Annotated in this window: 55 protein-coding genes, 1 tRNA gene and 1 riboswitch (2 of these 57 running past the window's edge); of the genes, 35 read left to right on the forward strand and 21 right to left on the reverse strand. The window is 66.1% G+C overall.

Annotated elements, in window-relative coordinates:
- On the forward strand, positions 1-727 hold the 3' end of the coding sequence (locus X946_RS25160; protein WP_081990016.1) for a glycosyltransferase. The gene continues 2,546 nt to the left of window position 1, outside the view; 727 of the gene's 3,273 nt are visible here — the last part of the coding sequence; its start codon lies beyond the left edge, outside the window; its stop codon occupies positions 725-727.
- A gap of 360 nt (positions 728-1,087) precedes the next feature.
- Here X946_RS25160 and X946_RS25165 read toward each other — a convergent pair whose 3' ends face one another.
- From X946_RS25165 to X946_RS34550, 4 genes are all read right to left on the reverse strand, one after another.
- The gene (locus X946_RS25165; protein ID WP_161788698.1) at positions 1,088-2,245 is read right to left on the reverse strand and encodes a sialidase family protein; all 1,158 of its coding nucleotides are present in this window, start codon (positions 2,243-2,245) and stop codon (positions 1,088-1,090) included.
- 58 nt (positions 2,246-2,303) lie between these two features.
- Entirely contained in the window at positions 2,304-3,515 is a 1,212-nt protein-coding gene (locus tag X946_RS25170; RefSeq protein ID WP_038753445.1) for a membrane protein, read from the reverse strand.
- Between the two features lie 358 nt (positions 3,516-3,873).
- Positions 3,874-4,446, reverse strand: coding sequence for a phosphatase PAP2 family protein (locus tag X946_RS25175; protein WP_038753448.1), 573 nt, complete (start codon positions 4,444-4,446; stop codon positions 3,874-3,876).
- A 230-nt stretch (positions 4,447-4,676) separates the two neighbouring features.
- Entirely contained in the window at positions 4,677-4,919 is a 243-nt protein-coding gene (locus X946_RS34550; RefSeq protein ID WP_152611812.1) for a hypothetical protein, read from the reverse strand.
- 439 nt (positions 4,920-5,358) lie between these two features.
- Here X946_RS34550 and X946_RS25180 point away from each other — a divergent pair, with 439 nt between their 5' ends.
- The 13 genes from X946_RS25180 to X946_RS25240 all read left to right on the forward strand — a co-directional run bounded on the left by X946_RS25180 (position 5,359) and on the right by X946_RS25240 (position 19,261).
- On the forward strand, positions 5,359-6,291 hold the full coding sequence (locus tag X946_RS25180; RefSeq protein ID WP_038753451.1) for a helix-turn-helix domain-containing protein: 933 nt from the start codon (positions 5,359-5,361) through the stop codon (positions 6,289-6,291).
- Positions 6,292-6,514: 223 nt separating this feature from the next.
- The gene (locus X946_RS25185) at positions 6,515-7,582 is read left to right on the forward strand and encodes a sugar transferase (protein ID WP_038753363.1); all 1,068 of its coding nucleotides are present in this window, start codon (positions 6,515-6,517) and stop codon (positions 7,580-7,582) included.
- A 64-nt stretch (positions 7,583-7,646) separates the two neighbouring features.
- Entirely contained in the window at positions 7,647-8,840 is a 1,194-nt protein-coding gene (locus X946_RS25190; protein ID WP_038753364.1) for a polysaccharide biosynthesis/export family protein, read from the forward strand.
- Complete coding sequence (locus X946_RS25195) at positions 8,837-9,271, forward strand: low molecular weight protein-tyrosine-phosphatase (RefSeq protein WP_038753365.1); 435 nt, start codon at positions 8,837-8,839, stop codon at positions 9,269-9,271. The genes X946_RS25190 and X946_RS25195 overlap by 4 nt, the downstream gene beginning before the upstream one ends.
- A gap of 45 nt (positions 9,272-9,316) precedes the next feature.
- Positions 9,317-11,557, forward strand: a complete 2,241-nt coding sequence (locus X946_RS25200; RefSeq protein WP_038753366.1) for a polysaccharide biosynthesis tyrosine autokinase — start codon at positions 9,317-9,319, stop codon at positions 11,555-11,557.
- Positions 11,558-11,647: 90 nt separating this feature from the next.
- Complete coding sequence (locus tag X946_RS25205) at positions 11,648-12,880, forward strand: lipopolysaccharide biosynthesis protein (protein ID WP_038753453.1); 1,233 nt, start codon at positions 11,648-11,650, stop codon at positions 12,878-12,880.
- Between the two features lie 32 nt (positions 12,881-12,912).
- Complete coding sequence (locus tag X946_RS25210; RefSeq protein WP_038753367.1) at positions 12,913-14,109, forward strand: capsular polysaccharide export protein, LipB/KpsS family; 1,197 nt, start codon at positions 12,913-12,915, stop codon at positions 14,107-14,109.
- A 1-nt stretch (position 14,110) separates the two neighbouring features.
- Entirely contained in the window at positions 14,111-14,641 is a 531-nt protein-coding gene (locus tag X946_RS25215) for a serine O-acetyltransferase (RefSeq protein WP_038753368.1), read from the forward strand.
- Positions 14,638-15,582, forward strand: a complete 945-nt coding sequence (locus X946_RS25220; protein WP_038753369.1) for a glycosyltransferase — start codon at positions 14,638-14,640, stop codon at positions 15,580-15,582. Before X946_RS25215 ends, X946_RS25220 begins: the two co-directional genes overlap by 4 nt.
- Positions 15,579-16,742: a glycosyltransferase gene (locus tag X946_RS25225; RefSeq protein WP_038753370.1), complete on the forward strand. Its 1,164-nt coding sequence runs from the start codon at positions 15,579-15,581 to the stop codon at positions 16,740-16,742. The genes X946_RS25220 and X946_RS25225 overlap by 4 nt, the downstream gene beginning before the upstream one ends.
- 85 nt (positions 16,743-16,827) lie before the next feature.
- Positions 16,828-17,670 carry a 3-deoxy-8-phosphooctulonate synthase gene (gene kdsA / locus X946_RS25230; protein WP_038753371.1) on the forward strand — a complete coding sequence of 281 codons (843 nt, stop codon included), beginning with the start codon at positions 16,828-16,830 and terminating at the stop codon, positions 17,668-17,670.
- A complete protein-coding gene (locus X946_RS25235; RefSeq protein WP_038753372.1) occupies positions 17,667-18,218 on the forward strand; it encodes a KdsC family phosphatase in 552 nt (183 codons plus the stop codon). The genes kdsA and X946_RS25235 overlap by 4 nt, the downstream gene beginning before the upstream one ends.
- A gap of 107 nt (positions 18,219-18,325) precedes the next feature.
- Entirely contained in the window at positions 18,326-19,261 is a 936-nt protein-coding gene (locus X946_RS25240) for a KpsF/GutQ family sugar-phosphate isomerase (RefSeq protein WP_038753373.1), read from the forward strand.
- A 247-nt stretch (positions 19,262-19,508) separates the two neighbouring features.
- On the opposite strand, the gene galU is transcribed toward X946_RS25240, so the two are convergent.
- Positions 19,509-20,393: a UTP--glucose-1-phosphate uridylyltransferase GalU gene (gene galU, locus X946_RS25245; protein ID WP_038753374.1), complete on the reverse strand. Its 885-nt coding sequence runs from the start codon at positions 20,391-20,393 to the stop codon at positions 19,509-19,511.
- A 766-nt stretch (positions 20,394-21,159) separates the two neighbouring features.
- Between galU and X946_RS25255 the strand changes: the two genes are divergently transcribed.
- From X946_RS25255 to X946_RS25275, 5 genes are all read left to right on the forward strand, one after another.
- Positions 21,160-21,393, forward strand: a complete 234-nt coding sequence (locus X946_RS25255; RefSeq protein ID WP_038753375.1) for a flagellar transcriptional regulator FlhD — start codon at positions 21,160-21,162, stop codon at positions 21,391-21,393.
- Between the two features lie 727 nt (positions 21,394-22,120).
- Positions 22,121-23,113, forward strand: a complete 993-nt coding sequence (gene gntB, locus X946_RS25260; RefSeq protein WP_038753376.1) for a guanitoxin biosynthesis L-arginine gamma (S) hydroxylase — start codon at positions 22,121-22,123, stop codon at positions 23,111-23,113.
- A complete protein-coding gene (locus X946_RS25265; RefSeq protein WP_038753377.1) occupies positions 23,114-24,079 on the forward strand; it encodes a proline dehydrogenase family protein in 966 nt (321 codons plus the stop codon).
- A 64-nt stretch (positions 24,080-24,143) separates the two neighbouring features.
- Positions 24,144-25,214, forward strand: a complete 1,071-nt coding sequence (locus X946_RS25270; RefSeq protein ID WP_231752094.1) for an aminotransferase class V-fold PLP-dependent enzyme — start codon at positions 24,144-24,146, stop codon at positions 25,212-25,214.
- Between the two features lie 100 nt (positions 25,215-25,314).
- Entirely contained in the window at positions 25,315-26,232 is a 918-nt protein-coding gene (locus X946_RS25275; RefSeq protein WP_038753379.1) for a DMT family transporter, read from the forward strand.
- A 709-nt stretch (positions 26,233-26,941) separates the two neighbouring features.
- Here the strand turns inward: X946_RS25275 and X946_RS25280 are convergent.
- The 9 genes from X946_RS25280 to X946_RS25320 form a co-directional block, all read right to left on the reverse strand.
- Positions 26,942-27,017: transfer RNA gene (locus X946_RS25280), tRNA-Lys, on the reverse strand.
- A gap of 69 nt (positions 27,018-27,086) precedes the next feature.
- The gene (gene ybgF, locus X946_RS25285) at positions 27,087-27,836 is read right to left on the reverse strand and encodes a tol-pal system protein YbgF (RefSeq protein ID WP_038753380.1); all 750 of its coding nucleotides are present in this window, start codon (positions 27,834-27,836) and stop codon (positions 27,087-27,089) included.
- 19 nt (positions 27,837-27,855) lie between these two features.
- Entirely contained in the window at positions 27,856-28,368 is a 513-nt protein-coding gene (pal, locus tag X946_RS25290; protein ID WP_038753381.1) for a peptidoglycan-associated lipoprotein Pal, read from the reverse strand.
- Between the two features lie 17 nt (positions 28,369-28,385).
- Positions 28,386-29,687, reverse strand: coding sequence for a Tol-Pal system beta propeller repeat protein TolB (gene tolB, locus X946_RS25295; protein ID WP_038753382.1), 1,302 nt, complete (start codon positions 29,685-29,687; stop codon positions 28,386-28,388).
- Between the two features lie 96 nt (positions 29,688-29,783).
- Positions 29,784-30,782 carry a cell envelope integrity protein TolA gene (tolA, locus tag X946_RS25300; protein ID WP_038753383.1) on the reverse strand — a complete coding sequence of 333 codons (999 nt, stop codon included), beginning with the start codon at positions 30,780-30,782 and terminating at the stop codon, positions 29,784-29,786.
- A complete protein-coding gene (tolR, locus tag X946_RS25305; protein ID WP_038753384.1) occupies positions 30,779-31,228 on the reverse strand; it encodes a protein TolR in 450 nt (149 codons plus the stop codon). Before tolR ends, tolA begins: the two co-directional genes overlap by 4 nt.
- A gap of 10 nt (positions 31,229-31,238) precedes the next feature.
- Positions 31,239-31,916 (reverse strand): protein TolQ, encoded by a 678-nt coding sequence (gene tolQ, locus X946_RS25310; RefSeq protein ID WP_006025431.1) that lies wholly within the window; start codon positions 31,914-31,916, stop codon positions 31,239-31,241.
- A gap of 189 nt (positions 31,917-32,105) precedes the next feature.
- Entirely contained in the window at positions 32,106-32,588 is a 483-nt protein-coding gene (gene ybgC, locus X946_RS25315; RefSeq protein ID WP_038753385.1) for a tol-pal system-associated acyl-CoA thioesterase, read from the reverse strand.
- 102 nt (positions 32,589-32,690) lie between these two features.
- Entirely contained in the window at positions 32,691-33,437 is a 747-nt protein-coding gene (locus X946_RS25320) for an SDR family NAD(P)-dependent oxidoreductase (protein WP_038753386.1), read from the reverse strand.
- Positions 33,438-33,644: 207 nt separating this feature from the next.
- Positions 33,645-33,745, forward strand: a riboswitch (ZMP/ZTP riboswitch).
- Between the two features lie 142 nt (positions 33,746-33,887).
- On the opposite strand from X946_RS25320, the gene glyA reads away from it, so the two are divergent.
- The 7 genes from glyA to X946_RS25355 all read left to right on the forward strand — a co-directional run bounded on the left by glyA (position 33,888) and on the right by X946_RS25355 (position 38,623).
- A complete protein-coding gene (gene glyA / locus X946_RS25325) occupies positions 33,888-35,135 on the forward strand; it encodes a serine hydroxymethyltransferase (protein ID WP_038753387.1) in 1,248 nt (415 codons plus the stop codon).
- A 6-nt stretch (positions 35,136-35,141) separates the two neighbouring features.
- Complete coding sequence (nrdR, locus tag X946_RS25330; RefSeq protein ID WP_038753389.1) at positions 35,142-35,621, forward strand: transcriptional regulator NrdR; 480 nt, start codon at positions 35,142-35,144, stop codon at positions 35,619-35,621.
- 185 nt (positions 35,622-35,806) lie between these two features.
- Positions 35,807-36,367, forward strand: a complete 561-nt coding sequence (locus X946_RS25335; protein ID WP_038753390.1) for a GspH/FimT family protein — start codon at positions 35,807-35,809, stop codon at positions 36,365-36,367.
- The gene (locus X946_RS25340) at positions 36,364-36,774 is read left to right on the forward strand and encodes a type IV pilus modification PilV family protein (protein ID WP_081990026.1); all 411 of its coding nucleotides are present in this window, start codon (positions 36,364-36,366) and stop codon (positions 36,772-36,774) included. Before X946_RS25335 ends, X946_RS25340 begins: the two co-directional genes overlap by 4 nt.
- On the forward strand, positions 36,771-37,556 hold the full coding sequence (locus X946_RS25345; RefSeq protein ID WP_038753391.1) for a PilW family protein: 786 nt from the start codon (positions 36,771-36,773) through the stop codon (positions 37,554-37,556). The genes X946_RS25340 and X946_RS25345 overlap by 4 nt, the downstream gene beginning before the upstream one ends.
- Complete coding sequence (locus X946_RS25350; RefSeq protein ID WP_038753392.1) at positions 37,553-38,152, forward strand: pilus assembly protein; 600 nt, start codon at positions 37,553-37,555, stop codon at positions 38,150-38,152. The genes X946_RS25345 and X946_RS25350 overlap by 4 nt, the downstream gene beginning before the upstream one ends.
- A gap of 18 nt (positions 38,153-38,170) precedes the next feature.
- Positions 38,171-38,623: a type IV pilin protein gene (locus X946_RS25355; RefSeq protein WP_038753393.1), complete on the forward strand. Its 453-nt coding sequence runs from the start codon at positions 38,171-38,173 to the stop codon at positions 38,621-38,623.
- A 33-nt stretch (positions 38,624-38,656) separates the two neighbouring features.
- Here X946_RS25355 and X946_RS25360 read toward each other — a convergent pair whose 3' ends face one another.
- The 3 genes from X946_RS25360 to X946_RS25370 form a co-directional block, all read right to left on the reverse strand.
- Positions 38,657-39,073 carry a DUF3318 domain-containing protein gene (locus tag X946_RS25360; RefSeq protein WP_038753394.1) on the reverse strand — a complete coding sequence of 139 codons (417 nt, stop codon included), beginning with the start codon at positions 39,071-39,073 and terminating at the stop codon, positions 38,657-38,659.
- A gap of 115 nt (positions 39,074-39,188) precedes the next feature.
- On the reverse strand, positions 39,189-39,578 hold the full coding sequence (locus tag X946_RS25365; protein WP_038753395.1) for a phage holin family protein: 390 nt from the start codon (positions 39,576-39,578) through the stop codon (positions 39,189-39,191).
- A 115-nt stretch (positions 39,579-39,693) separates the two neighbouring features.
- Entirely contained in the window at positions 39,694-39,996 is a 303-nt protein-coding gene (locus X946_RS25370) for a DUF883 family protein (RefSeq protein WP_038753396.1), read from the reverse strand.
- Between the two features lie 327 nt (positions 39,997-40,323).
- Here X946_RS25370 and X946_RS25375 point away from each other — a divergent pair, with 327 nt between their 5' ends.
- Positions 40,324-40,962: a peroxiredoxin gene (locus tag X946_RS25375; protein WP_038753397.1), complete on the forward strand. Its 639-nt coding sequence runs from the start codon at positions 40,324-40,326 to the stop codon at positions 40,960-40,962.
- Positions 40,963-41,153: 191 nt separating this feature from the next.
- On the opposite strand, the gene X946_RS25380 is transcribed toward X946_RS25375, so the two are convergent.
- The gene (locus X946_RS25380; RefSeq protein WP_038753398.1) at positions 41,154-42,341 is read right to left on the reverse strand and encodes an acyl-CoA dehydrogenase; all 1,188 of its coding nucleotides are present in this window, start codon (positions 42,339-42,341) and stop codon (positions 41,154-41,156) included.
- A gap of 76 nt (positions 42,342-42,417) precedes the next feature.
- On the opposite strand from X946_RS25380, the gene X946_RS25385 reads away from it, so the two are divergent.
- Together X946_RS25385 and X946_RS25390 are read left to right on the forward strand one after the other, a co-directional pair.
- On the forward strand, positions 42,418-43,209 hold the full coding sequence (locus X946_RS25385) for an IclR family transcriptional regulator (RefSeq protein ID WP_038753399.1): 792 nt from the start codon (positions 42,418-42,420) through the stop codon (positions 43,207-43,209).
- Positions 43,210-43,429: 220 nt separating this feature from the next.
- On the forward strand, positions 43,430-43,837 hold the full coding sequence (locus tag X946_RS25390) for a GFA family protein (protein WP_038753461.1): 408 nt from the start codon (positions 43,430-43,432) through the stop codon (positions 43,835-43,837).
- A 381-nt stretch (positions 43,838-44,218) separates the two neighbouring features.
- Here X946_RS25390 and X946_RS25395 read toward each other — a convergent pair whose 3' ends face one another.
- Positions 44,219-45,025: an EAL domain-containing protein gene (locus X946_RS25395; RefSeq protein ID WP_038753400.1), complete on the reverse strand. Its 807-nt coding sequence runs from the start codon at positions 45,023-45,025 to the stop codon at positions 44,219-44,221.
- Between the two features lie 256 nt (positions 45,026-45,281).
- On the opposite strand from X946_RS25395, the gene X946_RS25400 reads away from it, so the two are divergent.
- Genes X946_RS25400 through fahA form a run of 6 tightly spaced genes read left to right on the forward strand, consistent with a single transcriptional unit; the run spans position 45,282 to position 52,190 of the window.
- The gene (locus X946_RS25400) at positions 45,282-46,238 is read left to right on the forward strand and encodes an MBL fold metallo-hydrolase (RefSeq protein ID WP_038753401.1); all 957 of its coding nucleotides are present in this window, start codon (positions 45,282-45,284) and stop codon (positions 46,236-46,238) included.
- A gap of 17 nt (positions 46,239-46,255) precedes the next feature.
- Entirely contained in the window at positions 46,256-47,917 is a 1,662-nt protein-coding gene (locus X946_RS25405; RefSeq protein WP_038753464.1) for an FAD-dependent oxidoreductase, read from the forward strand.
- A gap of 36 nt (positions 47,918-47,953) precedes the next feature.
- The gene (locus tag X946_RS25410) at positions 47,954-48,184 is read left to right on the forward strand and encodes a DUF2783 domain-containing protein (protein ID WP_038753403.1); all 231 of its coding nucleotides are present in this window, start codon (positions 47,954-47,956) and stop codon (positions 48,182-48,184) included.
- A complete protein-coding gene (locus X946_RS25415) occupies positions 48,181-49,533 on the forward strand; it encodes an MFS transporter (protein ID WP_038753405.1) in 1,353 nt (450 codons plus the stop codon). Before X946_RS25410 ends, X946_RS25415 begins: the two co-directional genes overlap by 4 nt.
- Positions 49,534-49,551: 18 nt before the next feature.
- Positions 49,552-50,886 carry a homogentisate 1,2-dioxygenase gene (hmgA, locus tag X946_RS25420; RefSeq protein ID WP_038753466.1) on the forward strand — a complete coding sequence of 445 codons (1,335 nt, stop codon included), beginning with the start codon at positions 49,552-49,554 and terminating at the stop codon, positions 50,884-50,886.
- A complete protein-coding gene (gene fahA, locus X946_RS25425) occupies positions 50,883-52,190 on the forward strand; it encodes a fumarylacetoacetase (RefSeq protein WP_038753407.1) in 1,308 nt (435 codons plus the stop codon). The genes hmgA and fahA overlap by 4 nt, the downstream gene beginning before the upstream one ends.
- 598 nt (positions 52,191-52,788) lie before the next feature.
- On the opposite strand, the gene X946_RS25430 is transcribed toward fahA, so the two are convergent.
- The gene (locus tag X946_RS25430; RefSeq protein ID WP_326929497.1) at positions 52,789-54,558 is read right to left on the reverse strand and encodes an MFS transporter; all 1,770 of its coding nucleotides are present in this window, start codon (positions 54,556-54,558) and stop codon (positions 52,789-52,791) included.
- A 182-nt stretch (positions 54,559-54,740) separates the two neighbouring features.
- On the reverse strand, positions 54,741-55,064 hold the 3' end of the coding sequence (locus X946_RS25440; protein WP_038753413.1) for an MFS transporter. 846 nt of this gene lie beyond the right edge of the window; the window shows 324 of its 1,170 coding nt (coding positions 847-1,170); its start codon lies beyond the right edge, outside the window; its stop codon occupies positions 54,741-54,743.

Consider the following 55,064-nt stretch of genomic DNA (forward strand, 5'->3'; position numbering starts at 1 on the left):
TGCAGTCGTGCCGATCAGCGAGTCCATTGCCTGGACCGTCGAGAAGGAACACGGCGTGCAGCGGGACGTCCGGTGGCACATGGCGCATTGCGGGATTGCGTATTGGCCGTTTTTCGACGTGAACCAGGGGTATGCGGAATTTCGCGAGTTCGAGAAGGTATCGCGTCAAACACTCGATTCAGCAAATCTGGTCGTGTTCGTCGGGCGGCTTGAACGGCGCAAGGGCATAGATCTGTTGTTGGGGGGGGCGCAGCGAATTCTTGACGCCGATCCGCGAGCGCATCTACTCGTCGCGGGACGCGACCCGGAAGGCTGGGCGCAACGGGCAGTGCACATGCTGTCGCCAGCCGTACGCGATCGCATCCATTTCCTCGGCGAAGTCAGCGATGCCACGCGCGACAAGCTGCTTGCCCGTGCGCATTGCCTCGTTTTTCCGTCACGCTACGAATCGTTCGGTCTGGTGCCGCTCGAGGCGTTCGTCCATGGAGTGCCGGTGATCGCGTCGAGGAGCGGGGCGATTCCGGAGGTGGTGGCGCATGAGTCGTGTGGATTGCTTTTCGATCCGGAAGATCACGATTCTCTCGCTGACAACGTTATTCGCGTCCTCAATGAGCCTGGTTTGCGAGCGCGTCTCTCGGAGGGGGCGCGGTCTCAGATCCGTCGTTTCAGCAGCCGGGCCAGCGCAGCGGGAGCGGTTGGTGTGTACGTCGACCTGATCGCCGTTTAGTCGATGGAGGTGGCATCGTGGCGGTAACGCGCATGGATGTACGGTGCGCGCTTGCCGTACCGCATCGCGCCGTCCGTTCTTTGACGGACCAGATATCATCCGATACCGCAAGCGTCAGCGCAGCGTCGTCGATGTACCGCTAGGCATGTGAGTATTGCGCGTCGCACATTGCGCGATGCGGTTTTCCGTAGAGAAGTGCGACTAGAGCGTGCGCGTCGATACGCAGAGGACCGAACCATTCGCGAACCGGTACGCTGACGTTGCTTGCAGTGGCCGTCCTGAGCCTGGTGCGCGTGCGTGTCGGACCGCCGCGTCGCGACGTTAGATCGTATCGCATTCCGGTCCGCTGCATTCCGGCCGTCAATCCGGGAGCGCCTTGTCGCGCTTCGCCGCCTCCGCATGCCTGAAATCGCGCACCCGCACGAACGTTACGTAGTTCGAATCGTGCTGATTGCGCGCGCCGCCTTCGCTATCGTCGAAAGCCATCCGCACGACCGCGACGATGTCGTCGCCTTCGAATTGCCAATCCGCATACTGAAAGCCGTGCCGCTGCTGATCCACGCTCTGAAGCAGCACGCGCTCGACGCTCCAGTGACGCAGATCGGGCGACGACGTCAGCGCGAGCGTGTTTCTCACGCGTTCGAGATTCGCGCTGCCGTCGGCGTTCGGCACCGCGTTCGCGAGCGACCAGTAGCGTCCCGAGCGGGAATCGAATCGGATCGTGAACTTCTTGCCGCCGCCCGGAAAATCGACGAAGTCGTGCGCCGGATCGAACGACAGCGACCGGCCGTCCGCGAGCACGCGCACGAGCGCCGCCTTCTCCGGCCCGTGCTTCGTGTTCACGCGCAACACGATCGCCGGATCGCGCTCGCCCGTCGACACGACGCTGCCTTCCTCCCACGTCAGAAAGTTGTTGTTGAGCCACGAATGATCGGACGGCAGCGGCTTCGGCGTGCGCCAGTTGCGCGTGTCGAGTAGATCTCCGTCGGCGGGTGCGGATAGCACGAGCGAACGCAGGTCGCCGCCGTCGATGACTTCGAACGCGCGCCATACGCGGCCCCGGTCGACGAGTACCGGCACGGCCCCCGTGATGTAGCGGCCGTTGAGCGCGAAGCGTCCGGATTGCACGTCGTTCGGCGTCGTCCACGTCGCGCCGCCGTCCGTCGAGCGGCGAATCACCGGCGTGCCCATCGAGCGATCGGTGCCCATCAAGTACAGCGCGCCACCGACGACGAAAAGCGACGACCAGTATTGGCCGGCCACGACGCTCAGCTTTTCCCAGGTCTGCCCGCTGTCGTGCGACGCGAACACGTGCACTTCGTCGGGCAGCGCGGACGGGCCGAACATGTCGTGCGACGCGACATAGGTGCCGTCGGGCAGGATCGCGAGCGACGGCGAGCCGAGGAACACGTGCGTCGCCGCCGCGCTGTGCGCGATCACCCGGCCGGGCGGCGCGGCGGGCGGCACTTGTGGGGCCGACGACGCAACGACGGACGCGCAGAACAGGCAGGCCAGCATCCCATGAATTGACATCGATATTCTCCTTCGCGTTTCGGCACGCGTTCGGCGGCGGACGCTAGGGGCACGACGCGCCGGTCGCGCTCAGCCGGCCGGTACCGGCCCGTTCGCGACGCTCGGGCGAGCGCTCGGCATGCCCCGCGTGTCCGGCGACGACGAACATCAAGAGCGTGAGCCACAGCATGCCGTATAGCGCGTGGAACTTGAACAGAAGGAGCGGCAGCAGATACAGCAGCAGGCGCCGCCGGCCGCGCCGCCGGAACAGCATGAACAGCGCGCCGAAGAACGCGGTGACGCCGACGCCGCCGGTGGCGAACAGCAGATACACGTAGAACGAGCTGTCGCGCACCTGATAGCCGCGCAGGTGCGTCTTGCCGACGTTGTTCCGCTCGTCCCAGAAGAGGCCGTTGCCGAATGCGTCGGCGAGCGCGTCTCGCGCGCTCAGCTCGCGCAGCACGAGCGTGCGGCTGCCGAGCGCGTCGTAGTCGGCGGATTGATTCACGCGCTTGTCGTACACGCCGTACATCGCCGGCGCGATCGCGAGCGCGACCGCGACGATCACGAGCTTGATCCGGATCGACGAGCGTCCGGCGAGGAAGTGCACGCCGAACAGCAGCGCGCAGACGATGATCGCCGCGATCGAGAACGACAGCAGCGCGGTCGCGAACGCGACGATCGTCGCAGCCGCCATGCGCCGCTTCGCTAGCAGCAGGACGACGCCCGCGGGCACGACCGTCATCGCGTAGAACGACGGCTCCGAATAGAGGCCGAGCGCGCGGATCGAGATGAGGCTGTCGCTCAGCGCCTTCGTCGCGTACAACGCTTCGGAATCGCTCTCGCGGACGTAGCTGTCGAAGTCGATGAAGTGGCCGGAGATCAGGTAGTAGCCGAGTTGCACGAGGAAGAACGCGGCATGCACGTAGATCAGCGCCTCGCATGTCCGCTCGAGCGAGCGCATCGACAGCACGCCGCTCGCGAACAGCCAGAACGCGAGCGCGATGTAGGTTTCGATCAGCACGAACTTGACGTAGAAGTTCGCGTAGAAATCGCCGAACGCGGACACGATGAACGCGGCGCTTACGCTGAGCATCCAGTACGCGGCGATGGCGGGCAGCCGGTGCTGGCGCGCGAACAGCGTCGGTGCGCGGAACAGCGCAAGGACGGCGAGCAGCGCATAGGCCGCGAAGCTCGCGCGCACGCTGAACGCGTTCAGCGAAAAGAAGCAGGCGCTGGTGGCGAAGAGCAGGGTGGGAACGCTCGCGCGTCGCATGAAGACTCCGTGGTTCGTGAGCGGCGCACGCTTTCGAGCCGTGCTGCTCGAACGTCGCGCGTTGAGCGCGCTGGCATCGCGCGGCGACGCTTCCGAAGCGAGATCGCCGGCATGCACGCGCACGGCGCCGATGTCGACCGTCGCATGCGCGGCGCGCGCCTCGACGCGCTCGATGGTGCCGTCTGTCGCGCCTCGACGGCGCGCTTCGCTTGCCGTGCGAAACGCTCGCCGGCATGCATCGGGCATCGATGCGCCGCGGTGCCCGGGAGTATAGCGACGCGTGCGCTTTCGCACGCGCGCGCGTCCGATCGGGACGGGGTTTCGGCGGCTGGCGACTAGTCCTGGCCGCAACCGACCGTCACCAGGGGAGTTGACGGCAGAGGAACGGCGAGTATTGCTCGATCGCAGCTTGAATCGGCGCGTGTCTCCCGTAGGAGACGGCGAGCACTGCCATTAGCGAAACCGACGCGTACAGCCACAGGCGTCGCGACACAGCGGGTGCGCCTTTCCATAGCACGAACGACAGCGTGACGAGCGTGCCGACCGCCCATCCGGCGATTACTTCGGACACCGTATGTGCTTTGTCGAACACGCGTGCCGTGCCGATCAACGCGGCGAGCACGAGACCCGCCGTCAATGCCATGTCCGAGCGCAGCCATTGCAGGCCGAGCAGGAGCGCCATCGGCCACACCGCCGATGCGAGCATCGTGTGGCCGCTGACGACGCGAAAGTCGATCGCGCGAATCTGCACGCCGCACCCCGCGTAGAGGATCTTCGTCAAGCCGACGACGAGCATGCCGGCCGCGAGCAGCACGAGCCACGACAGCGCGTCGCGCCGCTCGGGCGACGAGCGGACGAGCCATGCGCAGCAGACGACGGAAAGAGGAAGGGTCAAGGCGGCGTCGCCCAGATCGCTGATGGCAGACCACATCGCGTGCATTCGCTCAAAAAAACGCAGTATTGTAAGGCGGCGCTGCGAGCGACTGCAGTTTCTCGCGCCACAAGCGCGGGCTGCCGTCGGATTTGTCCAATCGATGCGAGTCGCGTTAATGCGCGGGTATCGCGCATCACGCCTCACATATATGAAATCGCCGATGCGCGGTGATCACAGGCATTGTTCGCGCCGCAAAATCGGCTTCGACCGGACATTATCGAAAAGCGCTAGATGAATATCGTAAAAATACGCAATAGCCTAAAGGCATGCCGGTAACGAAAGATCAATTCCAATTGTAAAAATACATGCGATTCGGCGACGAATTCGATAGAGTCGGCGCCAAGGCGGCGTACGCATTGCATCTCGTTTGCATGCGAGATCGCCATATTTCCTCCACAAGAAACGGCAGCGCGGCGCGTCGGTGAATGAACGCGCAGGCGTGCGCCGGTGCTGCCGTGCGGCCGCTCCATTCACTTGCAGTCCGTCTGGATCGCCAGTGCGACGCGGCACCGGGCGCGTCTGTCTTCATCCGTCGTCCATATCGGATGCTCCGCGCGCGGCCAGTGATTCAGTTGCCGAAAGATCGTCTGAAATCGACAAGCGCGCGCGTGTCTTTTGATGCAATGTGCGCACCAATCCGAATTGGATCGATCAATAAATGATGGAATCGATGTCCAGATTCAATCCGCCAACATGGCGTCGTAATCAGACAGAAAGATTGTTGCAGCCATTTGAAGGAATATGATGCACCGCAGAATAGACATTGCTGAATGAGTGGAAAGGGCCGGCGGGATGGAATGCGCGTTCAACATTGGTCGGATGGGAGCACACGTGAGTCGTGGTGCAGCTTTCGGTGGCGTGTGCTACCGGAAAGGAATCGCTGTCGTCTTGTTTGACGGCTTTTCGTTGATGCACGCGGGACGCATGGCGGAGATCTTCAATCTCGTCAACCGTTTCCGACATGCAGACGCGGAATCCGGCGGCGATTACGAGATGTTGCTGCTGTCGGCGAAGGGCGGTGCGGTGTATTCGTCGTCCGGCATTCCCGTTTGGTCCCAGCCGCTGCACGAGCGCGCGCTCGACAGCGTGCATGCGATTTTCGCAATCGGCGAACCGGATGCGTCCGATCGTGACGATGAAAAGGTGTCCGAATGGTTGCGCAACGCGCGGGCCCACGTTCGCGCGGCGGACGGGGCGCGTCGCCTGTTGGGGCTCGCGAATCTCGAGCGCGGCGATGTGGCCGCGGATGATCTGTCGATCGACACGATGCTCTCAGGCGCCGCGTCCGCCGAGAAAGTCCATCCGACCGCGGCGGAACGTGCTGCATTCTCGGCCGCGCTCGCCGTCATTCGACACGATTGCGGCGACGGCGTCGCGCACGAGGTTGCCGAGCGTTTGTGCCCGGCGATCGCCGCCCGGCCCGCCGAGTCGGCGTTCGCCGCGCGAGAGGCGCGTGCGAGCAAGTTGATTCGCGCGTCGGTCCAACAACTGCGCGACAACAGCGCGAACCGCATTTCGATCGCCGACACGGCGCATGCGGCGGCGATGAGCGAGCGCAACTTCCTGCGCCGATTCAAGCAGGAGATCGGCGTGACGCCGTCGGAGTTCGTGCAGAAAGTTCGGCTCGAGCATGCATGCCACATGCTCGTGCATACCGACCTTCCGGTCGACAAGATCGCGCGGCGCACGGGGCTCGGCAGCGGCGATCGTCTCGCGAAACTGTTTCGCCAGCATCTGTCGATGTCGCCGACCGAGTATCGCGCAGTCGAGCGCAGCCGAGGCGCAGGTGCGGATCTCGCATGCGACGAATTCGAGTCGCGGCTGAGCGAATCGATTTCATAACAAGCGGCGCGCCGCGCCTGTCGTCTTACCCCTAACCTCAGCTTTGCCACGCTCACGTGCGAGGCCGTGAGCGTCGTTCGGACTTCGTCGGGCGATGAACGCCGAACGTTTGTCGATGCGGATGTCGATGCATCGATGAAAGGCGAGCGGAACGCCGAGCATGGCGGGTAAAAATATAGAAGTGCGAAGTAAATTTTTGATGAAACGCAATCGAGGTTCACATATGCCAGCGATATTTCCCAGAGTCGTCGACATCGCGGTGATCGTGGTCGGCGCGTTCCTTCCGATCCTGATCGAGGCGTCCGGCAGCCCGAACGCGCAGTTCTTCGACGGATCGCTGGTGGCGTTCGCCGCTGCGCTGTCGCTGTCGGTTTTTCCCGCATGTGGGATCTACGAGTCGTCCCGGCGGCGCTCGCCCGTGCATCTGATCAGCCGCACCGCGCTCGCATGGCTCGTCGTGCAGGGCGGCACCGTCGCGCTGCTGTACGCGCTGCGCCGCGCGCAAATTCTCTCGAGCGAGTGGTTCGCGTACTGGACGGTCACGAGCGGCATAGGGCTGTTGATTTTTCGTGCGGTCACGCTCGCTATCTTCGGCCTTGTCGAGCGCGCGAGCCGTCAGGTGAAGGCCGCGACGCTCGATCAGGTGGGCCACGTCGCGCATCGCATGCGCACGTCGGGCATCGCGAAGCGGATCGTCAAGCGCGCGTTCGACGTGGCCGCCGCGTCGTGCTTGATCGCGGTGTTATCGCCGGTGCTCGCCGTGATCGCTTTTCTCGTCATGCGCGACGGCGGCCCGGCCGTATTCGGGCACATGCGCATCGGGCGGGACGGCCGCCGCTTCAAGTGCCTGAAATTCCGCTCGATGGTGATGAACGCCGACGCCGTGCTGAAGGCGCTGCTCGAACGCGATCCGCACGCGCGCGCGGAATGGGCGCGCGAATTCAAGTTGAAGAACGACGTGCGAATCACGCCGATCGGCCGCTTCCTGCGTCGAAGCAGCCTCGACGAACTGCCGCAGCTGCTGAACGTCGTGAAGGGCGAGATGAGCCTCGTCGGGCCGCGGCCGATCGTCGAGGCGGAGCTTGCGCGCTACGGCGAGGACGTTCGCTACTACCTCGCCGCGAAGCCCGGCATGACCGGACTGTGGCAGGTGAGCGGCCGCAACGATACCGATTACGCGACACGCGTTTCGCTCGACGTGTCGTATGTGAAGGAATGGTCGCTTCGACGCGATCTGTACATCCTGTTGAAAACGGTCAACGTGGTCCTACGCGGATCGGGCGCGTATTGAGCGCGCGCTTCGCGGCGATCGGCGGCCGGAGAGGGCCGGAACTAGAAAGTGAGTCGAGGTGTAGATGGGTAGTCTGGGGGAAGCAGGCGGCGTCGCGCCGCCGACACGCACGTACGGCGCACGCGTGCGTTTGTTGACGATGTGGGTGCCGCTATGCGTGGTGCTCGCCGGATGCGGCGTCGCGCCGGGCATGCGGATGAAGCAGCCGGCGAACGTGCCGGTATCGAGCGCTGACGCAAGCGCGTCGAATGAGGCCGGCCGCGAGCCGCGCGGCGAGCAACTGCCGGTTCCGATCACGAACATCGATCTGAATCTGATCCGCACGCTGCGCGACGCGCAGCGCGGCGCGCGCGGCGCGTCCGATCTCGCGACGCCGGTGTCCGGCTACACGATAGGGCGCGGCGACGTGCTGCAGATCACGGTCTGGGATCATCCCGAGCTCGCGGCGGCGCTCGGCGCGCAGCAGCAGACGGCCGCGCGCACGGCCGATGCGCCGGCAGGCTTCGTCGTCGATCAAGACGGCACGCTGCAGTTTCCGTTCGTCGGACGCATCGCCGTCGCCGGGCTCAAGCCCGAGCAGGTGCAGGCGCGGCTCGCACGCAAGCTCGCGGAGACGTTTCGCGATCCGCAGGTGACGGTGCGCATCGCGTCGTTCCGCGCGAAGCAGGTCTATATCGAAGGCGAAGTGCATACGCCAGGCTCGCAGCCGCTCAACGACATTCCGATGACGCTGCACGACGCGGTGAGCCGCGCGGGCGGTTTCTCGACGAGCGCGGACCAGAGCCGCGTGATGCTCGTGCGCAACGGCGTCGAGCAACGGATCGATCTGTCGGGCGCCGGGCAGGGGATCAATCCTTCGCGGGTCGTCCTCAAGGACGGCGATCTGCTGCGCATTCCGCCGCGCGACGAGAGCGGCGTGTTCGTGATGGGCGAGGTCAACAAGCCGGTCACCGCGCTGCCGATGCGCAACGGCCGCTTGATGCTGAGCGACGCGCTGTCGCAGGCAGGCAGCCTGAACGCGACGACGGCCGATGCGGCGCAGCTGTATGTGATTCGCGGCTCGCTCGACGCGAAGCCGCAGATCTACCGGCTCGACGCGAGCTCGCCTGTCGCGATGGTGCTCGCGAACCAGTTCGAGCTCGAGCCGAAGGACATCGTCTATGTCGACGGCAACGGGCTCGTGCGGTTCAGCCGCGTGCTCAGCCTGTTGCTGCCGGCCGTCAACGCCGGCCTGACCGCGGCGGTCGTGACCAAATGATCGAATCGATTCTCGTCGTCTGCGAAGGCAACCTCTGCCGCAGCCCGATGGCGGCCGCGTTCTTCGCGGCCGCGCTGCCGGGGAGAGCGGTGACGTCGGCGGGCTTCGACGCGCTCGTCGGGCTGCCCGCCGCGCCGTTCGCGCAGGACGTGATGCGTGAGCGCGGCATCGATCTCTCCGCGCATCGCGCGCAGCAGCTCGGCCGCGCGCAGTGCGCTTCGGTGGACCTGATTCTCGTGATGGACCGCACGCAGCGGCGGCACGTCGAGGACCGGTATCCGCTCGCGCGCGGCAAGGTGTTTCGCATCGGCGAGCATGAGAACTTCGACGTTCACGATCCCTATCGCCAACCGCGCTTCGTGTTCGAGCGGTCCGCGCGGCTCATCGAGCTCGGCGTGAACGGCTGGCTGTCGCGGCTGCGGCTCGTGTGAACGATCGCGCGCACGCGCGGAACCGAATCCCCAAGATCTCGATACATGAATTCCAACCAATCCGGCACACAAGCGCTTCCCGAGAGCGACGGCGAAACCGACTTCATCGCCATTCTCGACATCCTGATCGAAAGCCGCTGGCTGATCGCGGCGATCGCGACCGGCTGCTTTGCGATCGGCGTCGCGTATGCGGTGCTCAGCAAGCCCGTCTATCAGGCGGACATCCTGATTCAGGTCGAGGACAGCCCCGACACGTCCGCCGCGAAGAGCCTGCTCGGCGATGTTTCGTCGCTCTTCGACGTGAAATCGTCCGCGGCGGCGGAGACGCAGATTCTCGCGTCGCGGCTTGTCGTGTCGCGCGCGGTCGACCAGTTGAAGCTCTTCGTCGATGCGAAGCCGAAGCGCTTTCCGTTGATCGGCAATTGGCTCGCGCGCCGCAATGAGGGGCTGTCGAATCCGGGCTTCGCCGGCTTCGGCGGCTATGCGTGGGGCCAGGAGCGCATCGACGTCGCGACGTTCGATGTGCCGCGTTCGCTCGAAGGCGACAAGTTCGAGCTGACGATGCTCGATGCGCGCCGCTATCGGCTCGCGGGCGGCGATCTCGAACGCGGCGCCGAAGGCGTGGTCGGCAGGCTCGAACGCTTTGCGGCGAAGGGCGGGGCGATCGCGCTGCGTGTCGATGCGGCCGCCGCGAAGCCGGGTGCGACGTTCGTGCTCGTGCGCCGCTCGCGTTTGCGCACGATCGAGGATCTGCAGGACAACCTCGACGTGCAGGAGCGCGTCAAGCAATCGGACGTGGTCGTCGCGAGCCTGCGCGACACCGATCCGGAGCTCGTCAGCAGCGCGCTCAATGAAATCGGGCGGCAATACGTCGCGCAGAACATCCAGCGCAAATCGGCGGAGGCCGCGCAATCGCTCGAGTTTCTCAACGCCCAGCTGCCGACGCTCAAGCAGCACCTGACCGATTCCGAAGCACGCCTGACGAAATTGCGAGACGAGCACGGAACCGTCGATTTGACCGAAGAGGCGAAGCTCGTGCTCGCGCAATCGGCCGATGCGAAGACACGCCTGCTCGAGCTGCAGCAGAAGCGGCAGGAGCTGCTGTCGCGCTTCACGCCGAAGCATCCGAGCGTCGTCGCGATCGATCGGCAGATCGCCGCGCTCGACGGCTATCGCGGCGCGGCCGAGCAGCAAATCAAGCGGCTGCCGGATCTGCAGCAGCAGATCGTGCGACTGATGCTCGACGTGAAGGTCGACACCGATCTCTACACGGCGTTGCTGAACAACATGCAGCAGTTGCAGCTCGTGCGAGCGGGGAAGGTCGGCAACGTGCGGCTCGTCGATACGGCAGCGGTGCCGGAAGTGCCCGTCAAGCCGAAGAAGGCGCTTGTCGCGATCGCGTCGCTGCTGATCGGCGTGCTCGCCGGCTGCGGGACCGCGGTCGGCCGCTCGATGCTGTTTCATGGCATTTCCGATCCGAACGAGATCGAGCGCCGTCTGGGCATGAACGTCTATGCGACCGTGCCGCGCAGCGAGCAGCAGCGGGCGCTGACCGAGCGCGCGAAGCGCAAGGAGCGCGCGATGTCGCTGCTGTCCGTCGTGCATCCGGACGAGCCGGCCGTCGAGAGCCTGCGCAGTCTGCGCACGGCGCTGCAGTTCGCGATGCTCGAAGCGAAGAACAACGTCGTCGTGATCGCGGGCCCCGCGCCGGGCGTCGGCAAGTCGTTCGTGTCGGCGAATCTCGCCGCGGTGCTGACGATGGCCGGCAAGCGCGTGCTGCTGATCGACGGCGACATCCGCAAGGGGCATCTGAACGACTATCTCGGCCTCGCGCGCGGCAAGGGATTCTCCGAACTGATCGCGGGCGCGGTGCAGCCGGACGACGTGCTGCATCGCGACGTGATCGCCGGGCTCGACTTCATCTCGACGGGCGCGATGCCGAAGAACCCGGCGGAACTGTTGCTCAACCCGCGCGTGCCCGAGTTGATCGATGCGTTCTCGACGCGCTACGACGTCATCGTGATCGATTCGCCGCCGGTGCTCGCGGTGGCCGATACGGGCATCCTCGCCGCGACGGCGGGCACTGCGTTTCTCGTCGCGCTCGCCGGCTCGACGAAGCTCGGCGAGATTGCCGAATCCGCGAAGCGCCTCGCGCAGAACGGCGTGCGGCTGAGCGGCATCGTGTTCAACGGGATCAATCCGCGGCTCGGCCAGTACGGGTACGGATCGAAGTACGGCGGCTATCGCTACGTTGCGTACGAATACGGAGCGAAGCGCGATGCGTGACGTTCATGTGTACGCGAGCGGAAGCGACGGTGATCGTCGGTTCTGCGCGGCGTGCGCGCGGCGCGCGCATTCGACTGCCGGAGCGCGGCGATGATCCGTGCTCGCGATTCGATCGTGTCGCTGTGCGGCGTCGTCGCCGGGCAGATCGCGCTTTTCGGCTGTATCTCGCTGATCGGGCGCTTCCAGGGCCCGGAGGCGCTCGGCCATTTCAACTATTTGCTCGCGCTTGCGACGTTCGCCGGCACGCTGCTCGCGGGCCGCTACGAGCTCGCTTGCGTGAGCGACAGTGCGGCGGAGTCGTTCAACGCGCTCGTGAACGTGATGGCGCTCGGCACGGCGATCGTCGCGCTCGGCGGTGCGGCGATTTTCGTGACGGGCCGTGCGGAGCTGGTCGCCGTCGCCGCGTATGGCTTTGCCGTATTCATTCAATTGGCCGCGGGCGGCTATCTGAACAGCCTGAGGCGCTATGGCTGGATCGCCGCGAGCCGCATCGCCGTGAACGGTTCGTTTCTCGCTTGTATGCTCGCCGCGACGTTCGTGCCGACGCTCGGAAGAGTCGACGCGTTCGGCACATATACGGCGGTCACGGTATTCGTCGCACTGTCGATGCTGCTCGCGGTTGCCTGTCACGGCAAGCGGCGCGGCTATTCGTTCGAAGTGACGCGTGCATTCTTCGTCGAGCATAGCCGCTTCGCGAAGTACATCTTGCCGTCGACGCTTTGCGGCTCGGTGTTGACCTATGCGCTCGCGATCGTGATTCCACACTGGTTCGATGCGCAGAGCGCGGGCTATTTCGCGGCCGCGTATCGGCTCGGTTTCTTTCCGGTATCGCTGGTTGCGCAGAGCCTCGGCGGCGTGTTTCGGCGCGACGCGATGGCCGCGATGGCGCGTGATGACGCACGAGCGATGGTGCCGAAGGTATTCGGCGCGTATGCGCGCTCGCTCGCGCTGCTCGCGGCGGGCTATGCAGCAGGCGGCGCGCTGCTGTTCGGCCCGCTCGTCGGGCTCTTCTTCGGCGCGCGCTGGAGCGGCGCGATCGCGTTCTTCCAATGCATGATCCCGCTCTTCGCATTCCAGATGATCTATGTGCCGCTGTCGCAGATCTTTCTCGCGGCGCGCGCGCAGCGCATCGATTTCCTGTTTCAGCTCGGCTCAGGCGTCGTGCTCGCCGGTGCGTTGTGTACGGCGAAGCTCGCGGATCTGTCGGTGCTCGCGAGCGTGCGCCTGTTTTCCTTTTCCGGCGCCGTGCTGATGATCGCCGGCATCGCGCTGACGTTTGGCGTGATGAAAGGCAGCGTGTCTCGTCGGCGTGCCGACGCATGACGTTTCCTCCAATTCTTCATTGAGCGCAGATCATGATTGTCGTCGTCATCGATTCCATGGAGCGTTATTACTTTGCCGCGCGGCTCGTGAAGGCGGTCAGAAAGGAGTTCGGCTTTCTGTTCGCGACGAGCGAGCCGGTCGCGCACCTGATGGCGCTGAGCGCGGGCATCCGGTCGGTTTACTTGCGGCGCGGCGCGCCGATGCCGGCGGCGTCCGACGCCGCGGCCGCGATTCGTTCAGACGCGTCGATCGAAGTGCTGAACGGGCAAATGACGCCCGGGCTCGCGCGTGCCGACGCGGCGGCGATCTATGCCGCGATGTCCAACGTGTTTCGTCGCCGTCTGATTTCGCAGTGCCTGATGTGGAACGGGCAGCAGCTCGTGTGCCGCGCGGTCGCGCATGCGTGCGCGGCGCACGGCGTTCCGACGAAGTTCGTCGAGATCTCGAACCTGCCGGACAAGCTGTTCGTCGATCGGCTCGGCGTCAACGCGCTGTCGTCGATCAGCCGCAGTCCGGCCGTCATCGACGGCTTGCCGATGCCGACCGAGGACGAGCATCGCCGCTGGCTCGCGCGCTACGAGCGATACAAGGCAAGGCCGCTGCCGCAAGCGCGCACGTCGTGGCGGCGCAAGGCGGTGTCGGCCGTCAACTATGCGTTGAAGACCGCCACGCAAGGCGTGGCGCGCAAACGCTTCGATACGGTGCGCGCGACCAACGGCGCGCTCGCGCCGGCCGAGGCGAAAGCGCTGACGTCGAAGGAGCTGTCGGCGCTGCGCTACGTGTTCCTGCCGCTGCAGGTGTCCGGCGATACGCAGATCAAGCTGCATTCGGACGTCGACAATCTGAAGGCGATCCAGCTTGCGTTCGAGCACGCGGCGAACGAAAGCGCGGACCTGATCGTCAAGCTGCATCCGGCGGAGTGCGATACGGCCGTGATCGACGAAGTCGTGCGGATGCAGCGCGTCTATCGCTTCGACATCGTCACGTCGCCGACGACCGATCTGATCAGGCACGCGTATTCGGTCGTCACGATCAATTCGACGGTCGGGCTCGAGGCGCTCCTGTACGGCAAGCCGGTCATGTCGCTCGGCCGGTGCTTCTACAAGGAATTCGATCGCGCGCGGCTGCTCAAGTACATCCATTCGTTCCTGATCGACGGCATCGATTACTTCGGCACGGGCGAAATCGCGCCGCGCGCGGCGAGGAACGTATTTTCGATGAAGCACTGACATGCGCACGACGCTGAAACAGACGATCGTCGCGATCGCCGAGGATTGCCGCCGCAATGCGTTCTTCAAGACGCGCTGCGTCGTCGTGTTCTTCCGGATCGCGAACTATCTCGCGTGCCGCAGCAAGCTGACGCTTGCGCTCGGCGCGCCGGCGATCGCGCTCTACATCGTCGTCTGCGACTGGATCATGGGCATCGAGATTCCGGTCAAGACGAAGATCGGCAAGGGCCTCACGCTGTATCACGGCACGGGGCTCGTCATCAACGGCTATTGCGAGATCGGCGAGCGTTGCGTGCTGCGGCACGGCGTGACGATCGGCAACACACTGCAGCCGGACGGCACCTACAGCGGCGTGCCGTTCATCGGCGACGACGTCGAATTCGGCGCGCACAGCATCGCGCTCGGCGAGATTCGGATCGGCAACCGCGCGCGCATCGGCGCAGGCGCCGTGCTGCTGCGGGACGTGCCGGACGGCGGCGTCGCGGTGGGCGTGCCGGCGCGCGTGCTCGAGAAGGAGAAGAGCGCAGCATGAAGGTATTCATCCTCCATCCGGGGAAAGCGAACTACCCGGAAATCGCCGCGTACCGGGATTTTCTCGGTCAGCGCGGCTTCGACGTCCACGATGGCGACGCGAGCGCCTACGCGCGGTTCGGCGACCGAAGCAACTGCATCCTGTGGTGCATCATGGGCTTCTACCGGTCGCTGCCGCCCGCTCGATTCGTGATTCACGATTACCGATCGCTGTCGGTCGGCCGGCTCGCGGCAGTCAAGGACGCGCTCAAGCGCGCGTTGAATGCGAAGCCGGATCTGCGGATCTTTCAGAACGAGCGGATGCGCGGCGCAATGGCGTTTCGCGACGAAATACCGTCGCTGCTGCTGCCGATGGGCGTGCCGGACTGGATCTTCGGGATCGCGAACGAACCGGCGGGCGAGGGCCCGGCGGGCCGGTTCTGCTATATCGGCGAGATGAGCCGCGAGCGCGGCTTCCACAGGGTGCTGGCCGCGTATCGCGACGCGCCGCGCACGGCGCGCGACACGCTCGTGCTCGTCGGCGAGCCGGAGCGGGAGATTCACGAAACGTTCGGGCACATCGCCGGCATCCAGTTCGTCGGACGTGTGCCGCAGCGCGATGCGCTCAAGATCGTGCAGCGCTCCGAGTATGCGGTTTGCTATTTCCCGTATCACCGGCCGCACTGTTTCCAGACGCCGACGAAGCTGCTCGAATACGCGGCGCTCGGCAAGAAGATCGTCTGCAACGACGCGCCGTCGAACGTCGATGCGACGCGGACGCTCGGCATCCGTTCGCACGTCACCGGCGCATCGATATTCGACGAGCTGCTGCCGCTCGCGCGACTGCGCGTGCCGCGCAACGAGCCCGCATGGATGAAGTGGCTCGGATGGACGGCCGTGATTTCGCAATCGGGCGTCACCGAGCATCTCGATGCGATCGCTTCGATGCGGAGCGTGCGATGACGATCGACACCGCACGGCCGCGGCGGGTTGCGACGCCGCCGGAGAAGGGCGCAACGGACAACGGCCGCACGCGGATGAAGATCGTGCAGATCCTCGAATCGAGCGCGACGGGCACGTTGTCGATGGTGTGCCTGATCGCGAATCGCCTCGCGCGCGAGGGGCACGACGTGCACGTCGTCTATTCGATCCGGCCCGATACGCCCGCGAATCTTCAAACGCTGTTCGACGCAACGGTCAAGCTGCGCCACATCCAGATGAAGGGCGTGCCGCCGCTGCCGGTGTTGCTGGAACTGCGGCGCACGCTGATCGGCATCAGGCCGGACGTCGTGCACCTGCATTCGTCGTTTGCGGGATTCCTCGGAAGAATCGCGTCGCTGTTCGCGTTGCCGGATGCGGCGTTCTTCTATAGCCCGCACTGCATCTCGTTCATGCGCCGCGACATTTCCGCGCTCAAGCGATCGGCGTTCGTCGCGCTCGAGCGAATCGCGTGCGTGAAGCGATGCCTGTACATCGCTTGCTCCGACAGTGAACGCGACGCGGTCCGCGCGCATTTGCGGCAGCCGGTTGTCGTGGTCGAGAACGCAGTCGGCGCGATGCCGTCGCCTGCGGCAGCCGATTCGGCCGGCGTGTGCGGTTCGACGTTGCGGGTCGTGACGGTCGGCGGCATTCGTGCGCAGAAGAATCCGCGGCTGTTCGCCGAGATCGCACGCCGCCTGCGCGGCTCGCGCCTGCGCTTCGCCTGGATCGGCGACGGCGACGCGGCACTCAAGGCGGAACTGCGCGACGCAGGCGTCGAAGTCGCCGGCTGGCTCGGTCGCGCGGAAGTCGTCGCACGATTGCGCTGTGTCGACGTATATTTGTCGACGTCGTCGTGGGAAGGCATGCCCGTGTCGGTCATCGAGGCGATGCTGCTCGGCCTGCCTGTCGTCGCGTCCGCATGCGCGGGAAATGTCGACGTCATACGGCACCTGCAAACTGGCGCGATATTTCGCGACGCCGGCGATGCGGTCGAACTGCTCGCATCGATTGACCGCGATCCGGCGCTGCGCGCGCGCCTCGCGGCGGCCGCGCGGCAGGAAGCGCGCGAGCGCTTCGGCGAAGAACGTTTTTTCCGGCAGCTTGCGCCGGTGTACGCGTCGCGGCTCGTGCGCGCGTCTTGAGGATTCGCCGCCCCTCATGCGGGCCCGCCGCGCGGAATCGGAGCGCAGCGCACGGCACGGGGCGGTCCATTGGGAGAGTTGATCTATGAACGTAGCAATCAGCCCCGGCGTGACAGCCGGCAACGACCTGCCCTTCGTGCTGTTCGGCGGGCTCAACGTGCTCGAGAGTCTCGATTTCACGCTCGACGTGTGCAGCGAATACGTCGCGGTGACGCGCAAGCTCGGCATTCCGTTCGTGTTCAAGGCGTCGTTCGACAAGGCGAACCGCTCGTCGATTCATTCGTATCGCGGCGTCGGGCTAGACGAGGGCCTGAAGATCTTCGCGGAGGTGAAGGCGCGCTTCGGCGTGCCGGTGATCACCGACATTCATGAGATCGAGCAGGCCGCGCCGGTCGCCGAGGTCGCGGACGTGCTGCAGGTGCCCGCGTTCCTCGCGCGCCAGACTGATCTCGTCGTCGCGATCGCGAAGACGGGCAAGCCGGTGAACGTGAAGAAGCCGCAGTTCATGAGCCCGACGCAGTTGAAGCACGTGGCCTCGAAATGCCGCGAGGCCGGCAACGATCAGGTGATTCTGTGCGAGCGCGGCAGTTCGTTCGGCTACGACAATCTCGTCGTCGACATGCTCGGCTTCAGGCAGATGGCCGAGACGACGGGTTGCCCGGTGATCTTCGATGTCACGCACAGCCTTCAATGCCGCGATCCGCTCGGCGACGCGTCGGGCGGGCGGCGGCGGCAAGTGGTCGATCTCGCGCGCGCGGGCATGGCGGTGGGCATCGCCGGGCTCTTTCTCGAAGCGCATCCCGATCCGGATCACGCGCGCTGCGACGGGCCGAGCGCGCTGCCGTTGCATTTGCTCGAAGGCTTCCTGTCGCAAGTGAAGGCGATCGACGATCTCGTCAAGCGCATGCCCGCGCTCGAGATCCGATGAGCGCGCCCGCGTATCGCGGCGCGATCCGGCTCGTGCTGTTCGACGCCGACGGCGTGCTGACCGACGGCCGGCTGCACGTGACGGGCGACGGCGAGTTCATGAAGAGCTTTCATGCGAAGGACGGCATCGCCGTCGCGCTTCTGCGTGCGCACGGCATTCGCAGCGGCATCCTGTCGGGCCGTCACAGCGCGCCGCTCGCATGGCGCGCGCAACAGCTCGGCTTCGACGTGTTCGTATCGGGATGCGACGACAAGCGCGCCGGCTACGCGCGCATCAAATCGGAGCGGTCGCTCGCCGATGATTCGATCGCGTATGTCGGCGACGACGTGAACGATTTGCCCGTGATCGATTCGGTGGGTGTTTCGTACGCACCCGCCGACGCGCACGCGCTCGTCAAGCGGCGCGTCGACCACGTCGTGTCGCGCGCGGGCGGCGACGGCGTCGCGCGCGAAGTGGCGGAACATGTGCTGGTGCGTTCCGGGTTGTCGCTCGACGAAGCGTATCGCCCGCTGCTCGATCAATGGATGCGGCATCACGTCGTCCAATGATCTCGGCACGCGTGACATTGCCGTGCGATCGGACTGCACGCGGCTCGCGCGCGAGCCGCGCATGACGAGAACCAACAACATTTTTCATCGCCTTTCACGGCTCTTCGATGAACCATCACAACTATCTTGATTCCGCGCGGCAAGTCTTCGACATCGAATCGCGCGCGCTCGCAGGCCTTTCCGAGCGCGTCGACGAAGCGTTTGGCGACGCGGTGGAAGCGATCCTGCATTCGAGCGGCCGCGTGGTCGTCTGCGGCATGGGCAAATCCGGGATCATCGGGCGAAAGATCGCGGCGACGCTCGCGAGCACCGGCACGCCGAGCTTCTTCATGCATCCCGGCGAGGCGTATCACGGCGATCTCGGCATGGTGACGTCGGCCGACACGTTTCTCGCGATCTCGTATTCGGGCGAGACCGACGAAGTGATCAAGCTGATTCCGTTCTTGAAAAGCAACCGCAACTATCTCGTCGCGATGACGGGCAATGCGCGATCGACGCTCGCGAAAGCGGCGCACAGCCATCTCGACGTCGGCGTCGAGCAGGAGGCGTGTCCGCTTCAGCTCGCGCCGACGTCGTCGACCACCGCGGCGCTCGCGATGGGCGACGCGCTCGCCGTCACGCTGATGAGGGCGCGCGGCTTTCGGCCCGAGAACTTCGCGCGCTTCCATCCGGGCGGCTCGCTTGGGCGACGCCTGCTGTCGAAGGTCGATGACGAAATGGCGGCCGGCGATCTGCCGTTCGTCGACGAAGACGAACAGGCGATCGACGTGCTGCAAGCGATGACGAGAGGCCGGCTTGGGCTCGCGATCGTGCGGCGCGAATCGGGCTTTGGAATCATCACCGACGGAGACGTGAGGCGTGCGATCGAAACGCATGGCGACGCGTTGTTCCGCCGCGTCGCGTCGGATCTGATGTCGATCGATCCGGCAATGGTGCCGCTCGGCACGCGCGTCGAGGATGCGTTGCTGATGATGGAGGCGCGACGCATCAACGCGCTGCTCGTATTCGACGATGAGGGCGTCGTCGGCGTGTTCAAGAAGTAGAAGCGTTTGCAGGGCAAGCCGGATATTTCGAGATCCGTACGAAATTTCCGCCGCGCCTCGGATGTTCGGTGACGTCGGCACCGATGGAGGAGTCGGCCGCGAAGTCGGCTCGTCCATCGTGCCGTGAATCGCCCGTCGAGCGTCACGGCGTGTCGGGCGCGCATTGCGTGCCGTGCCGGCCGCGAGCGGCCCCTGCCGCGTGTCGTCGCGCTCGCATGTGCCGCTCGCGCATGGTGTACGCGACGCGTTACGCCACGACGAGCTCCGGAAAGCGCTCGCTCAGATACTGTTCGAAGCCGATTGCGACTTCCGGGTGGCGCAGCGCAAACTCGACCGTCGCCTTCAGATAGCCGATCTTGCTGCCGCAATCGAAGCGCGTGCCGTCGTAGCGATGCGCGAGCACCTGCTCGTCCTTCAGCAGCGACTGTAGCGCGTCGGTCAATTGCAGTTCTCCGCCCGCGCCCGGCTCGAGCGCGCGCAGATGGTCGAAGATGCGCGGCGTCAGCACGTAGCGGCCGACGACGCCGAAGTTCGATGGCGCCGCCGCGGGTTCCGGCTTCTCGACGATGCCGGCCAGCTTGAAGAGATTGTCCTCCCAGCGCTTGCCGTCGATCACGCCGTACGATTTCGAATCGTGCGGTGCGATCTCTTCCACGCCGACGACCGACGTGTGATAGTGATTGAACACGTCGATCATCTGCCGCAGCACGGGCGGGCGGCCGTCGAGCAGGTCATCCGCGAGCACGACGGCGAACGGGCTGTCGCCGACGAGCTTCTCCGCGCACAGCACCGCATGGCCGAGGCCGAGCGCTTCGGCCTGGCGCACGTAGAAGCAGTCGACGTGACGAGGCTTGATGCCGCGCACGAGCGACAGCAGTTTCTCCTTGCCGCGCGCTTCGAGCTCCGCCTCGATCTCGTACGACTTGTCGAAGTGATCTTCGATCGCGCGCTTGCTGCGCCCCGTCACGAAGATCATTTCGGTGATGCCGGCGGCGATCGCTTCCTCGACCGCATACTGGATCAGGGGTTTGTCGACGACCGGCAACATTTCCTTCGGACTCGCTTTCGTCGCGGGCAGAAAGCGGGTGCCGAGGCCGGCAACGGGAAATACGGCTTTTGTGACTTTCAGCATCGGGCGTCGAACCTTCCTTCGAAGACGTTGAACGTTTGCGCGCGAGCCGGCGATGCGTTCTCGAAGCGAACGACATCGGCGATGCGGGCGCAGTAATACGATGGTAGGGCCGTTTGAATTGTTTGGTTGCGCTAAATATAGGTCTAATCGGACAGACTTCTGACGATGTCGATTCGATCAAGCACGGTGGCGGCGGCAGCGGCTTGCGAATAGACGCGCCGCGAATGACGACGGAGTTTGCGATGCGGATGCGAGATGACGCCGGGCGCGATCACGGGCGCGATCACGGGCGCGAGCGCGTCGCGTCGCGTCGCGTCGCGTCGGATTCGACGCGGGAGAAAAAATGCCCGCCTGCAACGGCGCGTGCAGGCAGGCCAATTCCGAGTGATCGGAAGGTTCGCCGCCCGGGGGGAGCGGCTGACCGGGGGCGAGTATGAAGGCGGACGGGCGAACGCGCCTATCGTTCTGTCCGATTGTGCGTAGCAAATGGCCGATGGGGACTGCAAGTCGATTGCAATGCGCGTGTCGACGCGCGGCGAGAACCGCGCGGACGACGTCTTCGTGCGGCGCTCGCGGCGTTCGGCTGCAAGCCGACTGCGTCGCGCACGTGCGTGCGGACCGTCATTTGGCGGAACGCGGCCGGATTTTGTCGGACGGGCGCGGCGCGCATCCATTAGCCTTTGCTTGCGGACGCGCATCGGGCAGGTGAAGCGTGTCGGCGAGAACGTTCGCGGATGCGCGCGTTCTTCATCGAAACGGGGCGGTCATGGAAGACGAGAGAGACGCGTTCGACGAGATCGCGGAATTCAACCAGCGGTATCTTAGGCTCGCGCGGCGCTTGTTGTGCGAGGACGCCGGCCGCGCTCGGACGATGCTTGGCATCTCGAACGAACTGGCGACTCGTCTCGTCGCGATGACGCCGGCTCAACTCGAACGGCTCGCTTACGGCGCAGAGCTCGTTTGTCAATTTCGCCTCGACGCGATGCCCGGGCGGGCATGAGGCGATTCACGGCGGAAAGGGCACGCTGAGCCCGCGCTGGGGCGTCGTTGAGCGTCTTCACGGTTCGTCGCCGCGTAGGCGCGCTCGTGCCGGATGGCAAGACGTCTATTGCGCTTGGCGTGCGTTGACAGTGGGCTCCGCTGAACCGTCGCGATCGCTGGGCGACTTTGTGCCGGCTGCGGACGAAGCCGTTGCAGCCACCTCGATATTTTCGCTAAGCGCCCCCGGCTTTCGCGATGCGCATGACCACGCGCTCGAACGACGCAGATCACGCTGCCCGGCAACTCGCGACGTCGTTGCCCGATGTGCCGCGCACACCTGAGGCGACGAGCGATCCGCGTCGCGAATCCCATCATCGCGGACCGGCTGCATGCCGCCACGGGCCTTCGGCCAAACTCCGCTCTTCGGCAGAGGGGGCGGCCACGCGCACGCATCCCAATCGTCTTCTCATGGCGGCGCGTCACCCGCACTTCGATTGCAGTTCCGACTACGAATATTCACCGTGCCGACGCTATTTTCGTCGGAATGTCGAAGTCGGTCGTCCATCAGACGAAAGTTCACGTGGATATCGACTAATTTGTCGTTTAATCAGCGCTATTTAATATGTAATATTCGCGATTGATGTTTGTTTGATTTATGAATGACATTTGGAAGGAAGTCGGTTTTCGATCGTGCGCATGTGTCATTGGGAAGCGCCTAGAAGAAGCACTTAAAAATAGGAACGTCCATGATAGAAAAGCATGTGTTCTCAAAGGAAATTCGTGAACGCTTGAAGCCGTTATTCGCCCTGAATAACTGGCGCGGCCCGCTGGAGCTGGCGAGCGATTATCTCTGCATCGCGGCGGCGGTCTATGCGACATATTGGTCGATGTGGTGCTATCCGCTTGCGCTGCTCGTGATCGGGTCGCGGCAGCGGGCGCTCGCCTCCCTGCTGCACGAGTCCTGCCACAAGACATTCACGCGCAACCGCACGCTGAACAATTTTTTCGGGCGCTGGCTTGCCGGTTACCCGATCTTCCAAAGCCATCGGGCTTACGTGAAATCGCACGTGCTCGACCATCACACGTTTCTCGGCGACGCGAACCGCGATCCCGATTACATCCACTACATCGAGAGCGGTTTGTTCGACGTGCGCGATCGCCTCGATTTCGTCATGCGATTCATCGTCAAGACGATCCTGCTTTTCAATGTCGGCAGCTATCTGAAATATTTGATGACGAACCGGCTCGGCGAGATTTCGGGTGACAAAAAAGAACTGATGGGATTGGTGTTGACGCAGGCGGCCATCTTTATGGCATTCTTCGTCACGGTGGGCCTGCTCGGTTATGTTCTTTTCTGGATCGTTCCGATCATTACGACATTCCAGATCATTGGCTGGTTTTCCGAAATTTCCGAGCATTTTCCGGTCATTCGCACGACTCGAAGCACGCTGACGATTACCCGAAACCGCTTCCCCGCTCTGCTCGAGCGCGCTTTCATCGGCATGCACGGCGACAATTACCACCTCGTTCATCATTTGCTCGCGGGTATTCCGTTCTGGAATCTTCGGCGCGCGCATACGATCCTGCTCGGCGATTGCGCTTATGCGGCGGCCAATCGGACGTCGGGCGGCATTTTCACCGCGCCGTCCGGACGAATGTCCGTCATGCGGTCGATTCTCGACGAGATCCGCGTTTCCGCTCCCCTCGATTTTCCCGTAGCTTCCCGCCAAGGTGCCTGAATGAACGACGAAATCACGATGCTCGCCGCAGCCGCATTGAAGGGGTTCGCCGCGAATCCGCAGTATGCGCAGCGTTTTCGTGAAGGATCTGCGTTGCGCGAATGGCTGCAAGTGCCGGCGAGCCGCTACATCGTCGCCGGCGACGCCGGCACCGCCGTCGAGCGGATGCGCGTGCTGGCCGGGAAAGGATACGAAGTCGGTCTCGAATGCGTCGGCGAAAACGTCACGGATCGCGAGGAGGTCCGGCGCGTCGAAGCGCAGTATCGGCAGTTGATCGATCTGCTGCCGCATGGCGGCCTGGGGCGGCGAACGGAGCTCAATTTCGATCTGAGCAACGTCGGCTTGCTGATCGCGCGCGATCTCGCCTGCGAGGTGACGGACCGCATCGCCGGCGCGGCGGGCGAAAGGGGCGTGTTCGTGACGCTCAGCATGGAGCGTTTTCCGATGGTCGACGATATTCTGTCGGTGTTCCATCAGCTCGCCGCGTCGCATGCGAACGTCGGCATCACGCTGCAGGCGTATTTGCACTGCACGGCCGGCGACCTCGACGCGGTGCTGCGGGCCGGGCGCAAGATCAGGCTCGTCAAGGGCGTGTACGACGAAGCGCCGGAGCGGGCGCTGCCGCGCTCTTCCGCACTGAACGACCGCTACGTCGAATTGGCGCGCCGCATGGCGGACGCCGGCGTCGACCGCAGTTTCGCGACGCAGGACCCGGCGCTCATCGAGCGTCTGATGCGCGACGGCCTGCTCGGCGGCGATGCGGAAATCGAGATGCTGCACGGCGTGCAACCGGGCAGGCTGCGCGATCTTCGCCGCGACGGTGTGAATTGCCGCGTCTACGGCACGTTCGGCGACAACTGGTATCTGCATTTCCTTCATCGCCTTGCCGAAGCGCCGGAAACCGTCCTGCTGGCGCTGGCGGACATCCAAGATCCGTCGCGCATCGTGTTCGGCGGCGAATACTGAGATGCGCCCGATTCACTTCAATACAGCGGGCGCGGGGCTCGCGTCGCCGGCGGTGATTCGCGCGATGACAGCCTATTTGAACGCTGAATTCGAGCACGGTGCATATGAGGCGGAACGCATGCACGCCGAGGCGCTCGATGCGGTGCGAACCGGTCTGGCGTGGCTGCTGAACGCGCCGTCGAGCAGGAACGTCGCGCTCTTCGACAGCGGCACGCGGGCGTGGCTGACGTGCGTGAATGCCATCACCGGATGGCGCGGCCGCGGCAAGGTGTGGACCACGCCGTACGAATACGCGGGCAATCTGCTCGCGTTGCAGATGCTGTGCGCGCGGCATGCGCTCGAAATGGAGGTCGTGCCGCTGCTCGAGAACGGCGATCTCGACCTGGAATGGATCGAAGCGCACGCGGACGACGCGCTGTGCCTCGCGAGCGTGGTCCACGTTCCGTCGGGTTGCGGCATCGTGCTGCCGGTCGAGCGGATCGGGCGCATCCTTCGCGGCGCGAGTCCGCACGCGCTTTACGCGGTCGATGCGTGCCAGTCCGCTGGTCAGCTCGACACCGATTTCCAGCGAATCGGCTGCGACCTGCTGACGGCCGCGGGCCGCAAGTTTCTGCGCGGCCCGCGGGGCACCGGCTTTGCAATCGTGTCGCAGCGCTGGCTCGATCGATTGGGCGAACATCCGATCGACCTGCACGCGGCGGAAGTGCTGGCGTGCGATCGGCACCGGTTGCACGACGATAGCGCGCGGCGGCTCGAGCTGAGCGAAATGCACTTGGCGGCGTTGATGGGCCTGAAGGTCGCCGTCGACGAGGCGCGCGGCCGGGATCTCGACCCGGCGCGGCAGATCTACGCGGCGCTTTGCGAGCGGCTCGCTGATCGGGACGACGTGGCGTTGCTTCACCCGGGATCGGTTCACAGCGGAATCGTGAGTTTCGTGCATCGAGATCGGACGCCCATCGAAGTCGTTAATCATTTAAGATCGCATCGGATCAATGCGTGGAAAATCGCGGGCGGTCATACGCCGCTTTATCTGGGTGCGCGCGGTTTCGATTCGGCCATTCGGTTGTCCGCGCATTGCACGAACGCGATGTCGGATATCGACGATCTCGAGCGGGCGCTTTCCAGTTGGGCGTGACGCGCACGCTGCTTCGGCGTATCGGGGTGCGCATCATTCACCGAAACGGCATCGATATATAAAAGAATTTCACTCGTCGCATCAAGGGGACACCGAACTGATGGAAATAAACGGACGCCTGGACGGTCGGGCCTTTTCGGCTATCGGCATTGCATTGTTGACGTGGTCTTCGTCGTATGCCGCTATTGCATACTGTCTGGGCGCATTTACGCCTAGCGAGATCGCATTTTCGCGATTGTTGGTCGCTTCGATCAGTTTTGCGGCGTTATGGGCCGTCAAGCGCTTCTCGTTGCCGGCCGCGCGGGATTTGCCGAAAATCGCTGTGCTCGGCATTCTCGGATTGACGGTCTATCACCTTTGTCTTGCCTACGCGGAGACGCGCATTCCGAGCGGCACGGCGGCGATGCTCATCGCGCTGTCGCCGGGGGCGACCGCGCTGCTGTCCGCGATCTGGCTGCGCGAGTCGATCAGCCTGATCAAGGCGACGGGCTTCGCGATCGCGCTCGTGGGCGTAGCGTTGGTCGTCGTCACGAGCGGGCAGGGCTTCAGGATGGAGCCGGCCGCGCTGTGGGTGCTCGTCAGCGTTGCGGGCCTCGCGCTCTATACGGTCGGACTCAAGCCGATTCTCGCTCGCGTGGGATCGCTCGGCGTGACGGCGACTGCGTTCGCCGCGGCGACCGTTGCCGCCGTGCCGTTCGGCGCGCCGCATCTCGCCGCCGCGATCGGCGACGCGTCGCATGCCCGCCTCGCCGCGTTGGCGTGGCTCGGCATCGCGCCGACGTTCGTCGGATACATCGCGTGGAATTTCGCGCTGCGGCGCGCGCCTGCATCGCAAGTCACGAGTTTTCTGTATCTGTCTCCACCGCTTTCGATTCTGATCAGCTGGATCTGGCTTGGCGAAAAGCCTCTGTTGATCACGCTATTGGGCGGCGGCGTCACGTTGATCGGCGTCGCATTGGTCAATGCGCGCGGCAACATTGGCAAGGCGGCGGGCGTTCAGCCGTCGAGAAGCGCGTGAATCCGTCGGCGCGCAATTCGCATTGTTCGCATTGATCGACTGAAATCGAATCGCGTCGCGTCGATGGGCGGGCCGCCGCGTAGGCGCCCGCGCAACGACCGAACGGCAGTCACGCCATGGGGGGGCTCATGAATGTGAATCGATTCGTTTGGATCGGCGTAGCCTTGATCGAAGGCGGGCTGATTGCATTAGCGCTGGCCGCGGCTGCGTGCATCATACGCTGGGCGACGTTTGCGGCCGAGACGATGTGAGCGGAAACGGCGGGTTGGTTGCGCGGGAAGGGGGCTTCGTTCGAGTGTAACTTTCCGGCGTGCGAAAGCTGTGCATTTCTCGTTCGGTGGGGCGTGTTGCTTCGGCGTGCCGCTGCCCGCCGCCGAAGTGAATCGAGGCGACGGCGCGCGCATCCGTTGAGGCTGCCTGACGGCGCAAGGCCGAAAGGCAATTCTTGAACCGTTGTCGTCGACGTGAATGGAACGTGCGCTGGCGGCGCGCGGGCGTACTTCGAGCGCTGAGCGCAAACCGGACGCACGAGGATGCGCTCGGGTGGCGGGATGGCCGGGTGGGGGATTGTCGCGCCGAGCGATGCGACGCAGTGCGATGAGCGCGTAACGAACGAAGCCAAGTACGTCGACTTCATCGTCGCCGCCGAAATTCGACTTGCCGCAGATGCGAAAAGGGCCTGGCGCGAACGCCAAGCCCTTGATGTCTTTGGTAGGCCGTACTGGATTCGAACCAGTGACCAACGGATTAAAAGTCCGCTGCTCTACCAGCTGAGCTAACGACCCAAAAGAGGCAAAATTATAGCGGCCGCCTTGTGAGCTTGTCAACTCGCCGATTGGCCGCGCCGTTCGCCGTCACTTGATCGCATCCAGCTTGCTCTGCGCCGTTTCCGCCGCGTTCGAGCCGGGGAACTGCGACACGACCTGCTCGAACGTCTTCTTCGCGGCCGCCTTCTGGCCTTGCTCGAGCTGGTTGGTGCCGATCGCGATCAGCGCATCCGCCGCGCGGGGATGCTGCGGATAGTTCTTCACGAGGCCTTGCCACGTCGCCGTCGATCCCTTGTAATCGCGCAGCGCGTACTGTGCGTTGCCGAGCCAGTACTGCGCGGTCGGCTGATAGGGGCTTTGCGGATATTTGGCGATGAACGCGCGGAACGAAGCCGCTGCGCCCTTGAAGTTGCCGTTGCGGAATTGCTGCGACGCTGCGTTGAACGCGTCCGTTTCCCCTGGCTGCACCGTGCCCTCGACGCCGTCCACCGTCGTCTTCTGCGGCTCGAATTTCTTGAGGCGCGTATCGAGATCAGCGTAGTAATCCTTCTGCTGACGCTCGAGCGTTGTCAGACGGTTCGTCAGATCCTCGTTCTCGCCGCGTAGCGTCGCGACCTGCTGGTTCAATTGGTCGAGGCGGTTCGTCTGATCGAGGATCGTGCGTTGAGCGGCGGCGAGCTGGCTCGCCAGGCTGTCGGACTTGCTGCGCAAGTCGAGCACCGCACGGCGGGCTTCGTCGTCGTCGAAGAGGCCCGCGTGCGCCGGCGCGGCCGCGAGGGCCGCACCTGCCACGCACAGCGCGACGGCCGTGCGCAGCCAAGAAGGACGGTGCGTCATACAGCGATTCTTCCGTTACTTACTGTTGATAGACGAGGTCTGCGCGGCGGTTCTGCGCCCACGACGCTTCGTCGTGGCCGAGCGCGACCGGCTTTTCCTTGCCGAGGCTCACGGCTTCCATCTGCGAATCCGCGACGCCGAGCAGCGACAGCGCGCGACGCACGGCTTCCGCGCGCTTCTGGCCGAGCGCGAGGTTGTACTCGCTCGTGCCGCGCTCGTCGGTGTTGCCCTGGATCAGGATGTGGCGCTGCGGATGGCTCTTCAGGTATTGCGCGTGTTGCTGCAGCAGCGACTGGTACTGGTCCTGCACCGAGTAGCTGTCGAAATCGAAGTAGACGCTGCGCTTCGCGAGCGGGCTGTTCGGATCGTTCAGCGGGTCCACGGTCACTTGCGCGACGTTTTCGGGGTTCGGCTGCGTGCTGACCGCGCCGCCCTGGTTCGCGTGCTCGTCGAGCTTCACGCCCGACTTACATGCGGCGAGCGCGCCGATCATCAGCACCGCGAACGCCAGACGAAGTTTCTTCGACATCATGGTTACTCTCCTGTTGGTCATTGCATGAAGGGCCCCCAGGACGGCTCGCGAATCGCGCCGCCCTGAACGGACAAGATCTGCGGCGGCGCGCTGCCGTCGGACGGAACGGCAGCCAGCACGCTGCGGCCCCCCGATTGCGTAGCGTACAGAATGTACTGGCCGTTCGCCGCGAAGCTCGGCGATTCGTCGCGCGTCGTGTTGGTGACGGCGTTCGCCGCACCCGTTTGCAGATCTTGAACGTACAACTTGAAGCCCCCGCCGGTGCGCGAGATGTACGCGAGCAGCTTGCCGTCCGGGCTGACGCGCGGACTCGTATTGTAGCTGCCGGTAAACGTCACGCGCTGAGCGGTGCCGGCGCTCTCGCCTTCGGCGGGCATCCGGTAGATTTGCGGCGCGCCGCCGCGATCGCTCGTGAAATAGATCCACTTGCCGTCGGGGGAGTAGAACGGCTCGGTGTCGATCGAGCCGCTGCGCGTCAGGCGGCGCAGCCCGGTGCCCGTCGCGCTGACGGAATAAATCTGCGTGTTGCCCGTGAGCGACAGCGCAACGGCGAGCGTCTGGCCGTCGGGCGACCACGCGGGCGCGCTGTTGTTGCCTTTCTGGTTCGAGATCACGTAGCGGCGGCCCGTCGGCAGATCATGGATGTACACGACCGGCTTCTTCAACTCGAACGACACGTACGCGACCTTCGTCCCGCTCGGCGACCACGCGGGCGAGATGATCGGCTCCTTGCTCGTCAGCGCGGGGATCGCGTTCTGGCCGTCCGAATCGGAGATCAGCAGCTTGTAGACGTTGCCCGTGCGCTGCACGTACGACAGGCGCGTGTTGAAGACGCCGCGCACGCCGAGCAGCTTCTGGTAGATGTAGTCGGCGATCTTGTGGCCCGTCTTGCGCATCCCCTCGTTGTCGTTCGACGTCGTGAGCGACAGGCCGCCGAGGCTTTGCTGCTTGACGGTGTCGTAGAGGATGAAGTTGACCTTGTACTGGCCGCTCGGCTCGCGGTTCACGCTGCCCGCGACGAACGCATTCGCGCCTTTCGCCTTCCACGCGCCGAAATCGACCGACGCCGTCTCCGGCACGGGCGTGCTGCCCGCGTCGACGTTGGAGAACTTGCCGCTTCTCGCGAGGTCGGCGCGCACGATCGACGTGACCTGCTGCGGCAGGCTCGCTTCATTGACGAAATTCGCGGTGGCGATCGGAAACTGGGTGGAGCCGACGCCCGTGATCAGTACGTTCACCTGCGCGTGGGCGGTGCTGCCCGCGGCAATCAGACACGAGGCCACGAGTGCCCTGAAACCTAGCTTCGTCATCAAACTCATGCTTCCTGTTCCCGTATGTACGCTGCGCAACCGCAGAGACTCAAAAATACCCGATTCGTTCCCGGCGCGACGGCGGGAGTGTACGCGCAAACGCGCTCATTCCGCCGCCTTGAAGGTAATCGTAATCTCGGACGGGGTACGACCGTTGGTATCGGGCGGCAACGGCACCGACGCCTGGATCGCGCTGATCACCGCCTGATCCCACCCCGAATTTCCGCTCGACCGGCGGATCGACGCGCTGAGCACGTCGCCCGACGGCGTGCAGCGGATCGCGACGACGGTCACGAGACCGTCGCGCTCACCCGCCCACACGATGTTCGGTTTCACGCGCCGGCGAACCTTGTCCGCATAGCCGGGCGACGCCGCATTGCCGCCCGAGCCCGTGCCCGTGCCGCTCTTCGCGAGGCCTTCGCCGCCGCCCGAGCCGCCGCCCGCCATGCCTTGCAACTGCGCGAGGCGGGCCTGGCGCTCCTTGTCGAGCTTCGCCTTCGCGGAGGCGTTCGCCTTGGCGGCCGCGGCGGCCTTCGCCGCTTTCTCGGCCTCGGCCTTCTTCTGCGCGGCGAGTTGTTCCTGTTTTTTCTGCTGTTCGAGCTTCTGTTGCTCGAGCTTTTGCTGTTCGAGTTTGCGCTGCTGCTCGGCGAGCTGCTGTTGCCTGAGCTTCTCGGTCTGCTTCTCGCGCTCGGCAGCCTTTTGTGCGGCGAGCTGGGCAGCCTGCTGCGCGGCGAGTTGCTGCGCCTTCAGCTGCTGCTGGCGGCGTTGCTCCTCGAGCTGCGCTTCGCGCGCGGCCGCGGCCTGCTGCTCGCGCCGTTTCTGCTGCAATGCGATGTCCGCCTCCTCGTTCTTCACGGGCGGCGGAGGAGGGGCGACTTTCGCGGGCGGCATAGGCGCGGGCTGCGGCGTCGACGTGTCCGGCACCGACGTCCACAGCTCCGCTTCCGCGCCCGCCGGCGTGCTGTTCTGCCATTGGACGCCGTGGTACAGAAAGAGCGCGAGCAGCACGTGCATCAGCGCGGCAAGCAGGAACGCGCGGCCTGTGCCGCGCTCGCGCGGCGGCCGAGGCGGATAGGCGGCGGTGCGCGACTGGCGAGGCTTCATTGCGACTTGACGAGGAGACCGACGCGCTTCACGCCGCGCGCCTTCAAATCGGACATCACGGTCATCACGGCGTCATATTGAACCGTCTTGTCGGCCGCGATCACGACCGGCTGATCCGGGTGGTCAGCCTGGCGCGACGCGATGAAGCTGTCGAGTTCGGCCTTCGTCACCGTGTCTTCCTGCGACGCGCCCGACTCGCCCTTGTAGCGCACGCTGATCTTGCCGTCGGCGCGGATGTTGACGACGACGGGCGGCGTCTGCTCCTGGGGCGCGGCGTTGCCGACGGTCGGCAGATTGACGATCGACGGCGCGACGAGGGGCGCAGTCACCATGAAGATGACGAGCAGCACGAGCATCACGTCGATGTAGGGCACGACGTTGATGTCGGCCATCGAGCGGCGCGAGCGGCCGCCGCGCATGCTGGAACGAATGGGGGTGCCGGCCATCGCGTGCTCCTTATTGCGCCTGGCGCTGCAGGATGTTCGAGAATTCTTCGATGAACGTTTCGAAGCGGATCGCGAGGCGGTCGATGTCGTGTGCGTAGCGGTTGTACGCGACGACGGCGGGAATCGCGGCGAACAGGCCGATCGCGGTCGCGACGAGCGCTTCGGCGATGCCCGGCGCGACGTTCGCGAGCGTCGCCTGCTGAACGTTCGCGAGGCCGCGGAATGAGTTCATGATCCCCCAGACCGTGCCGAACAGACCGATGTACGGGCTCACCGAGCCGACGGACGCGAGGAACGACAGGTTCGACTCGAGCACGTCCATTTCACGCTGGAATGATGCGCGCATCGCGCGCCGCGCGCCGTCCAGGAGCAGCGCGGGGTCGTTCAGGCGCTTCTCCTTCGCCTTCAGGAATTCGCGCATCCCCGATTCGAAGATCCGCTCGAGCGCGCCGATCGTATGACGGTTGTTCGCGGCGCTCTGGTACAGCGCCTGCAGGTCGCCGCCCGACCAGAAATCGCGCTCGAAGCGTTCGGTTTGCGCGCGGGCGCGGCGGATCGCGAACCACTTGCGAAAGATGAACGTCCACGACATCAGCGACAGGACGAGGAGGAGCCCCATCACCGCCTGGGCGAGCACGCTCGCGTTGAGGACGAGGGAAATGATCGACAGGTCTTGAGAAGTGTTCATAGAGATTTGTGTAACGTCCCTTCGGGGAGGCCTGGCCAGGTACGCCCGGCCGGCGCGCTCCGGCGGCGTTCGGCAAGATGCTTGACCGAGCGCGCCACGCGCCGGCGGCGCGTCGCCGGAAGCTTTTCGCCGAACCTTGCTTAGTGGCGGATCACGGGGTCGAGTTCATCGGCTCAGTCTAAACGGCACTCACGCGCACGCCGTTGACACGGCTCGCCGGCCGCTTGCGGACGGTCCACGCTCGAGCGCGACGCGAACGGACGGCGGGATGGCGGCCGGCTTGAACGTCGAGCGGTCGACGCAGCCGATTCGCACGTCCGCGGCGACGAGCAGCGTGCCGTCTCGCCACGCCTGCTGTTCGAATTCCACCGTCGCGCGGCCGAGCCGCGAGATTTTGCAGACGATTCCGAGCGCGTCGTCGAGCCGCGCAGGGGCGCGGTAGTCCAGCTCCGCGCGGCGGACGATGAAGATCGTGTCCGTTTCGTCGGCGATCCGGCTCTGGTCGATGCCGCACGCGCGCAGCCACTCGGTGCGCGCGCGCTCGAAGAACTTCAGGTAGTTCGCGTAGTAGACCACGCCGCCGGCGTCGGTATCTTCGTAGTAGACGCGGACCGGCCACGCGAAGTCGGGCGCCGCGTCGGGCTGTCGGCTGGGTTCAGTCATGGCGCGCATTCTACCGGAACGGACGTTCGCGATTTCCCTGATTCGTAACGGAATGTTGCCTTTTGCGGGGCCGCCCGGCAGGCTGCGCGGGCGGTCCGGCGGGGAGCGGGCTCAGCCGCGATGGACGGTCAGTCCGGCGGGCGCCTGCGCGACGGGCATCATCTCGATCGTGTTGATGTTCACGTGCGCGGGGCGGGTGGCGACCCAATAGATCGTGTCCGCGATGTCCTCGGCGGTGAGCGGCTGGACGTTCGCATAGACGCTCGCGGCTTTCGTGTCGTCGCCGCGGTAGCGCACGTTCGAAAACTCGGTGCCGCCGCAGAGACCCGGCTCGATATCGGTGACGCGCAGCGGCGTGCCGATCAGGTCGGCGCGCAGGTTCAGGCTGAACTGGCGTACGAACGCCTTGGTCGCGCCGTAGACGTTGCCGCCCGGGTACGGATAGCTGCCCGCGACGGAGCCAAGGTTGAAGATGTGGCCGCGGCCGCGCTCGACCATGCCGGGCAGCAGCGTGCGCGTGACCGTGACGAGGCCCGAGCAGTTGGTGTCGATCATCGTCTGCCATTCGTCGAGGCTGGCTCTGTGCGCCGGCTCGACGCCGAGCGCGAGGCCCGCATTGTTGACGAGGACATCGATCGCGGCGAATTCCGCGGGCAGCGCGGCCGGCACGGCTTCGACGGCCGCGCGGTCGCGCACGTCGAGTTCGATCGGCAACAGGGCGCCGCCGAGCTCGGCGGCGAGCGCGTCGAGGCGATCCTTGCGGCGCGCGGTGGCGACGACGCGGTGGCCGCCATTGACGAAGGCGCGGGCGATGGCGGCACCGAAACCTGCCGATGCGCCGGTGACGAACACGATCATTGCTGCTGCTCCTTGAACGAGGCTTGCTGGGGAGAACTCGCTAGCCTACTGGCATCGCGGCGGTGCGGCAAGGCGCGGCGGCGCTCGCCCGCGACGCATTCCCGGGAATGCCCGGCCGGATGCGCGATAGATTTGTCCCTTAATATGGTTGGGCGGCGCCGGGCGCGGTTGCCTATTCATGGCGCATCCAATAAACTAACGCGCTCAATGTCCCTGCGTGACTGGCGATAAGGCCTTTCGAGGTCAAGGTGGAGCGTCCCACCGTGAAGCGCAGGGCGTCGCTTTTGCCGTTCGCCTGGGCAGCCGTTGTGCGCCGCGTTGCGCGCTTTGCCGGTGGCTGTCCTGCCTCGCGTTCCACGGAATCCTCCGCCACGTCGAGCCGGCTGCGCCGCCGGCTGCGCGACGCATTCGGCCACTTCGGTCAACCTGTACACACTTAACGGAAACCGTATGTTTGACAGAGCCCAAAGCACCATTGCGAACGTCGATCCCGAGATCTGGCAAGCGATCCAGCAGGAAAACGTCCGCCAGGAAGAGCACATCGAGCTGATTGCGTCGGAAAACTACACGAGCCCGGCCGTGATGGCGGCGCAAGGCTCGCAGCTCACGAACAAGTACGCGGAAGGCTATCCCGGCAAGCGCTACTACGGCGGCTGCGAATACGTCGATATCGTCGAGCAGCTCGCGATCGAGCGCGTGAAGGCGCTGTTCGGCGCCGAAGCCGCGAACGTGCAGCCTAATTCGGGTTCGCAGGCGAACCAGGGCGTGTTCTTCGCGATGCTCAAGCCGGGCGACACGATCATGGGCATGAGCCTCGCGCACGGCGGCCACCTGACGCACGGCTCCCCCGTCAACATGTCGGGCAAGTGGTTCAACGTCGTCAGCTACGGCCTGAACGAAAACGAAGACATCGATTACGAAGCCGCCGAGAAGCTCGCGCACGAGCACAAGCCGAAGTTGATCGTCGCGGGCGCGTCGGCGTTCGCGCTGAAGATCGATTTCGAGCGTCTCGCGAAGATCGCGAAGGCGGTCGGCGCGTACCTGATGGTCGACATGGCGCACTACGCGGGCCTGATCGCTGCGGGCGTCTACCCGAACCCGGTGCCGCACGCCGATTTCGTCACGACCACGACCCACAAGAGCCTGCGCGGCCCGCGCGGCGGCGTGATCCTGATGAAGGCCGAGTACGAGAAGCCGATCAATTCGGCGATCTTCCCGGGCATTCAGGGCGGTCCGCTGATGCACGTGATCGCCGCGAAGGCGGTCGCGTTCAAGGAAGCGCTGTCGCCGGAATTCAAGGAATACCAGCAGAAGGTGGTCGAGAACGCGCGCGTGCTGGCCGAGACGCTCGTCAAGCGCGGTCTGCGCATCGTGTCGGGGCGCACCGAGAGCCACGTGATGCTCGTCGACCTGCGTGCGAAGAACATTACCGGCAAGGCGGCGGAAGCGGCGCTCGGCAATGCGCACATCACCGTCAACAAGAACGCGATCCCGAACGATCCGGAAAAGCCGTTCGTGACGAGCGGCATCCGCCTCGGCTCGCCGGCGATGACGACGCGCGGCTTCGGCATGCAGGAAGCCGAACTCGTCGGCAACCTGATCGCCGATGTGCTCGAGAATCCGGAGGACGCGGCGACGATCGAGCGCGTGCGCGTGCAGGTCGCCGACCTCGCGAAGCGTTTCCCGGTCTATCGCTGATCGGCCATGCGCTGCCCGTTCTGCCGGCACGACGATACGCAAGTGGTGGATTCGCGCGTGTCGGAAGACGGCGCCGCGATCCGCCGGCGTCGCCGCTGCTCGGCCTGCGACAAGCGTTTCACGACGTACGAGCGGGTCGAGCTGGCGTTGCCGGCCGTCGTGAAGAAGGACGGCAGCCGCACCGAATTCGACCGTCGCAAGATCGTCGCGAGCATGCAATTGGCGCTGCGCAAGCGCCCGGTTGCGGCCGATGCGATCGATGCGGCGGTTGCCCGAATCGAATATCAGCTGCTCGCGTCCGGCGAGCGCGAAATACGCAGCGAAAAGCTCGGCGAACTCGTGATGAACGAGTTGCGCCAGCTCGACACGATCGCCTATGTGCGTTTCGCGTCCGTCTACCGCCGGTTCGAAGACGTGTCCGAGTTCGCGGACGTGATCGAGGAATTCCGCCGCACGGCGCCCGCGAAGCCGCCGCGCAAGCGCTGAGCTCGCGCATTCCGTTTTCCGTCTCGTTTCCCATTCCATACGTTTCTCCCGCGTAGCACGCGGTGTTCGTGCTCGTCAGGGCGATTGTCGTGCGTCCGGCCGCAATGTGCGACTCGGCCATTCGGCAGATGGCGCCCGTTCGTCGACCCCGGTAGAGTCGGCGCATCGGATTCACGGAGCGGGCGATGCGAGCGGAAGGTTGCGGGCGAGCGACGGCGGGTTTCATGCTCGTCGAATTGATGGTCGTGCTCGTGCTGGTTGCACTTGTTGCGACGTTGGCCGCGCCAACGTTCGCCGGCGCGCGCATGCGCGACCGGATCGACGCACGTGCGCGCGTGTTCGGCGCATCGCTCGCGTATGCGCGAGGGGAGGCGGTCAGGCTCGGCATGCGCGTCATGCTGTGCCGCAGCGATGCTGCCGCGAGATGCATCGCGGCGGGGCGGCCGTGCGACGACGGAGCGACCGACTGGTCGTGCGGCTGGGCCGTGGCCGTCGCGGACGGCGAGCGTGGAACGCGCGTCTTGCGACGCATTGTGCGCGACGCTCAGGTGGCCGTGACGGGCGCGGGCGGCGACGTCGTATTTACGCCGCCTGCGGGCCAAGTGATCGGCGGCTTCCGGAGTTTCGAGTTCGCGCCGAGCGATGCGTCTGACGCGTGGCGCGGCGACCGTTGGCGACGCTGTTTGCGGATCGCGGCAGGCGGTCGCGTACGGCTTTCCGAGGGCGGTTGCGGAGCGTCGACATGATGCGATTTCGGCCGATGCGCGGGAGCTCGTTGCTCGAGGTGGCGATCGCATGCGCGCTGCTCGCGATCGCGGCGCTTGGCGTAATCGCCGCTTTTCTCGCGACGATACGCGGCGAACGCGACGCCGCGGCGCGCGAGCAGGCGATGCTCGTCGCCGATTCGTGGGCGGAGATGGCGCGAGCCGGCGGGCCGTCGGGCGTCGATTGGGACCTGTCGATGTCACGTTTGCGTCACGGGAGGCTCGTCGCGACGAGCGGAGGCGCCGGCACTGCTAGCGTGCGCGTCGAATGGCAACGCTCCGGAGCGGTTGCGGTGGAGCCGTTGCGTTGTGAAGGCGATGTTGCGGCTTCGCGTGACGGTGATAGGCAATGCGTGACGCTCGCGTATGCATTGACGGAGCGCTCATGATGCGAGCGGCGCGTTGGCGTGCCCACACGCTGATCGAGGTGATGATCGCAATGGCGCTCGGCTTGCTGATCCTGCTGGCCGCGATCTCGCTCTATCGCGTGCAGCGGGCCGCCTATGCAACGGCGGCAGAGGCCGCGCGGTTGCGCGACGCTGCACAGGCATCGCTCGCGCTGATTGCCCAGCAGATCCAGATCGCGGGCTTCGTGCCGCTCGACGCGCACGATGCGCTGCCCGTGCAGGGGCTGTTCGGCTGTGTCGCGGGAAGGCCTGTCGGAGCCGACGGGCAACTCGCATGCGATCCGCTCGCGAACGGCTCCGACGGCCTCGTCGTCCGCTACGTCGGTGACGGCAATTCCACTTGGCCGACGACGAGCGGCCAAGCGACGGACTGTCTCGGCCAGGGCGTCGGCGCCGCCGACGGAAAGCCGGTGATCGTCAATCGCTTCTACGCGCGCGTCAGCACATCGACGGGCGAGCCGGAGCTGTACTGCGAGGGCAGTGGTAGGCCCGGCATTGCACAGCCGCTTGTCGAGGGCGTCGAGCGCTTGCGTTTGCGCTACCGGCTGAGCGGTGCAGTGCAGTGGACCGATGCGTCGGCTTTGACCGCCGCGGATTGGGCGCATGTGGCCGCCGTGGCCGTTTGCGTGCAAGTGCGGGGCATGCGCACGGGGCGACTCGTGCGTTACGTCGATTGCGAAGGGCGAACGGCGAGCGCGCAGGACACGCGCACGAGGTTCTCGTTGCGACGGTATGTTGCCGTTCGCAATCGAGAAAGCGCATGATGCGTTTCGCAGCCGTGCTTCGGGCAAAACGCGTGCGGATCGTTCGCCGCCATTCGGTGCGGCGCGAAGCGGCGTGGCGGCGCGAGCGCGCAACGCGCGGCTCGTCCGGTGTTGCGCTGCCAGGTGTACTTGCCGTAACGGCTTCGTTGATCGTGATGTCGTCCGCGTGGTTCGAGATTGCGAAGACGGAAATTCGGCGCACGACGAACGTCGCGAGTCGATCGATTGCATTTCGCGCAGCGGACGCCGCGCTCGAGGCGTGCGCCGATGCGCTGTCGAGCGGTACGGCGCCATTCGCCCCCGCGGGAGGCGATGCGACGACGGCACGCGAGCCGGATGGGTGGCGGCAACCGGGCGCGTTCGACGGCGGCGGCGCGTTCAGGCCATACGCCGGATGGCCGGGCGCGGCGCAGGCGCCGAGCTGCGTGATCGAAGCGTGGAAGCTGCCGGGTCGTCCCAACGCGCGCGCATACCTCGTGACCGCGCGTGGCGTGGGTGCGATGAAGGATACGGTCGAGTGGCTGCAACTGCAGGTTGCGATCGACAGCAGTCGCATCGAACGCCGTTGGCGCCGGGTTGTCGGACGGCCGGCATAGATGGAGAGGGAAGCGGTAATGAAGTATGGTGAACGCAGTTCGCATTTGCGCGGTTTCACGCTGATCGAAGTGATCGTCGCACTTGCGATCGTGGCCGTGCTGGCGGCGTTTGCGGTGCCGTCGTATCGCGGCCATGTCGAACGCGGGAACCGGTTGAGCGCGATTGCCGCGCTGTATCGCGCCGCGCAGTATGTCGACGCGTTCGGCGAGGGGGCGCCCGCCGCATTGCCGGAAGAAATGAATCGGGTGCCCGATTCGGACAACGCCGTCTATGCGTTGCGGATCATGTTCGACGGCGCGCGTGGTGGTTATGCGCTGGAGGCGAGCCCGACTGTCGATGGTGCGATGCGGGACGACCGCTGCGGAGCCTATGTGCTGCACGCGGACGGCACGCGCGAGAATCGCGTGGCCGGAGCGAATGCTGCCGGCCGGCATATGCCGAACGCCGACGCTTGTTGGCGAACGGGTTAGGCGCGATTCGGCCCGAGGCTCGACCGATTGCGGCTACGCACGCCGATCGCGCGGCGCCGGCGCGTCGGATGGGGCGGATGAGTCGTCGCTGCTCTTCGCCTGCCTCCAGATCTGATACGCCTCCCACACCGCGAAGCCGACGGCACCCCATTTGAGTGCGGGGCGCGCGCTTGCCCGCAGCAGCGCCCGCATGGGCTTCGCCAGCACGACGGATGCGAGCGAGCTCAACAACGGATACTGGCTGACGAGCGCGCCGAGCGTCGCGTTCACGTTCCTCGCCGACTTGCCGAGCGAGCCGCCCGACACGCCGGGCACGAGGAACTTCAGCCACTTGAAATGCGTGACGGACTGGCGCAGCTCGGCGCCCGCCTGTGCGAGTTCCAGGCGCTCGACGTCGGAGCGCAGGATCAGCAGTTCCTTGCGTAGCGCGCGGTACTGGGCCGCGCTCATGTGCCGCTTCTGCGAAGCGGTGCGGAATCGTTGTTCCGGAGCGGAGTAACTCATGGCGCGTCGACGGGAGATTGGCGAGAAGAAGAAGGGCGCGGCGAGGAGCGCGGCCGCGCGTTCACGACTTGCCGCGGAACAGCTCGCGGTCCTTTTCCAGTTCGTTCAGCGTCGCCTCGAACACGACGGGCGCATTGCGTAGTCCCGAGCGCGCCTTCAGTCCGCAGAAGAGCGCGCCGAGCGCGTAGAGCGCGGTGATGACGGCGAGCGACTGCCAGCGGTAGGTGTCCCAGAACGCGATCGTGACGAGCACCGTGAGGCTGATGAGTGCCATCGTCGCGAGCATCATTGCGGCGAGTCCGAGGAAGAGCACGCCCATCAGGCGCTCCTTCTCCTCGGCGAGCTCGATGCCGACGAGTTCCAGCCGGGTCTGCAGGAGCGCGAACACGGAGCCGAGCAGGCGGCGCAGCGGTCCGTGCGCGGACTGATGCGATGAGGTTTCTGTCGTCATGGATGAAGCGCTTGCGCGCGGAGAACGGCCGGCGCCGCGACGGGCCGGAGCGCGTAATCCCGGCGGCGCGCCCGTGCGCGCCGCCGGGGGCTGTCTCTCGCGTTGGCGCGCCGCGTTACTTGCGATTGATCAAGAGGCCGACCAGCACGCCGACGCCGGCCGCGATGCCGATCGACGTCCACGGATGCTCGTGTACGTAATCGTCGGTGGCGCGCGCCGCCTTCTTGCCTTTTTCGACCACGACCACCTGAACGTCGGCCGCCTTCTCCTTCGCCTGCTTCAGGCGCGTGAGCGCCTTCTCGCGCAGCTCGGTCGCACGGTCGCCCGTGCTGCTCGCGGCCTGCTTCAGCAGGTCTTCCGCGTCCGCGAGAACAGTTTTGATATCCGACATCAGTTTCTCCTTGTTGACTTCAGACATTGCGACTCCCTTCTTGCCGAGGCGGGTTGTCCTACGCACATCGTAGCGAAACCCGTGCCTGCGGGCGAGCGCGGCGGCTCAGCGTACAGGCGGCGCAAGATCGCGCTTGTGTAGCATGGTAAACGACTTGCAATGACAATAGAGAGCCGATCCGGAACGAAAAAGTTTCCGGGATTGTCAAACGCCTCTCGGCAAGAATGACGAAAAGGCATGAATATCTGACGGAATAATCGTTCGCGCCGGCCGCGGAATCCCTTAAGCTAAAAGCTTGCCCGTGCGCATCGTGCGCCGGGGCACCCAACCCATGCAAGTTCAAGGAGCTGCAACATGAGTCTACGTCTTGGCGACACCGCGCCGGATTTCGAGCAGGATTCGAGCCTCGGTCGCATCAAATTCCATGGATGGCTCGGCAACAGTTGGGGCGTCCTGTTCTCGCATCCGGCCGACTACACGCCCGTCTGCACGACGGAGCTCGGCCTGACCGCGAAGCTCAAGGGCGAATTCGAGAAGCGCAACGTGAAGGTGATTGCGCTGTCGGTCGACAGCGTCGAGTCGCACAAGGGCTGGATCGACGACATCAACGAGACCCAGGCGACGAGCGTCGGCTTCCCGATCATCGCCGACGGCGACCGCAAGGTTTCCGAGCTGTACGACATGATTCATCCGAACGCGAACGAGACGCTCACCGTGCGCTCGCTATTCGTGATCGACCCGAACAAGAAGGTGCGCCTCATCATCACCTACCCGGCAAGCACCGGCCGCAATTTCGACGAAGTGCTGCGCGTCATCGACTCGCTGCAATTGACCGACAACTACAAGGTCGCGACGCCCGGCAACTGGAAGGATGGCGACGACGTCGTGATCGTGCCGTCGCTGCAGGACCCGGAAGAGCTGAAGCAGCGCTTCCCGAAGGGCTTCAAGGCGGTGCGTCCGTACCTGCGCCTGACGCCGCAGCCGAACAAGTGAGCGGCGTGACTGTCATGTGACGAAAAAGCCCCGGCGAGCGTGCCGGGGCTTTTTCGTTTGCGGCGACACCGAAGCGATCCGGAGGCCCCGGCCGGCGCGTGGCTGCCGCGCAATGCGCGCGGGCCTCGGCGGCGCGGGCGTCGGCCAAAGCGCAAAGCGGGAAGCCGGCCCGGATCGCGTATGCGCGAGGCTCAAAAGAACGCCTGAATGCCCGTTTGCGCGCGGCCGAGAATCAGCGCGTGGATGTCGTGCGTGCCTTCGTACGTATTCACCACCTCGAGATTCACGAGATGGCGCGCGACGCCGAATTCGTCCGAGATGCCGTTGCCGCCCAGCATGTCGCGCGCGAGGCGGGCGATGTCGAGCGCCTTGCCGCACGAGTTGCGCTTCATGATCGACGTGATCTCGACGGCCGCCGTGCCTTCGTCCTTCATCCGGCCGAGCCGCAGCACCCCTTGCAGGCCGAGCGTGATTTCGGTCTGCATGTCGGCGAGCTTCTTCTGGATCAACTGGTTGGCGGCGAGCGGCCGGCCGAACTGCTTGCGATCGAGCACGTACTGGCGCGCGGTGTGCCAGCACGATTCGGCCGCGCCGAGCGCGCCCCATGCGATGCCGTAGCGCGCCGAGTTCAGGCACGTGAACGGGCCGCGCAGGCCCTTCACGCCCGGCAGGATGTTCTCTTCGGGCACGAACGCTTCATCGAGCACGATCTCGCCCGTGATCGACGCGCGCAGCCCCACCTTGCCGTGGATCGCGGGCGCCGACAGGCCCTTCCAGCCCTTCTCGAGAATGAATCCGCGAATTTCGTCGCGGCCGTCCTCGTCGAGCTTCGCCCAGACGACGAACACGTCGGCGATCGGCGAATTCGTGATCCACATCTTCGAGCCAGACAGCGAGTAGCCGCCCGGCACCTTCTTCGCGCGCGTGACCATGCCGCCCGGATCGGAGCCGTGGTTCGGCTCGGTCAGGCCGAAGCAGCCGATCCATTCGCCCGTGGCGAGCTTCGGCAGGTACTTTTCCTTCTGAGCGTCGGAGCCGAATTCGAAGATCGGCACCATCACGAGCGACGACTGCACCGACATCATCGACCGATAGCCCGAATCGACGCGCTCGACCTCGCGCGCGATCAGGCCGTAGCTCACGTAGCCGAGACCGGGGCCGCCGTACTGTTCGGGGATCGTCGGGCCGAGAAGGCCGAGCTCGCCCATCTCGCGGAAGATCGCCGTATCGGTGGTTTCGTGGCGGAACGCCTGCGTCACGCGCGGCGCGAGCTTGTCCTGCGCGTAGGCGTTCGCGGCGTCGCGCACCATGCGCTCGTCGTCGCCGAGCTGCTGGGCGAGCAGCAGCGGATCGTCCCAATGAAAGGTTGCGGCAGCCATCTCGTCATCTCCTCACTTGACTATAGTTCCGCTGTGCGGAACAATGTTTTGCAAATTGAACCCAGTGTATCACCGCATGAATTTTTCGACCATCGATGCCGACACGCTCGACGAACGCAAGTTCGTCGTCGCCCTCGCGCGGGGGCTGGATCTGCTGCGTGCGTTCAGGCCCGGCGAAACGATGCTCGGCAACCGCGACTTCGCCGAGCGGACCGGGCTGCCGAAGGCGACCGTCAACCGGCTCGCGTACACGCTCACCGTGCTCGGCTATCTGCGCTACGACGACGCGCTCGGCAAGTACGCGCTCGACGCGGGCGTGCTGTCGCTCGGCTATGCGCTGCTCGCGGGCTCCGACACGCTCGCGCTCGCGCGGCCGCACATGCAGGCGCTCGCGCGCGAGATCGGCGCGGCGGTGTCGCTCGGCTGCCGCGACGGCCTCGACATGATCTACCTCGAGACGATCCGCAGCGAGACGGCGCTGACGCTCGGGCTCGCGTCGGGGTCGCGGCTGTCGATGCTGACGAGCTCGATGGGGCGCGCGTATCTCGCCGTGCAGCCGCCCGACGCGCGCGCCGCGCTCTTCGCCGAGCTGCGCAAGACGGCGGGGAAGGGGCGGGCGGGGGCGGCGCTCGTCGAGGCGGCGGAGCGCGCGGTGGGCGAATTCGCCGTCGACGGCTGCTGCTACTCGTTTCGCGATTGGCACGGGGACGTGAACGCGGTCGCGGTGCCGTTTCGCGAGCCGCGCGAAGGGCGCTGGCTGATTCTGAGCTGCAGCGGGCCGGCGTCGTCGATGAGAGAGGACGTGTTTCGCAACCGGGTCGGCCCGAAGCTGAAGGCGCTCGCGCGGCGGCTCGGGCAACTGGGCTGAGTCGCGCGCAGGCGCGCCGCCGCGCGCCGTCCGGCCGCGCGCTGGCGCATGATGTAATGCGGCATGGTCATTCGGCGCTGCGCATTCCAACGCTTGCTTTCCGCATTTCGACGCGCCGCCGCGCACTTCGATGCAACGCGACAGCCTGGCGCGATCGGTTGTATCGTAGACCCCGCTTTCTACCGCACCGTTCAGGTGCAACGTGAACAGGATGTCCGTGATGCCGGGCTCGGAATCGTTGGAAGGCGGGTGCGCGTGCGGCGCGATTCGTTACCGGATCGCCGGCGTGCCCGCCGACGCGGGTTTCTGCCATTGTCGGCTGTGCCAGCGGACGACGGGCGCCGCCGTGCTCGCATGGGCGACGGTGCCGATCGGCGCGTTCGAGTATGTGAAGGGCGCGCCGCGCGTGTTTGCGTCGAGCGCGTGGGGCGAGCGGCGCTTTTGCGCGCAGTGCGGCGCGCAGCTCGAATATCGGCGCTCGGATGCGCCCACGACGGTCGAGGTCAACTACGCGACGCTCGACGATCCGTCGGTGATTCGGCCGAAAGCGCACACGTGGTACGCGAGCCGTATTCCGGGGCTCGAAGTGGCGGGCGATCTGGCGGTGCGCGACGACGGCGACCATTGAACCGGCGTTGCGCGGGCGTTGCCGAGCGATGGCGATGCAGACCCCAGGCATTGCGAAATGCGCGCGTCGCGACGCAAATGCGGCGCATGCGTCGCGCGCGTCGGGAAAGCCGACGCTTATGCTTCGCGCGGTCGGCAATCGCCTCGCCCCGATCGCGGCGGCCGATGCACCGATGCTCCGATGCGCGGCCGCGACGCGACAATCACGGAGGTGTCATCGCGCGTGTCGGGAAACGCGAGGCGTGACCGGCGCCCGGCGGTGGCGGCGACCGCGTCGCCCCGATTCCTCGCACGCCGCCCGGCGCGGCATCGCGCCGCGCAATCTTGCCCGCGGCGTGCGCGTTCCGCGCGGCGCACGGCGCGCCGTACGCGGCCGCCTCCGTCAGACCGCGGCCGGCTGCGAGAACACCGGCCCTTGCACGAGCCGCACGTCGTACTGACGCAGCAGCTCGAACTGCGTTTCGTCGACGACGTGATCGAAGATGAGCGGAATGCGCACGCGCTGCGCATAGCCGACGAGCGCCTTCACCATCCCTTCGCGCAGCGCGATCGCCGCATCCATCTTGATGTAGTCCGGCCGCGCCATGTCCGACTCGACGGCGAGGATGCGCCCCGGATCGGGCAGCTTGTCGGCGACCTTGAAGCCGTAGTGCTGATAACTCTTCGTCAGATAGCCGAGGAACGTCTTGTGCGCGACGGCCGCGGCCGGCAGCTCGATCACGACGCGCTCGGGCGGCAGCCCGAACCCCTTGAGCACCGTCGAGAAGTGCTTGCCGTGGTCGTACTTGACGCTCTTCAACAGCCGCTCGTGCACGCGCAGGAACAGCAGCCCGTGCCGCTGCGCGCCGAAGAAGTTGATCGCGTGCAGGCTGCGCGCGAGCCGGTCGAGCGCGACGAGCTCCTGATCGTCGGCGACGGCGTCGATCGGATCGAACGGCGCGCCGCCCAGGTACGTGACCGCCTGGAAACCCAGTTCGTCGCCGTAGCGCTCGATCGCGTCGGTGAGCGACGTCGATTGCGGCGCACCCGGCATCGACACGTCGTAGATCGGCTCGTAGACGCTCGCCAGCCTCAGGTCGCGAAGGTGCGCGTACGCGCTTTGCGCGCCGTCCTCGAGCGCGAGGTGGTCGCACAGGAACGGCAGCTTGCCCGCGCGGGCGACGAGCTCGGGAATGGTGGGCGGAACCATGGACTCCGGAAGGAAGAAAGGCGGCCGAAACGGCCGCCGCATACGAACGATAGTAGCAGCGCCGCGCGTGATTGGCTGCGTGAATTGCTCATATCGATATCGGTTCCGCGCTGGCGGTTAGGGTATACATTGATTTCACTAATCGTAATTGGTTTTACTATTCGTAAATCGCAATATTGACGCAGATCAAGCATTCGAACGCGCGGCTTGTCCGACAAAAGCGGCGCATCCCTCAATACGGAGCAAGGAGCGACAGATGGCGGGTGACAAGAAATTTGCATCGCAGGCGGACCTGACCGAGAAGCAGGTGACGTTCGAGCGCCTGTCCGAGCATGCGTACGCGTATACGGCGCAAGGCGATCCGAACACGGGGATCATCATCGGCGACGACGCGGTGCTCGTCGCCGACACGCAGGCGACGCCCGTAATGGCCGAGGACGTAATCCGCCGAATCCGCGAAGTCACCGACAAGCCGATCAAGTACGTGCTGCTCACGCACTATCACGCGGTGCGCGTGCTGGGCGCATCCGCGTACGGCGCCGACCACGTGATCGCGAGCCAGGACACGTACGAGCTCATCGTCGAGCGCGGCGCGGCCGACATGAAGAGCGAGATCGAGCGCTTTCCGCGCCTGTTCCGCTCGGTCGAATCGGTGCCCGGCCTCACGTGGCCGACGCTCACGTTCAAGGGCGAGATGACGCTCCGGCTCGGCAAGCTCGAAGTGAAGATCATGCAGCTCGGGCGCGGGCACACGAAGGGCGACACGGTCGTCTGGCTGCCGCAGGAGAAGGTGCTGCTGTCGGGCGACCTCGTCGAGTACGGCGCGACGCCGTACGCGGGCGACGCGTACTTCCAGGACTGGCCGGCGACGCTCGACGCGATCGCGGCGCTCGAGCCCGAGAAGCTCGTGCCGGGCCGCGGCGCGGCGCTGAAGACGCGCGAGGAAGTCGCGGACGGGCTCGCCGGCACGCGCGCGTTCGTGAGCGAGCTGTACGCGAAGGTGAAGTCGGGCGCGGCGTCGGGCAAGGACCTGAACGCGATCTACAAGGAAACGTACGCGGCGCTCAAGCCGAAGTTCGGCGACTGGGTGATTTTCGATCACTGCATGCCGTTCGACGTGACGCGCGCGTTCGACGAGGCCACGCAGCATCCGGACCCGCGGATCTGGACGGCCGAGCGCGACAAGGAAATGTGGCACACCCTCGAAGGCTGAGCGTGGCGGGCGGCATCATGACCATCGATTATCAGACGCTGAAGTTCGACTATCGCCCGCGCGCGGCCGGTGCGGATGAAGGCGAGCCGCATCCGGCCGTCGTCGTCGGCGCGGGGCCCGTCGGGCTCGCGGCCGCGATCGATCTCGCGCAGCAGGGCGTGCCCGTCGTGCTGCTCGACGACGACGACACGCTGTCGAGCGGCTCGCGCGCGATCTGCTTCGCGAAGCGCACGCTCGAGATCTTCGATCGCCTCGGCTGCGGCGAGCGGGTCGCGCAGAAGGGCGTGGGCTGGCACGTCGGCAAGGTGTTCCTGCAGGACGAGCTGATCTACGCGTTCGATCTGCTGCCGGAAGTGGGACACGCGCGGCCCGCGTTCGTCAATCTGCAGCAGTACTACGTCGAAGGCTATCTGGCCGAGCGCGCGCTCGAGCTGCCGAACCTCGACCTGCGCTGGAAGAGCCGCGTGACGGGCATCCGGCAGACGCCCGATCACGCGGAGCTCGACGTCGACACGCCGGACGGGCCGTACACGCTGCGCGCGCGCTACGTGATCGCGGCCGACGGCTCGAAGAGCCCGCTGCGCGCGATGATGGGCCTCGACAGCCGCGGCCGCACGTTCAAGGACCGCTTCCTGATCGCCGACGTGAAGATGAGCGCGCCGTTTCCGGCCGAGCGCTGGTTCTGGTTCGATCCGCCGTTCCATCGCAATCAGTCGGTGCTGCTGCACCGGCAGCCGGACGATGTGTGGCGCATCGATTTTCAGCTCGGCTGGGACGCCGATCCCGTCGCCGAGAAGGCGCCGGAGCGCGTGATTCCGCGCGTGCGCGCGCTGCTCGGGCCGAACGTCGAGTTCGAGCTCGAATGGGTGAGCGTCTACACGTTCCGCTGCCAGCGGATGGACAGCTTCCGCCACGGCCGCGTGCTGTTCGCGGGCGATTCCGCGCACGGCGTGTCGCCGTTCGGCGCGCGCGGCGCGAACAGCGGCGTGCAGGACGCCGACAACCTCGCATGGAAGCTGAAGCTCGTGCTCGACGGCCGCGCGCCGGATCGCCTGCTCGACACGTATGCGCGCGAGCGCGAATTCGCGGCCGACGAGAATATCCGCAATTCGACGCGCTCGACCGATTTCATCACGCCGAAGAGCCCGATCTCGCGGGTGTTCCGCGACGCGACGCTCAAGCTCGCGCGCGACTGCGAGTTCGCGCGCAAGCTCGTCAACAGCGGCCGGCTGTCGGTGCCCGCCGTGCTCGCCGACTCGCGGCTCAACACACCCGATCAGGCGGGCGACACGTTCGAGCGCGCGCCGGTTCCGGGCGCGGTCGCGCCGGATGCGCCCGTGCTCGCGGACGGCGAGCCCGGCTGGCTGCTGCAGCATCTGAAAGGCGGCTTCGTCGGCCTGCTGTTCGGCTCGATCGGCGACGCGCCCGCGCTCGCCGACGCGACGCGCGGCCACGCGCTGCCCGTCGCGCCCGTGCTCGTCGTGCCGAAGGGCGGCGCGCGCGCGGTGGCGGGCGTCGACGTGATCGAGGACAGCGAAGGGCTCGCCGCGCAGCGCTACGACGCGCATCCCGGCACGTTCTATCTGCTGCGCCCGGACCAGCACGTGTGCGCGCGCTTTCGCACGGCGGACGCGGGCGCGGTGCGCGCGGCGCTCGCCCGCGCGATCTGCAACGCGTGACCGAACCAGCTACCGACCGAGACCAGGAGACACACGATGCACCTCGACACCCGCTTGCGTCTATCCGATCCGGACGCGTTCTACGAGGCGCTGATCGACATGCACCGCGACCTGCCCGACAGCGAGAGCCAGATCGTCAACGCGAAGCTGATCCTGCTGCTCGCGAACCAGGTCGGCGATCTCGACGTGCTGCGCGAGGCGATGGCGCTCGCGCGCAGCGGCGCGGCCACGCTCGACGGCGCGCCCGGCGCGCCGGCGCTGCAATGACGGCGGCGGCCGGCGCGCGCGTGCTCGAAATCGAGCGCGTGATCGACGACATGCATCGGCCCGCGTTTCACGCGATGCTGCTCGCGCTCTGCGGGCTGTGTCTCGTGATCGACGGCTTCGATGCGCAGGCGATGGGCTACGTCGCGCCGAGCGTGATCGCCGAGTGGGGCGTGAAGAAGCAGGCGCTCGGGCCCGTCTTCAGCGCGAGCCTGTTCGGCATGCTGCTCGGCGCGCTCGGCCTGTCGGTGCTCGCCGATCGCATCGGCCGGCGGCCGGTGCTGATCGGCGCGACGTTGTTCTTCGCGCTTACGATGCTCGCGACGCCGTTCGCGACGTCGATCCCGATGCTGATCGCGCTGCGCTTCGTGACGGGCCTCGGGCTCGGCTGCATCATGCCGAATGCGATGGCGCTCGTCGGCGAATGCAGCCCGGGCGCGCACCGCGTGAAGCGGATGATGATCGTGTCGTGCGGCTTCACGGCCGGCGCGGCGCTGGGCGGCTTCGTCAGCGCCGCGCTGATTCCGGCGTTCGGCTGGCGCGCGGTGTTCTTCGTCGGCGGCGCGGTGCCGCTCGCGCTTGCGGCCGCGATGGTCGCTCGCCTGCCGGAATCGCCGCAACTGCTCGTGCTGCGGGGCCGGCACGAAGCGGCGCGCGCGTGGCTCGCGAGGTTCGCGCCGCAACTCGCCGTGCCGCCCGACACGCGGCTCGTCGTGCGCGAGGCGGCGCCGAAGGGCGCGCCCGTTGCCGAACTGTTCCGCGCGGGGCGCGCGGGCGTCACGCTGTTGCTGTGGGCGATCAACTTCATGAACCTGATCGACCTGTATTTCCTGTCGAACTGGCTGCCGACCGTGATGCGCGACGCGGGCTACGCAAGCGGCACGGCCGTCATCGTCGGCACGGTGCTGCAGACGGGCGGCGTGATCGGCACGCTGTCGCTCGGCTGGTTCATCGAACGGCACGGCTTCATGCGCGTGCTGTTCGCGTGCTTCGCGTGCGCGACGATCGCGGTCGGCATGATCGGCTCGGTCGCGCATGCGTTCGTCTGGCTGCTCGCAGCCGTGTTCGTCGGCGGCTTTTGCGTCGTCGGCGGACAGCCCGCGGTCAACGCGCTCGCGGGCCATTATTACCCGACGTCGCTGCGCTCGACGGGCATCGGCTGGAGTCTCGGCGTGGGCCGCGCCGGCTCCGTGCTCGGGCCGCTCGTCGGCGGGCAACTGATCGCGCTCGGCTGGTCGAACGACGCGCTGTTCCACGCGGCGGCCGTGCCGGTGCTGTGCTCGGCCGTCCTCGTGATCGGCCTCGCGAGCGTGACGCGGCGGCGCGGCGCGGCCGCGCCGAACGTCGCTTGAATGGAGAGAACGACAATCATGACACTGGATTTATCGAAACCGGGCGAAGCCGGCTACCAGAGCGGCTTCGCGAACGAATTCGCGACCGAGGCGCTGCCGGGCGCGCTGCCGCACGCGCGCAACTCGCCGCAGCGCGCGCCGTACGGGCTTTATGCGGAGCAGTTGTCCGGCACCGCGTTCACCGCGCCGCGCGGTCACAACCGCCGGTCGTGGCTGTACCGAATCCGGCCCGCCGCCGTGCATCGGCCGTTCGAGCTCGTGTCCGGCGAGCGCCGGATCGTCGCCGACTTCGGCGATTCGGACGACGTGCCGCCGACTCCGCCGAACCAGTTGCGCTGGGACCCGCTGCCGATGCCCGCGCAGCCGACCGATTTCGTCGACGGCTGGGTGACGATGGCGGGCAACGGCTCGGCCGCCGCGATGAGCGGCTGCGCGATCCACCTGTACGCGGCGAACCGCTCGATGCGCGAGCGCTTCTTTTACAGCGCGGACGGCGAGCTCTTGATCGTGCCGCAGGAAGGGCGGCTTTTCATCATGACGGAACTCGGCCGCCTTGACGTCGAGCCGTTCGAGATCGCGGTGATTCCGCGCGGCGTGCGCTTTGCGGTCGCGCTGCCGGATGGGCACGCGCGCGGCTATGTTTGCGAGAACTTCGGCGCGCTGCTGCGGCTGCCGGACCTCGGGCCGATCGGCTCGAACGGGCTGGCGAATCCGCGTGACTTTCTCGCGCCGAGAGCGTCGTACGAAGACCGCGAAGGCGCGTTCGAACTCGTCGCGAAGCTCAACGGCCGGCTCTGGCGCGCGGACATCGATCATTCGCCGTTCGACGTCGTCGCGTGGCACGGCAACTACGCGCCGTACAAGTACGATCTGCGTCACTTCAACACGATCGGCTCGATCAGCTACGACCATCCCGATCCGTCGATCTTCCTCGTGCTGCAGTCGCAAAGCGACACGCCGGGCGTCGATGCGATCGACTTCGTGATCTTCCCGCCGCGCTGGCTCGCGGCCGAGGACACGTTCCGCCCGCCGTGGTTCCACCGCAACGTCGCGAGCGAATTCATGGGGCTCGTGCACGGCGCGTACGACGCGAAGGCGGAAGGCTTCGTGCCGGGCGGCGCGAGCCTGCACAACTGCATGTCGGGCCACGGGCCGGATGCGGACACGTTCGAGAAGGCGTCGGCGATCGACACGTCGAAGCCGAACAAGGTCGGCGACACGATGGCGTTCATGTTCGAGACCCGCACGCTGATTCGCCCGACGCGCTTCGCGCTCGACACCGCGCAACTGCAGGCGAATTACTTCGAATGCTGGCAAGGCCTCAAGAAGCACTTCAATCCGGAGCAACGATGAGCGCTACCCCCGACGAACTGCGCGCGAGCCTCGATCCTTCGCGCAAGAGTTGGCTCGACGCGGCGAACGACGCCGCGTGCGATTTCCCGATCCAGAACCTGCCGTTCGGCATCTTCAGCGATGCGCGCCATCCGGAGAAGCGCGCGGGCGTCGCGCTCGGCGATGCGATCGTCGATCTCGCCGAGCTCGCGCGCGCGGGCCTGTTGACGGTGGAGGGCGGGGCGGCCGTGTTCGAGCGGCCGGCGCTCAACGATTTCATCGCGCTCGGCCGCGATGCGTGGCGCAGCGTGCGCGTCCAGCTGAGCGCCCTTTTCGAGTGCGGCTGCGCGCGGCTGCGCGACGACGCTGCGTTGCGCGCGCGCGCGCTCGTCGCGCAGCGCGACGCGACCCTCCATCTGCCCGTCGACATTCTCGGCTACACCGATTTTTATTCGTCGAAGGAACACGCGACGAACGTCGGCTCGATGTTTCGCGATCCGAAGAACGCGCTGTTGCCGAACTGGTCCGAGATGCCGATCGGCTACAACGGCCGCGCGTCGTCGGTCGTCGTGAGCGGTACGCCGGTGCGCCGGCCGAACGGGCAACTGAAGCTGCCGGACAGCGACCGCCCGGTGTTCGGCGCGTGCCGCAAGCTCGACATCGAGCTCGAGACGGGCTTCATCGTCGGCCGCGGCAGCGCGCTCGGCGAGCCGATCGCGTGCGAGGACGCGGAGTCGCACATCTTCGGCGTGGTGCTCCTGAACGACTGGAGCGCGCGCGACATCCAGCAATGGGAATACGTGCCGCTCGGGCCGTTCAACGCGAAGACGTTCGCGACGTCGATCTCGCCGTGGATCGTCACGCTCGACGCGCTCGAGCCGTTCCGCACCGCGCAGCCGAAGCAGGCGCCGGAGCCGCTCGCGTATCTGCGCCACGGCGGCGAGCATGCGTTCGACGTCGAGCTCGAAGTGCGGCTGAAGCCGGAAGGCGCGGCCGGCGCGACGACGATCTCGCGCACGAACTTCAAGCACATGTACTGGACGATGGCGCAGCAGCTCGCGCATCACACGGTGTCGGGCTGCAACACGCGGGTCGGCGACCTGATGGGCTCGGGCACGATCAGCGGGCCGACGAAGGATTCGTTCGGCAGCCTGCTCGAGCTGACGTGGAACGGCAAGGAGCCCGTCGCGCTCGCGAGCGGCGGCGTGCGCGCGTTCCTCGAGGACGGCGACGAGCTGACGCTCGCCGGCTGGTGCCAGGGCGACGGGTATCGCGTCGGCTTCGGGACGTGCGTCGGGAAGATTCTGCCGGCGTCGAAGGGGTGACAGCGTAGTGAGGGGAGACGGTCGTGCCGCCCGGCGAGCAGTGTCGCGGGGCGGGCTGTGCGAGCGGTCGAATCGGGCGCTTGCGGCTTCGGTGCTGCAAGCGCCCGTGTCGTTTGGGCGGGTGCGTCGGGGCGGTCCGGTGTCCGGGCGGAGGGGGCGTTGCAACGCGGTGGCGGGATGTCGTTTGCTGCGTCATGCGCGGCGCTTCATGCGTCGTATGCTTCGAATTTCGAATTTCGAATTTCGAATTTCGAATTTCGAACCTCGAACCTCGAACCTCGAACCTCGAACCTCGAAGCCAGAAGCCAGAAGCCAGAAGCCAGAAGCCAGAAGCCAGAAGCCAGAAGCCAAGAGCTCGATGTCGGAAATTGCAAATTCCGAAGTTGGAGCTTGGCACAAGGTATTCTGCACCGTGCGTTGCTCGGCTCGGCTCGGCATTCAGCATTCAGCATTCAGCATTCAGCATTCGAACGCCGGAAGCGAGAAGTTTCAAACCGCGCAAGACATTGCCAAATCCCGAGCGACCATGCGCGCTCGTCCATTCTTTCGCTGACGACAGCGGACTCGCGGCCGTGAACGTCCGCAGCTCCGATTTGCGTCACCGCTCCTGCCGAGCCGCGTGCATCGGCAATGTTCGTCGCTCCCAAAGCGCGGCGACGATGAACGCGAGCGCCGACACGATCAGCACGCCGACCAGCGCATCGCCGCCGAGCTGCTCCATCAGCGCGCCGGCGACGAGCGGTCCGCCGAAGCTCGCCGCGCTCCACGACGCGGACACGAGCGAGCTCGCCGTCACGAGCGCCGAGCCGCGGAAGCGCTCGCCGCACGCGACGAGCGACAGCGTGTAGACGCTGCCCGCCGCCGCGCCGAGCACGAAGAGGAGCGGCCAGCAGAGCCACGGCGTCGCGACGACGACGGGCAACAGCGGCAGCAGCGCGAGCACGACGCAACCCGCGCCGATATGCACGCGCTCTCGGCCGAGCTTGTCGGCGAGCCAGCCGATCGGGAATTGCATCGCGGTGTCGCCGAACAGCAGGATCGCCGCGAGCAGCACGGCCGTTCCGCTCGCGACGCCGCGCTCCATCGCGAAGAGCGGCAGCAGCGAGAGGGCGAGCGTGTCGAACAGCGCGAAAAACGCGGTGCCGATGACGAGCGCGGGCATCTTCGGCATCACGCGCGTCCAGCGGTCGTGCGCCTCGTGATGCGGCTCGTCGCCGACAGGCGTCTTGCGGATCGACGCGAGCGACGGCAAGGCGAGCAGGAAAAGCGCGCCGCTCAGCGCGAAACGCACGTTCGTCATCCCGGCGATCTGGCTGACGAGCACGGGGCCCGCCATCTGGAACAGCGTGAAATTCGTCGCGTAGATCGCGACGACGCGCCCGCGCGTCGCATCGTCGGCGAGCTGGTTGACCCACGCTTCGCCGATCGTGAAGAGCAGCATCAACGCGGCGCCGCAGACGACGCGCAGCACGCCCCAGACGGCGAGGCTCGACGTGAACTGCATCAGGATGGTCGCCGCGGCGAGCATGAGCACCGACGCGACGATCACTTGCCGTCCGCCGAAGCGCTTCGTGATCGCCGACACGAACGGCACGACGACGAGGCCGCCGCCCGCCTGCGCGGCGGTCAGCATGCCGACGATGTTGGTGCCGTGGCCCGCCTCGGTGAGCGCGAGCGCGGTGAGGGGGAGGGTGGCGCCCGTGCCGAGGCCGACGACGGCGACGCTGAGAATGAGCGCGAGAAAATCGCGGGTGAGGATCGTTTTCATGACGGCCGTGATGCTACACCGGGGAGCGGAATCGCTCCATCGAGATGCGTGCCGCGCGACGCGGCGACGCCGATGCCGATGCCGATGCCGGGGCTGCGCGGAGGCGGAGGCGGAGCGTGCGTGGTGGAGGCAGCCGGGCTCGATGCTGCGCCGGCCGTGTGTCGCGCGGTCGTATGGACGGACGGCGGCGCCTGCCCGATTCACGCATGCCGTACCGGGCCGATGATCGCACGCGACGCGCGGCATTCTCGGCATATGCGAAAAAGCGCAAATGTCCGACGCGCGGCGGCGCGGTGCGAGTCGCGCACGCCGGCCGACCGGCATTCGAATGCGCGGAGCCCAACCGGGAGCCGCGCGTGATACGAGACTTCGGCGAAAAGCGGGATGCTCGCTGCGCGGCGGCGCGGTGCGAGTCGCGCACGCCAGCCGACCGGCATTCGAATGCGCGGAGCCCAACCTAGGCCGCGTGTGATACGAGACTTCGGCGAAAAGCGGAAATGCCCGATGCTTGACGGCGCGACGCGATTCGCGCCTTTCGATGCGTCGACGTTCGCTTGCGCGGCGAGCCAATCGCCCAAGCCGGACCGGCGCGCCGCGCATGCGATCACGTCGCGCGGCCGACGGCCACGTCGATCGGCAGCGCGCCGTTCGTCGAGCGCGATTCAACGGGGCGATCGATCCGTTGCCGGCGGCGCATCATCCGGCCTGCCGCGCGCCGTTCGTCACACGACCGGCGCGCGGGCGCGCCGCGCAGCGAATCGCTGCCTCGCGCGCTCCGCGCATCAGGCGCATTCGGCCGGCCCCGGCACCGCGCGCCGTTCGAGCGACGCCGACCACAGCGTGAGCGCGAGCGCCGCCATCGCGAGCACGGCGCCCGCCCACGGCAGCTTCGCGAGCGGCACGCCCGCGTGGATCGCGGTGCCGCCGAGCCACGCGCCGAGCGCGTTGCCGAGATTGAACGCGCCCTGGTTGAGCGTCGACGCGAGATTCGGCGCGTGGCTCGCGCGGTCGACGATCAGGATCTGCAGCGGCGGCACGATCGCGAACGCGAGCACGCCCCACACGAAGATCGTCACGAGCGCGGGCAGCGGCGTACGCATCGTGCC

The organism is Burkholderia sp. ABCPW 111, assembly GCF_000773065.1.
Lineage (GTDB): Bacteria > Pseudomonadota > Gammaproteobacteria > Burkholderiales > Burkholderiaceae > Burkholderia > Burkholderia savannae.

What these genes read in the sequence shown, in the direction of transcription:
- X946_RS25165 (WP_161788698.1), bottom strand. Translation starts at nt 2,245, where the DNA reads ATGCTGGCCTGCCTGTTCTGCGCGTCCGTCGTTGCGTCGTCGGCCCCA.
- X946_RS25170 (WP_038753445.1), bottom strand. Translation starts at nt 3,515, where the DNA reads ATGCGACGCGCGAGCGTTCCCACCCTGCTCTTCGCCACCAGCGCCTGC.
- X946_RS25175 (WP_038753448.1), bottom strand. Translation starts at nt 4,446, where the DNA reads ATGTGGTCTGCCATCAGCGATCTGGGCGACGCCGCCTTGACCCTTCCT.
- X946_RS34550 (WP_152611812.1), bottom strand. Translation starts at nt 4,919, where the DNA reads ATGGAGCGGCCGCACGGCAGCACCGGCGCACGCCTGCGCGTTCATTCA.
- X946_RS25180 (WP_038753451.1), top strand. Translation starts at nt 5,359, where the DNA reads ATGCACGCGGGACGCATGGCGGAGATCTTCAATCTCGTCAACCGTTTC.
- X946_RS25185 (WP_038753363.1), top strand. Translation starts at nt 6,515, where the DNA reads ATGCCAGCGATATTTCCCAGAGTCGTCGACATCGCGGTGATCGTGGTC.
- X946_RS25190 (WP_038753364.1), top strand. Translation starts at nt 7,647, where the DNA reads ATGGGTAGTCTGGGGGAAGCAGGCGGCGTCGCGCCGCCGACACGCACG.
- X946_RS25195 (WP_038753365.1), top strand. Translation starts at nt 8,837, where the DNA reads ATGATCGAATCGATTCTCGTCGTCTGCGAAGGCAACCTCTGCCGCAGC.
- X946_RS25200 (WP_038753366.1), top strand. Translation starts at nt 9,317, where the DNA reads ATGAATTCCAACCAATCCGGCACACAAGCGCTTCCCGAGAGCGACGGC.
- X946_RS25205 (WP_038753453.1), top strand. Translation starts at nt 11,648, where the DNA reads ATGATCCGTGCTCGCGATTCGATCGTGTCGCTGTGCGGCGTCGTCGCC.
- X946_RS25210 (WP_038753367.1), top strand. Translation starts at nt 12,913, where the DNA reads ATGATTGTCGTCGTCATCGATTCCATGGAGCGTTATTACTTTGCCGCG.
- X946_RS25215 (WP_038753368.1), top strand. Translation starts at nt 14,111, where the DNA reads ATGCGCACGACGCTGAAACAGACGATCGTCGCGATCGCCGAGGATTGC.
- X946_RS25220 (WP_038753369.1), top strand. Translation starts at nt 14,638, where the DNA reads ATGAAGGTATTCATCCTCCATCCGGGGAAAGCGAACTACCCGGAAATC.
- X946_RS25225 (WP_038753370.1), top strand. Translation starts at nt 15,579, where the DNA reads ATGACGATCGACACCGCACGGCCGCGGCGGGTTGCGACGCCGCCGGAG.
- kdsA (WP_038753371.1), top strand. Translation starts at nt 16,828, where the DNA reads ATGAACGTAGCAATCAGCCCCGGCGTGACAGCCGGCAACGACCTGCCC.
- X946_RS25235 (WP_038753372.1), top strand. Translation starts at nt 17,667, where the DNA reads ATGAGCGCGCCCGCGTATCGCGGCGCGATCCGGCTCGTGCTGTTCGAC.
- X946_RS25240 (WP_038753373.1), top strand. Translation starts at nt 18,326, where the DNA reads ATGAACCATCACAACTATCTTGATTCCGCGCGGCAAGTCTTCGACATC.
- galU (WP_038753374.1), bottom strand. Translation starts at nt 20,393, where the DNA reads ATGCTGAAAGTCACAAAAGCCGTATTTCCCGTTGCCGGCCTCGGCACC.
- X946_RS25255 (WP_038753375.1), top strand. Translation starts at nt 21,160, where the DNA reads ATGGAAGACGAGAGAGACGCGTTCGACGAGATCGCGGAATTCAACCAG.
- gntB (WP_038753376.1), top strand. Translation starts at nt 22,121, where the DNA reads ATGATAGAAAAGCATGTGTTCTCAAAGGAAATTCGTGAACGCTTGAAG.
- X946_RS25265 (WP_038753377.1), top strand. Translation starts at nt 23,114, where the DNA reads ATGAACGACGAAATCACGATGCTCGCCGCAGCCGCATTGAAGGGGTTC.
- X946_RS25270 (WP_231752094.1), top strand. Translation starts at nt 24,144, where the DNA reads ATGACAGCCTATTTGAACGCTGAATTCGAGCACGGTGCATATGAGGCG.
- X946_RS25275 (WP_038753379.1), top strand. Translation starts at nt 25,315, where the DNA reads ATGGAAATAAACGGACGCCTGGACGGTCGGGCCTTTTCGGCTATCGGC.
- ybgF (WP_038753380.1), bottom strand. Translation starts at nt 27,836, where the DNA reads ATGACGCACCGTCCTTCTTGGCTGCGCACGGCCGTCGCGCTGTGCGTG.
- pal (WP_038753381.1), bottom strand. Translation starts at nt 28,368, where the DNA reads ATGATGTCGAAGAAACTTCGTCTGGCGTTCGCGGTGCTGATGATCGGC.
- tolB (WP_038753382.1), bottom strand. Translation starts at nt 29,687, where the DNA reads ATGAGTTTGATGACGAAGCTAGGTTTCAGGGCACTCGTGGCCTCGTGT.
- tolA (WP_038753383.1), bottom strand. Translation starts at nt 30,782, where the DNA reads ATGAAGCCTCGCCAGTCGCGCACCGCCGCCTATCCGCCTCGGCCGCCG.
- tolR (WP_038753384.1), bottom strand. Translation starts at nt 31,228, where the DNA reads ATGGCCGGCACCCCCATTCGTTCCAGCATGCGCGGCGGCCGCTCGCGC.
- tolQ (WP_006025431.1), bottom strand. Translation starts at nt 31,916, where the DNA reads ATGAACACTTCTCAAGACCTGTCGATCATTTCCCTCGTCCTCAACGCG.
- ybgC (WP_038753385.1), bottom strand. Translation starts at nt 32,588, where the DNA reads ATGCGCGCCATGACTGAACCCAGCCGACAGCCCGACGCGGCGCCCGAC.
- X946_RS25320 (WP_038753386.1), bottom strand. Translation starts at nt 33,437, where the DNA reads ATGATCGTGTTCGTCACCGGCGCATCGGCAGGTTTCGGTGCCGCCATC.
- glyA (WP_038753387.1), top strand. Translation starts at nt 33,888, where the DNA reads ATGTTTGACAGAGCCCAAAGCACCATTGCGAACGTCGATCCCGAGATC.
- nrdR (WP_038753389.1), top strand. Translation starts at nt 35,142, where the DNA reads ATGCGCTGCCCGTTCTGCCGGCACGACGATACGCAAGTGGTGGATTCG.
- X946_RS25335 (WP_038753390.1), top strand. Translation starts at nt 35,807, where the DNA reads ATGCGAGCGGAAGGTTGCGGGCGAGCGACGGCGGGTTTCATGCTCGTC.
- X946_RS25340 (WP_081990026.1), top strand. Translation starts at nt 36,364, where the DNA reads ATGATGCGATTTCGGCCGATGCGCGGGAGCTCGTTGCTCGAGGTGGCG.
- X946_RS25345 (WP_038753391.1), top strand. Translation starts at nt 36,771, where the DNA reads ATGATGCGAGCGGCGCGTTGGCGTGCCCACACGCTGATCGAGGTGATG.
- X946_RS25350 (WP_038753392.1), top strand. Translation starts at nt 37,553, where the DNA reads ATGATGCGTTTCGCAGCCGTGCTTCGGGCAAAACGCGTGCGGATCGTT.
- X946_RS25355 (WP_038753393.1), top strand. Translation starts at nt 38,171, where the DNA reads ATGAAGTATGGTGAACGCAGTTCGCATTTGCGCGGTTTCACGCTGATC.
- X946_RS25360 (WP_038753394.1), bottom strand. Translation starts at nt 39,073, where the DNA reads ATGAGCGCGGCCCAGTACCGCGCGCTACGCAAGGAACTGCTGATCCTG.
- X946_RS25365 (WP_038753395.1), bottom strand. Translation starts at nt 39,578, where the DNA reads ATGACGACAGAAACCTCATCGCATCAGTCCGCGCACGGACCGCTGCGC.
- X946_RS25370 (WP_038753396.1), bottom strand. Translation starts at nt 39,996, where the DNA reads ATGTCTGAAGTCAACAAGGAGAAACTGATGTCGGATATCAAAACTGTT.
- X946_RS25375 (WP_038753397.1), top strand. Translation starts at nt 40,324, where the DNA reads ATGAGTCTACGTCTTGGCGACACCGCGCCGGATTTCGAGCAGGATTCG.
- X946_RS25380 (WP_038753398.1), bottom strand. Translation starts at nt 42,341, where the DNA reads ATGGCTGCCGCAACCTTTCATTGGGACGATCCGCTGCTGCTCGCCCAG.
- X946_RS25385 (WP_038753399.1), top strand. Translation starts at nt 42,418, where the DNA reads ATGAATTTTTCGACCATCGATGCCGACACGCTCGACGAACGCAAGTTC.
- X946_RS25390 (WP_038753461.1), top strand. Translation starts at nt 43,430, where the DNA reads ATGCCGGGCTCGGAATCGTTGGAAGGCGGGTGCGCGTGCGGCGCGATT.
- X946_RS25395 (WP_038753400.1), bottom strand. Translation starts at nt 45,025, where the DNA reads ATGGTTCCGCCCACCATTCCCGAGCTCGTCGCCCGCGCGGGCAAGCTG.
- X946_RS25400 (WP_038753401.1), top strand. Translation starts at nt 45,282, where the DNA reads ATGGCGGGTGACAAGAAATTTGCATCGCAGGCGGACCTGACCGAGAAG.
- X946_RS25405 (WP_038753464.1), top strand. Translation starts at nt 46,256, where the DNA reads ATGACCATCGATTATCAGACGCTGAAGTTCGACTATCGCCCGCGCGCG.
- X946_RS25410 (WP_038753403.1), top strand. Translation starts at nt 47,954, where the DNA reads ATGCACCTCGACACCCGCTTGCGTCTATCCGATCCGGACGCGTTCTAC.
- X946_RS25415 (WP_038753405.1), top strand. Translation starts at nt 48,181, where the DNA reads ATGACGGCGGCGGCCGGCGCGCGCGTGCTCGAAATCGAGCGCGTGATC.
- hmgA (WP_038753466.1), top strand. Translation starts at nt 49,552, where the DNA reads ATGACACTGGATTTATCGAAACCGGGCGAAGCCGGCTACCAGAGCGGC.
- fahA (WP_038753407.1), top strand. Translation starts at nt 50,883, where the DNA reads ATGAGCGCTACCCCCGACGAACTGCGCGCGAGCCTCGATCCTTCGCGC.
- X946_RS25430 (WP_326929497.1), bottom strand. Translation starts at nt 54,558, where the DNA reads ATGCGCGGCGCGCCGGTCCGGCTTGGGCGATTGGCTCGCCGCGCAAGC.